The organism is Caldalkalibacillus mannanilyticus JCM 10596, from assembly GCF_000615945.1.
GTDB lineage: Bacteria > Bacillota > Bacilli > Caldalkalibacillales > JCM-10596 > Bacillus_AT > Bacillus_AT mannanilyticus.
The window spans coordinates 1-57,671 of record NZ_BAMO01000015.1 but is presented as its reverse complement, the minus strand read 5'-3'; the positions used below and the strand labels follow the sequence as shown (position 1 = coordinate 57,671).

Here is a 57,671-nt window from a genome sequence, read left to right as displayed (position 1 = left end):
ACCGATCGAACCAAACAGAAAAACTTACGAACTCTGCTCGATCAATATCGTCCCAGATTGGCAATGATCTTTTGTCGGACCAAACGCAGAGCACACACCTTAAATCAAGCCTTGCAGGAGTTCGGCTACTCGTCTGATGAACTACATGGAGATTTATCTCAAGCCAAGCGTGAAGAGGTGATGAAGCGTTTTCGGGAGAAGCAGCTTCAATTCCTTGTCGCTACTGATGTTGCTGCAAGAGGGCTTGATGTAGAAGGGGTAACTCATGTTTTTAATTATGACATTCCTATAGATGTAGAAAGCTATATTCATCGGATTGGCAGAACGGGAAGAGCAGGGGAAAAGGGATTAGCCATTACCTTGGTAGCTCCAAAGGATAAATCCTATTTGAGCATGATTGAAAATGGAATTAAGATGAGCTTACCCAGAAAAAAAGTGTAGAGAGTCGATAGAAAAAAATCAGATTTAAGCTGGATTAGCTAATCATTTTTTCTGCTAGATGAGATACTTTTTTCGTGATGAGGGATTTGATGTGATCGAGTTGAGAGGCAAATCTTTGCATTAGCGACTTTTGCTGATCCAACTCCTCCAAAACGGTTTGGTGGAAAGCGTCTTGAATACTTAGTTGTTTTGAGATTTCTTCATAGAGCTTGGCTTGATTTTCCTGTTGCTGAACGATATTCTCTGAAATGTTCATGTGTTCATCTAGCTTTCTGCTAATCCTGTTGGTTAGTTGGTCCTGATGAGTCAGTTGATGTATCACGGCTTGTTGAATGTGTTCATCTTGTTCCACTCTTTTCAGTAATGTATGATTCATTTGTTCAATATGATGAAGCCTTTCTGCCATTTCGGCAAGAGGGCTGATTTGTGCTTTGTATAGTTCAATCAGGTGCTGAGCTCGCTCCTCTTGGAGTTTAGTTTGCTGTCGCAGTAACTCTGCTAGGTAATTTCTTCGCGCCTCTTTTTGATTGGTTGAGTGATCTTGTAGTCGTTTATTTATATAAATCTTTGGGTTTACACCGCGCTTGATATACAGGCTCATGATATTTCACTCCCTTCTATGACGTTTTTCATCTTATTCTATTCTATGTAGATAATCTAATAAGTGTGGATTAGCGTGGAGAAAATGGGGATATGCCTATTCATCTGAAGGAAATTGAGGAGCAAAAAACAAGGATAAATCAATAATTAAATTAATTTAATAACCAGTGCTCGACGACCTTAAGTACTTTTCATCATAAAAAAGAGTACCTGCCTCAAATCTTGAAATCATCATAGAGGGCTCCTGTTGAATTTTTCTTACTCTAGCAATAACTCGTGATGAGGATACTGTAGTGAAGCCACCCATATTGAAGCAAGATCTAAACAAGAAAAAAACTAAACTATTAACAATGAACCTTTTTGCAAATCAAAGTAAAACAAGGATAATAGTTACAAGAAAAAGCTGAACAAAAAGTAAAACTTTTTATATATGAAAGACAGAATAAATCAAAATTTATATACTTTTCCCGATGAGCTTCGCCTATTGGTTCCCCTTTATCTCAAATGGGGTATAAAGAAAAACAGCAAGGAAAAAAATGCCTACTAGTTTGAAGTCAATGGTCATATAGCTGTTATCAAAAAGCCAACATATCTACAGTCTAATTAGCTATACCTCCATAGTTTTTGCTCAATATATTTTTTTCATGAAAATTGGTGCCATACATATCAACGCACGCTTGGTGGTGTATTTGATAAAATAATTGAGCTCTATTAGGAGTTATCTTACAACAACTAATTGAACTTCTTGAAGGTACTATTGAAAAAACTAATTACAAAAACAAAAACTTAAATTTTTCAAAGGGATGCAAGGTGAATAGATGAAAAATAAAATAGATAGAACTACAAGATTAGTTGTTTCACTAACTATATTTGGTGCTACTTGGTACATCTTATTAGGTGCAATAAGGTTATGGTTTACTACATTTTCCGAAAGTGCTTACATAAAATCGATACTTAATTTAGAACATATCTTGGCTGTCTCGATATTAACTGCTGTTTCTGCAGTTACAATTTCTTTTGTTAGATATTTGTATGCTGAATTACAAACATATCAATGCTTTAATGATAATAGTTCTAGAGAAAGATCTGAAAGTAAAGCAGATTTGTCTTATTCTAATATTTTCAAAACGATAAAAAATAGTTTTTTGGGTATAGTTACCTTATTTGGTATTTACATATTTGTACAAATATTTTTAGAACTAAAATCAATTGTATTCTTTTTAATTGGTTTTATAATTACCGTGCTTATTGTGATTGTTTTTTATTTAGGTAAAAATAAACTAAAGAAAATTATTGATTTAACGGAAAAAATAGAGAAAAAAGTGTCTCCATTTTTACAATTAGTATATTTATTAATTTTATTCTTCACTATAGGAATTAGTATCTCTATGTTATCTATTAATTCAAATAAACAAATTGAAGTGAGCATTATTGAAAGTCAGAATATACCTATCGAGATTAAACTACATAACATCCATAAACCAACTGTAACTTTGAATATCGAGAGAGAGGCAAGTCCAGAAGAGAACATCCAAATAATTATTAATTCGGAGAATATGGAAAGGAGTATTGTAGAAGTTTTTGATGACAGTCAGAGATCGTTTATAAAAGACAACAATAAATTTTACTTTAACCAATCAAAAGTTTTAAATAAAACATCCTTAGAAATAAATGACTTTATTTTTGAAGGTAAAAATACTATTGAATTCATTGTTGTAAGTGAAGAGATGCCAATTAATAAAAACATTAGAATAAGAACAGATATCTTTAAAAATGGTAATGAGATAACCATTACAGAAAACGAATTCACTGTTAATCCATAGACTTAAATTCGTTCAATCCATGGGGTTAAATAATCATCCTTTGGTTGTACGGAATGATGCCCTTATGACAATGAATAAATCGAATCGTTGCAAGCATAGTTCATAGGAAGTAATCTAGATAAATACTTTTTTGCACTTGTATTGTGAATATTCATATAGTAATGATAGCTTTGATTTAAACCTTGAAATACAAATGATTCAACAAATTTTTTCGAAAACGACAAAATAAGACACCCAAAAACAAAAAAATATAGTATAATGTAAAAAAGTAGTACAAATTATCTATGATAAAGGCAAACTTACTGAAAAGTAAGGACGCAAAGCTATGGGTCTAAGGTCACGATGACTATGATTGCCAGGTTGCCAAGAGGGATTATGCAATGAACCTCATTTTGGCATGGGGTTCATTTTTGTTTTTGTAAGATTATTGATGAATTGCTAAGATACTCATTTTTTGAAGGATTATTTAACATTATTCTAAAAAAGATAGGTGAAGAAGATGAATTTTGATCCAATGAATCGAAAAGTGGGGATAGCAGTATTGACAGGAAGTCAAGCGATGATGGAAAAAGATGGTTATGTCAACTCAGGAAATGTCGTCTATGCTGAAGGTGATCTGATCGAAATCACTTCTCTTCAGATTACACAATATAAGCTAGGAGATTATATTAAAGTCACTGTGTATTCTCCAAAAGGAATTGATACATTTTATACATCTGTAGTAGCGCGTACAACGAATTCCATTATTCTAATCTATCCTCCAGCAAATCAATTAAAATACGGTGAACTAAGAGAATTCCCTCGTATTCAAATCGAGGTGTCCGCTGTCATTAAAAGCCTGTATTCGAGCAGGACGCCTATTGATCCTCCTATTCAGATCATTATCGGGGATATCAGTTTAGGAGGAATAGGTTTCTCTACCTCAGCGGACTCTATTTTGACAGAGCGTTCTACAGCTTCTGTGGAAATTCAGCTTTCAGATAATTTCCCTTGTACAATTGAAATTGTCCGTCGGAGAGTGATGGGGAACCTAGCGACATTTGGTGCTAAATTTCTAAGAGTGCCTACTGATAAAATGAATATGCTACGAGGCTTTATCCTACGAACACGTATTGAAGGCTTGCTGATTGAAAAAGAAGAGGCAGCGAAAAACTTTAAGGTCATATAATGTGTATGAGGTAAAGTCGAGTAAAAAAAATCAAAGCTTGAAAATCTTCTCTAGTGATGATTTTCAAGCTTTTTAAGTTTTTGTACCAAACTCTCAAATAAAGCGGCATCTTTTAAATCGAGGGCCTCATCGATTTGTTGTTTAATCTTTTGTATTTCCTGTTCACGAAAGACCTTTTCAATAATGGCGTCAGCTTCTTTGGAGTACTTGTTGAATTGTTCATTCCGTCTTAAATTTTCCAGACCTGAATGTCCGACTAATTGCGTGTAACGTTGGTTTAACAACTTCCCATGAAAATGGAGAATAAGATACACTTTGTCAGTTGGATTCAGCATAAGGGATGTGAGTGCTTTAGAAACATCCTCTGTCTTACTCTCGGCATTATAAAATCGAAAACCTATTTCATCTGAATTCATACTAGAAATCACAATGCTACGTCCACTTACTTTGACTTTATTTGAAAAAGAAATGTTTTCTAGGATATGGTGATTTTTTAGGATGTATTCAAGAATGATTCGTGCATCTGTTCGTTTTAAGCGGTGTTGTTCAAGAAACCATTTTAAAAAACTGCGTTTTTCTGAGGTTGAAACCCATTTATTCATAAGCAACCACCTTAATTTTACTTCCGGCTACGAATCTATAAAGTAGACTTCTATCAAATGGAGTTTTTACTCCATATGATAGTTAGTCGTTCTTATCGGGGTCTTACCGACGGTTAGAACGTGATTAATATACCCTACTATTATACTAAAAAGAAAGAGAAATCACAAAGAAAGGGTATGTTATTCCATTTTTCCTAAATTAGGAGAAGGAAATTTCAAGAAAATGGAGAATCTAGAAATATGGAGAATCTAAAAATGTTTTATCTTGGTAATTAGATGAGAGGATGTGTATAGTGTAGCGGCAAATGGCACAATACCTGTTTTGGTTTGTGTCATTTATGCTGTAAAAAAGAATTGTGAAAGTAATTGGTAAATCAAATCAGTTGCATTTGTTTAGTGGTTCGAAATAATATAGACATATTGAAAAATTTTAGGCTAGATCAACATCTTATTAAAAAAAGAAGGAGTGATTAAAATGATCGTACGAAAAACAGATCAGTTAGGTAGGATTGTATTACCAAAGTCTACAAGAAAGCATTTTAATATTGATACAGGGGAGTCTCTCGAATTTTTTATTGATGCCAATAATCAAATTGTCTTGAGAAAATATAATCCGAGTTGCTCATTTTGTGATTCTTATGAGGACAATCTTATTTTTAAAAATAAAAATCTATGCAGAACCTGTGTAAGTGAAATAAAGGAAATAAAATCATAGTGTGAATAGCCTCCGTATTACCTAATGTGCTACTATTAAAGAAGTGATTATCATTCTCAGATAATAGGTAAGGAGGCTACTCATGAATCGAGAAACTGATTTTTATGAAAAGAAATTATTCTGTATGCTTGGCTCTAGCAAAAAATTTGCGAATCAAGTCGTAGGCTCACGTTTTTTTGCAGGAGGACTTGATCAGATCTTTGAACATTATGCTGGTATATTGGATACAGATCAACATAGGGTAGTAGGTTCTTTTTTTTCAGATTGGTATGTGTGGTTATGCTCATCCTTTTTTTATGAATTAAGTCATCACGATCACATCATGGATTTTTCCTTCGACAATATTGCTTTGCAATACGAGGGGAAGTCATTCCTTTTTCAAGTAATAGATGCTTCTAGAGGTAAAGCAATCTCTCCGGAAGAAAATCGTGAGGATGCTATCAGAGAGGCGCTTAGGCTTATCTTTGCCGGACATATAAAGAAAGTATTTGATTACACAGTCGAAATAACAGGGATAGATCCAGGAACTCAGTGGGCAACCGCTTCAAGCTCCTTGCACTATATGTATGAAGCATGGATTAGAGATACCGATCAACCAGAGCTACAAGCGAAATTAAAGAATGATTTACACTATATGACAGCAGAGGCTGATGCTGAACTGTTTGGGCTGACTCGAAGAAATCCATTGCGAATGAAATTTCGCTGGATACCCGATGCCTACGAAGAGGGTCAGTTGGTCAGAATGAAAAACAAATGCTGTCTTCATTATTTATTGCATCAGGGAAAAGGGTCATATTGTTATACGTGCCCCTCGCTCTCCGAAGAGGAGCGTGAGAAAAGAAGAGTTGAAATACAGGAAAAAAGGAAGCTGGAGGCTTTAAAATGATCGAAAAAGCAGAGGAGCTGCTTCAAAAAATCTATGGCTATTCCTCATTCAGAACAGGGCAGCAGAATATCATCGAGAATATCTTAGCCGGAAATAACACGCTTGGAGTGATGCCAACAGGAGGAGGAAAATCGATCTGCTATCAGATTCCAGCCCTGCTTTTTGAAGGAATCACTTTAGTGATCTCGCCGCTGATTTCCTTAATGAAGGACCAAGTAGATACTTTAAGAGAAATGCAAATCGAAGCAACCTATATTAATAGTTCGTTATCGGCTCTAGAAGTGAGAAGCAGAATTGCTCAGCTTGCAGATGGGAAGGTCAAACTGCTTTATGTTGCTCCTGAACGATTTGAATCGAAAGAATTCGTTGGCTTAATGAAAGAGCTCCGACTTTCGATGGTTGCCATTGATGAGGCTCATTGCATGTCACAATGGGGGCATGATTTTAGACCCAGCTACAGAGCAATAGGTTTCTTTCTTTCACAATTGGATCAGCAGCCTTACATCAGTGCCTTTACAGCGACTGCTACTCCAGAAGTCATAGAAGACATCTGCACCCTTCTTGCTATTGATACGGAGGATGTCTATGTAACAGGATTTAAGCGAGAGAATCTCGCCTTTTCTGTGTTAAGGGGTGTAAGTAAGAGTGATTTTTTGAAGGAATATTTACAAATCAATCAGAATCAGTCGGGAATTATTTATACTGCTACGAGGAAAGATGTAGATTTGCTCTATGACTATTTTTCTAGTAAAGGGTATTCGGTAGGAAAATACCATGCAGGACTAGGTGAAGAAGAGAGAAAGAGCTATCAAGAAAAATTTCTATATGATGATTGCAAAATTATTTTTGCCACCAATGCTTTTGGGATGGGAATTGATAAGTCCAATGTGCGGTTTGTGATTCATTATAATATGCCAAGAAATTTAGAGGCTTACTATCAGGAGGCGGGAAGAGCAGGACGTGATGGAGATCCGAGTGAATGCATCCTGCTATATAATCCAAGAGATGTTCAACTTCAGAAATATCTGATCGAACAAAGTGCTTTAACACCGGAACGCAAAAGTCAAGAATACCGCAAGCTGCAACAAATGAATGATTACTGCTATTCACAGCGCTGTCTACAGTCTTATATTACCAGCTATTTTGGAGAGGACATTGCCGATGAGTGTGGAAAGTGCAGCAATTGTAAGGATGACTTTGAAAAGGTAGATATCACGGTTGAAGCGCAGAAGATTTTCTCTTGTATTCGTCGCATGAATGAAAGATTTGGTAGTACTCTTGTAGCTAAAGTCTTAAAAGGCTCCAAAGATAAAAGAGTCTTAGACTTTCAGTTTCATAAGCTCCCTACTTACGGTTTGATGAAAAAACAAACAGAAAAAAGCATAGTTGAGATGATCAATATGCTTGTAGCTGAGGGGTATTTAAGCCTTACCGAAGGAGAGTTTCCTGTTGTGAAATTGACTCCATCGGTACTTCCTGTTCTAAAAGGGGAAGAACAAGTATTTCAAAGAGTGAAGAAGCAATACGAAACCGTTGTAGAAGATAATGAACTATTTGAACAGCTGCGACAATTACGACGAGATGTAGCTGCTCGTGAGCAAGTACCACCTTATATTGTTTTTGCGGATAGTACGTTGCGCGAGTTAAGTCAACAGTGCCCAACCACAAGAGCAGACATGTTACGGGTAAAAGGGGTAGGGGAAGCCAAATTCGAGAAGTATGGGTTTGAGTTTTTGCAAGAGATTATTAAGTACCAAGAAAAAAGAGGGTGATTTCTTGTCTTCATTTTTTTATCAAAACTATGATGGTCTCGGATTGGCAGAGCTTATCAAAAGCAGACAGATACAAGTACATGAATTGCTTGAGGAAGTGATTAAGTTCATTGAACTTGAGAATCCCAAGATCAATGCAGTGGTGAATAAGTTATATGATCAGGCTAGAAAAAATGCAGATCATTTCCCTCAGGGGACTTTTGCAGGAGTCCCTATTTTATTGAAGAATAGCGCTCAGGAAATCGAAGGAGAGCTTATTACCTCGGGATCAAGGGCATTGCAGAATTACCGTTCAAAAAGAGATGCAGAGTATGTCAGACGAATAAGAAAAACGGGTGCGATCATCCTCGGTCAGACCAATGTCCCTGAATTTGGACTGATGGGGATAACGGAACCTGTTCTCTATGGTCCGACTCGAAATCCTTGGAATATAGACTATACTCCTGGTGGATCAAGCGGAGGTTCAGGTGCAGCGGTCGCAGCGGGAATGGTTCCTATCGCTGGAGCGAACGATGGAGGAGGCTCTATTAGAATTCCTGCCGCATACTGTGGGTTATTTGGCTTGAAGCCAACACGGGGACGCACTCCCATTGGACCTCATTATGGCAGGCTATGGCAGGGTGCAGCCGTTGAGCATGTGGTGACGAGAACGGTTCGAGATTCGGCGGCGATGCTAGATGAACTAAAAATATACGAGAAAGCGGCTGCTTTTCATACCCCTCATTTTCTAGAATCCTATCTTGATTATGTGGACAAACCATTAGATAAACAAATAAGAATTGCCTTCAGTATGAAATCTCCGATCGGAACCGAAGTCCATCCTGAATGTCAGAAGGCGGTCATGAATACGGTTCGTTTACTAGAATCCATGGGATATGAGGTAGAGGAGAAGGAGCCAAATATTGATGGAAGGAAGCTTGCTTATAGCTATCTGACCATGTATTTTGGTGAAGTAGCTTCAGCGATCGCTTCTTTGGAGGAGGTATTGGGCAGAAAAGCGAAAGTATCAGATGTAGAGCCCAAAACATGGCTATTAAAGCTTTTGGGCAAGGCAACAACGGCTGAAGAATATGTGCTTAGTCTAAAAGAATGGGATAAAGCAGCGTATGAGATGGAGTGTTTCCATGAACGCTATGATTTCTATATGACTCCTACCACCGCTTTTCCTCCGTTAAAGATTGGAGAAAGTGAATCTCCTCCTATGGAGAAGGTCGTGATCCAATGGGTCAATTATTTGGGTCTAGGGGGGATGATGAAGAAGATAGGCATGGTTGAACAGATTGCTAACAAGAGTCTAATGCTGATGCCTTTCACTCAATTAGCCAATCTGACAGGACAACCTGCCATGAGCGTCCCGTTACATCAGACAGAAAATCATTTGCCCTGTGGCGTACAATTTATGGCTGCCAAAGGAAGGGAAGAACGGTTAATCCAATTAGCAGCTGAATTAGAACAAACAGAGAATTGGATTAAGCCAGTTCATCTAACTCGAGGAGATCATACTTCTCCCAACTGATAAAATGATCCTTCCATTTTACCTGACATAAACGGTTATCGACTTTGATCACCACTCCCTTTGTACCATCTAATGTGTAGACTACTGTATCTCCAATGTTAAACATACAAGAACCTCCTTTTCTTTGTTTTCTTTCCTTTCAATTAGGTTTATTGGCATTATGCCATAGATGATAGTCAGTGGAATAGAAAGTGGAATATTATCTGACACACAATTTTAGGAATAGAGTATGGTTAAGGAAATAACTATACAGGATCTTGACTAAACAGTAAAATAGGAGAGGGAGTTTCTAAAACAATGAAACTTCCTCTTCTTTTCAATTTACTAGTTGGAGGGAGTAATATGAATCTTGAAGTGATCAAGGCTGCACTTTCTCAGCATCAGCCTGCGATGATGGGGATAGAAAAATGTAAGAAGTATGCAGTTCTCATTCCTTTGATTGAAATAAATGGAGAAGTGCATATCCTTTTTGAAATTAGAGCGGAGTCGTTACGCAGACAACCGGGAGAGATTTGTTTTCCTGGAGGTAAAGTGGACACGACAGATAACAATGAACAGTTTACGGCATTAAGAGAAACCTCTGAGGAATTAGGGATCTCGATAGATCATATCAGGAATCTGTTTCCATTAGATTATTTGCTGACTCCCTTTGGAAGCATCATATATCCATTTGTCGGAACGATTGTTTCTCCAGAAGAAATAGCTCCCAATGCTACAGAAGTATCTGATATCTTTACAGTACCCCTACACTTCTTTCTAACAAAACCACCTGAATCTCATAAAATATACTTTAAGGTTGAACCAGAGGCTGATTTTCCCTTTGACTCAATCCCAGGAGGAAGAGAATATAAGTGGCAAGCTAGAACCTTACATGAACTTTTTTATTATTTTGAGGATAAAGTGATTTGGGGTTTAACGGCTAGGATTTTAAAACATTTTATTGAAGTGATTGAAAATAGAAGTTAACAACCATTGTACTGGATACGAAGGAGAGAGTATTTAACATGTATATTTTTTTTGTTCTATTAGTGACTGCGTATGCCTTTTATCTTCGCTTCTATATACCTGAAGGCATTACAAGGATTCTTGACCCTATTTTATTTGTTTTCCTCATCTATTTATTGATTAAAGAGTTTAGGTATTTTAAGTCTAAGAAGGACCAGAAAAAGTAGAGGAGTCCTTTCATTCTCTAAAATGCTTGGACTAGAATAAGTACAGATAATTCGAAATAATTTTATTATTGCCCCTCTTGCTAGAAGTGTGAATAGATTTGATATAATAGAGATGGAAGGTTGTGACAATCACTTATATGGGAGGGTTTTCATGGGCAATTTAGTTGAAAAGAACATTCCTAGGCATCTGAAAAAATGGATTGTTGATCAAAATTATCAAAAGTACTCACCAATTGACCAAGCAGTTTGGCGATATGTTATGAGGCAGAATCACAATTTCTTAAAGGATGTAGCACACGAGAAATTTACCACAGGACTTGTTGATTCAGGGATACGTATCGAATCGATTCCTAACGTGGAAGAAATGAATGAGTGTATGTCACCTTTTGGCTGGGGAGTCGTCAATATAGACGGATTTATTCCTGCTATCGCTTTTTTCAGTTTTCAATCTCAGGGCATTTTACCCGTCGCTTCAGAAATCCGCAGTCTAAAGCATATTCTCTATACCCCAGCGCCGGATATTATCCATGAGGCGGCAGGTCATGCACCGATTTTGTGTGATGAGAAGTACTCTGAGTTTGTTAAACTATTCGGAACAATCGGTTCTAAGGCGATTGCTACTAAAGAGGAGCATGAAGTTTTTGAAGCAGCTAGAGCTTTATCCAACATGTTGGAATTAGGGTCGGCTTCCGATGAAGAGGTTGAGGCAGCGAAGAAGACACTGGAAGAAAAAACAAAGCAGGTCGTGGCAGTTTCTGAGGCAGAGCAAATTGCTCGCTTTTATTGGTGGACTGTTGAATTTGGAATGATCGGAGATGTAAACAACCCGAGAATTTATGGGGCTGGTCTTCTTTCCTCCATTGGTGAAAGCGCTAACAGTTTGACGGATAAGGTCAAAAAGCTACCGTTCGACTTAGAAACGGTCATTAATACGGGATTTGATATTACTGTACAGCAGCCTCAATTATTTGTGTGTGAGAGCTTCGAGCAGTTAATTGATGCGGTTCATGAATTTTCTGAGCGAATGGCATATAAGCGAGGAGGAACAGAAAGCTTAGATAAAGCGATCCATTCTGGTTCTACAGCAACCATGGTGTACAGTTCAGGGCTACAGGTTTCTGGTACCTTAACGGATATTGAAAAAGATGCTACAGGAGAAGCCTTCTATCTTAAGACAACGGGACCGACGACCCTAGCATTTGATCATGCAGAGCTAGAAGGGCATGGAAAAGATCGACATTTTCATGGCTTTGGTTCACCTATAGGAAAATTACAAAATGAAGCGAAACCAATTGAAGATTTTAGTGATGAAGATCTTCAACGTCACGGAATCGAAATAGGGAAAAAGACAAAGCTTTCCTTTGAAAGTGGAGTCCAATTAGTTGGTGAAACCGCTAGTATTCTTAAAAGAAATGGGAAAATAGTAATTATTACCTTTACTGATGTGACTGTAAGCTATGGTGAGCGAGCGCTCTTTCAGCCTGAATGGGGAGAGTATGATATGGCAGTAGGAGAGTCCATTATCTCGGTTTTTGGCGGAGCTGCTGATCCTGAGAAATTTTATAATAGTGAGGAAGATGTGCAGCCAGAATTGAAATCGTTACCAAAAAGAGAATATTCCAAGCTAGAGGCTTTGTATGGTAGCGTACGAGAAATGCGAGAGAAGGATGTGTTTGGTAAAGATGAGGAAGAGCGAATTCAGCAAGCCTTCCATGATCTTGAGCAGGAGTTTACTAATGATTGGCTTCTTCGTTTAGAAATTTATGAACTGTTACAACATCACCAATCCTTGCCAGATATTCAGAACAAACTATTGCAGGATTTGAATGATTTGAAGGGAAAGAGTGAAGAATGGAACAGCTTAATCAATAACGGATTAAGATTGGTTGCAGGATAAGGGAGAAGATCAGTTTAGAACCATTGTTAGGAGGGGAAGAAGTGGAACGAAATGAAAAGCTTCCGATTGAGGTTGTTCAAGAAAAAGTAGCTGAGCTACAGGGCTGGGATCTAGTAGAGGAGAAATGGTTAACCAAAAAGTACCGGTTCCGTTCTTATCTTAACGGAATCGCCTTTGTTAATGAAATTGCCACACTATCCGAGGATGTGAATCATCATCCGTTTATATCCATTGATTATTTGGTTGTAACTATTAAATTATCCTCCTGGGCGGCAAAAGGAGTTACAGAATTGGATTTCCACCTCACCGAACAATATGATAACCTCTATGAGAATATACTTGGTAAATAATTAACAAAGGCTCCTAGATAAGGAGCCTATAAAAAGAACAGCCTTTCTCTGTGGTCATAGTGCAGAGAGAGGCTGTTTTCTAAATTCTTTACAATTTTTCATAATTGTGCTTAAATCTATATTGATAATAATAATCATTACGAAGTGAAGTGGTTTTACCCATCTCGTTAAGGATTTTACGACAAAGAAAGGATTGAATGTATCATAAAAACAAGTCCACTCTCAATAAAAATGCTGCAATTATATGCACTAGCGCTTTTTTTCTTTACAGCAAATGCTGTCTTGACTGTCATTTTCCCTTTACAGGCAGCCGAGCATGGTTATAGGGAAGGTGAAATTGGTATCATGATGGGACTGTACATGTTTGTATGTATGGTATTACGCCCTTGGGCAGGTCAATTGATTGCCAAGTATAGCGTATTGAACATCATGAAATGGTTATTAGCAGGGCATGCGTTCGCCTTGCTTTTATATGTTTGGCTAGGGGTGGAGAGCTTATATATCGTCCGTGCACTGCAAGGTGTTGTGACGGCATTTTTTTCGATGGCTATGCAAATTGGAGTCGCCACGATTTTGCTAGATAAAGATAGAGGACAAGGAATGTCCATGTATTCTTTATCTACTGTTCTGCCGGGCTTATATGGGCCTGCCTTAGCGCTTTTACTTTGGACTCAATATGATCATCTTTATTTATTACTTTTGATTGGCGTCTTAGCAGTGCTCCCCCTTTTATTTGTATTTGGCTCTCCGTTACCAGCCATAAAAGAGGAAAAGGGTATGTTTACTTTTCGTGAAATGATTCCTGCGTTCAAGGACGCATGTCGATATCGAGGATTAATTGTTTCTGCTTTTGTCATGCTCCTCGGTGCAAGTGTTTTTGGCGCCATTTCAACCTTTTTACCTTTGTATATGATAACAACAGGGTATGGTAATCCAGCACTATATTTATTTTTACAGGCTATTGTTGTGGTGGTAAGTCGATTTTTACTTAGAAAATCGATTCCTTCTGATGGCAAATGGCATCCAGGCTTTATGTCAATTGTCTTAGTAAGTTCGGTTATTGGAACAACCTTATTGGTATACATGCCCCATTTAGGTCACTTTCTTTATATATCAGCTATATTTAATGGGGTGGCTTCAGCGATGCTGTATCCTACAATCATCACGTATATGTCCTTTGCTATTCCAAAAGAAACCAAGCATATCTTACTCGGTGTTTTTCTTGCTTCCTATGATTTAGGTTTTGCCCTTGGAGGATTTGGCATGGGATTTGTTATCCAAATTAGTTCTTTTTCATCCATGTTTGCCACATGTTCAATGATTGGTCTTGCTGCCATTGCTTACATTTGGCTAAAACGAAAGGAAACGGATGTCATTTTCATAGATGAGGATGTCGTTTCTTATAAGAAAGGGTAAAAAATAGGAGTGGAGCATCGCCATGACTCTTTTTTGTCTATATCTATATCTATATCTATATAAACATACCACCGTTCAAGTATTTGGACGGTGGTATGTTTGTTTAAGTTTGTAACACTAAACAACTTTATTCTTATTAACTTGAACATGTCTTCAATAGTAGGATTAGGATCGACCTATGTGTTTCAGATATGGAGTGATATCTACTTTTAAGCTGTCTGCCAAACGTTTACCAAGCTCTTCATCAGCACGATAAAAATTACAGATGGCAAGTAATACGGTTTGCTCGGATACTGATTGTAGATCGGCTGATAAGTTGCGAATGACAGCCTCTTGCTCTGTTGGACTATAACGGCGCCATACCTGACCTGCTTGACCAAAGTCATTTGTTTTACTAATTTTTTGACGTCCTGCAGAGCCATGGAGTGGTGAGATAGAATCCTTGTAAGCTGGATCTTCTTTTGGAGTATCCTGATAACGGTTGGGTTCATAATTGATGTGACTATTTTGCTGCTTAATTGGCATTGAACCATCTCGTTGGTTGTTATTTACTTGTGCGAATGGGCAGTTGATTGGTAATTGCAGATAATTTGTTCCTATACGATAGCGTTGAGTATCAGAGTAGGAGAAGAGGCGACCTTGTAACAGTTTATCTTCAGATGGTTCAATACCTGGTACAACGACTCCTGGGTTAAATCCTACCGATTCCGTTTCAGCAAACACATTTTCAGGATTACGATTTAGAGTCATCGTTCCCACAAATTGAGATGGAATATCTTCCTCAAACCAATCTTTTGTAGGGTCAAGGGGATCAAAATCAAAGGAGTCCAGATCAGTTGGATCAAGAATCTGTACATATAAATCCCATTCAGGGAATTGACCCTGTTCGATCGCGTCATATAGATCTCTGCTTGCATGGTTGAAATCATGTGCCTGAATAGCAGCCGCTTCTTCCATAGTTAAATTCTTGATTCCCTCTTTTGGAAGCCAGCGTAGCTTTGTATAAACCATATTTCCATACTCATTAATCCATTTAAAAGCGTGCACGCTCGAACCGCGCATATGACGGTAGGTTGCTGGAATCCCTTCATCCGAGAAAAGATGAAGCAGCATATTAGTAGATTCGGGAGTAAGGGACATGAAATCCCAGTAACGATCCGCTCCTTGAATATTGTTTCGCGGATCAGGCTTAAGTGAATGGACCATGTCAGGAAACTTCATTGCATCACGGATAAAGAAGACAGGCAGGTTATTTCCTACAAAATCATAGTTCCCTTCTTCGGTGTAAAATTTAACGGCAAATCCACGAGGATCTCGTAAGGTTTCAGGTGAATGCTGTCCATGAACAACCGTTGAGAAACGTACAAAAACAGGTGTTTCTTTCCCTGATTCTTGAAGAAAGGCTGCTTTTGTAAATTTTTTCATGCTATTCGTTACTTTAAAAACACCATGTGCCCCCGCTCCACGAGCATGAACGACACGTTCAGGTACACGTTCTCGATCAAAATGAGCTAGTTTCTCTAGTAGCTGATAATCTTCCAGTAGGGTGGGTCCTCGTTCACCTGCGGTTCTCGAATTTTGATTATCTCCAATAGGTGCACCTTGATTTGTTGTTAATTTTTTCATGTGTAATTCCTCCTCATTATGGCAGTAAACAAATAAGTAGAGTTTGTATTAATTACTTATTTATAATAATTATTATTTAGTTATAAATACATTTTATATTGGTTTTTGCCAACAGTCAATAGTTAAATTATAATTATTATAAAGAAGAGTTCTATCAGATGGAGTTTTTCCTTCACCTGACGCTTAGAACGAGATAAAAAATATAACGAATCTAATTTTGGAACGAATGAAAGGTGATCATTATGATTGTGGATTCATTAAAGATATTTGTTACGGTTGCGGAACAAAAAAACTTCTCCAAGGCGGCACAGCTTCTACATATTTCTCAGCCGGAGTGAGCCTGCACATTCAAAATCTAGAGAGGGAATTTAGGACAAAGCTGATTCACAGAACCTCAAAGCAAGTGAAGCTTACTCAGGCTGGAGAGATTCTCTATGATGGAGCGAAAAGAATGCTGCAAATTTACGAAGGAGCAAAGCAAGAGATTGATCTTCTTCAAAACATAGTAAAGGGAACCATTAAGATAGGAGCAAGCTATACATTAGGAGAATACTTACTTCCCAGGCTTCTTGCGGAATACACCAGCCTGTATCCTATGGTCGATATTGAGGTAGCTATTGCGAACACGGAGGAAATTATGCAGAAAGTGAAAAGCAATGAGCTAGATATAGGCTTGGTGGAAGGTGAGGTGCAGCACAAAGATGTGCTTAGTAGAGATTTTATGACAGACGAGATGATTTTGATTGTACCGAATCAGCATCCTTTAGCCAGCAAGACACGTGTTTCGATTCAGGATTTACAGGATCAAGTGTGGGTTCTTCGTGAGCAAGGCTCTGGTACAAGAGCGTATAGCGATCATTTTCTTCAGGAGTATAAGATTGAGATGCAGCGTTCTTTTGTTTTTAGTAGCAGTCAAGGTGTGAAAGAGGCGGTTGCTGCTGGTTTAGGGATCGCCATATTATCTCATTGGATTGTGCGGAAAGAAATAGCATATGGGGAACTGCACGCTCTAAAGTGGGCAGATAAAAAATTAGAGCGTCAGTGTATGATCCTTCAAAAGAAGGAGACTGTGGAATCGAAGGCACTCGAAATATTTATGCAGCATTTAGCCCAGATAGCAGATGAATAGAAAGGTCATGATGGCGAGAAAAACGGAGCCTATTAGAACCGCAATCACCGTTCGTAGCCCGTTTCTAACAAGAGTCACCAGATCAATCCCTAAGCCTAGAGCGACCATGGACATAGCAAGGAATAAATAAGAGAGAAAAACAATCATAGATTCAATCTCAGTAGGAATAATTCCAATAGAGTGCAGGAGGCTGACCCCTATAAAGCCGAATACATACCAAGGGACATCAAGTGTAATAGGAGAAGGTTTCTTCTGTTGCTTCCGCTCCATTCTCCCAAATAAAACGCCTACGATCAAAGAGATAGGGACGAGCATGGCAACTCTAGTTAATTTGACAAAAACGGCTATATCTTCTGAATGTTCACCTGCAGGAGCAGCAGCTGCAAGGACATTAGCCATTTCATGCAGTGTGGCACCAGCAAATATTCCGTAGATAGCAGGACTCCATGAGGTATAAGGATAGACCAAAGTGTAAAGAAGGGTAAACAAGGTTCCCACTACGGCGACGGTCACTGTTCCGGTGAGGATCTCATTTTGTTTCGCCCTAATTTGAGAGGCGATAGCAAGAATAGCTGCTGCTCCACAGATCGCTGTTCCGCAGGCAATTAGAATGGAAAGCTTGTTTTCAATCTTCAACCATCTGGAAATGAAATAGACAATTAAAATGGTAGCAAGCACGTTGAACATAACTAGGAGCCAGAGCTCCAGTTTGACATGAACCAGCTTAGAATAGTCAAAACGAATACCGAGAAGCACGATTCCTAAGCGAAGAAGCTGTTTGCTGGAGAAAGAGATTCCAGGGTTCAGCACTAATGGTAATGGCACTAGGGCTTTCCACGCTATTCCTAAGAAAATAGCGATTACCATCGCTCCCATGACTTTGATATAGGGGAGAAGGGCAAGGGCTTGAGCGATCCCCGCTAAAAGTAAAGTGATCATCAGACCTAGAAAAAAGTGTAGGATTTGCTGCTGCTTCCAATGAGCCGTTTTATTTTTTATTTGTGTTGGATGGTAGAGCATGATTCTTTTATTTCCTTTCCGAGGATTCTTACTGTTCACTTTAGCGATTTGTAAGCTGGAAGGGAAATACCGATTTTTAATCCTAACAATATAAAATACTTATAGTTGCATCACTTCATAGCTCTCTATGCTATAATAAATGAAAAAGAAAGACATAAGCAGACGATACTGAACAATAGGAGGGATCGTAGTGATCTGTATTTGGTGTGATCAAGAAGGGGCACAGGAAACGGTAAAGGATTGTATCTGGATAGAGCCTGGTGGTGCATTTAACATTGTAGTGAAAGAAGTCCCTGCTATTGATTGTCCTACATGTAAAGATGTGTATCTAGAGGATGAAATGACGGAAGAAGTAGAGGAAGCTTTAAATAGTGTGGATTTGTCTAGTTTGGGAACGGAATTCACCTATGAAAAATTAATGGTATCTCCACGATTAAGTATTTTTGAATTATATAAAAGTGCAAAATAAGGGTCTGTGAAGGCTCTTTTTTTATTTGGACTTAAATGGACAGTGATAACTAAATAAAAGCGAATCTAGGATAGAATCTAGATCCGCTTTAATTTTGAACCATTATTTAGTTAGTGATACGTTTTGAAGCTGGAAGATACCACCACTGTTAACTCTAAAGCCTTTTACTTCGCTGCGTACACCATTTAGGTATTCTTGATGGTGGATGTACAGCATTGGAGCAAGCTCAACAAGCTTTTCTTGCGCTTGTCTGTAGTATTGTTTACGAGCATCTTGATCTGCTTCTTGACGACCCTTATCTAATAGCTCATCTAACTCAGCATCCTTTAAGAACGTACGGTTACCAGCTGCTCCGAAGTTGCTGGAATGGAATAAAGCATACATTGCATAATCGGCATCAGCTGTTGGAGTAGACCATCCAAGGATAAACATATCATGGTTTCCGTTAGCTGTGTTCTCTAAATACGCACCCCACTCAAGAACTTCTACCTTTACGTCAATACCAATTTCAGAAAGCTTAGATTGAGCATATTCAGCGATTTGAATACGTTGCGGGTTGTCATTAGTCCAAATTGTTGTAGAGAAACCATTTGGATGACCAGCTTCTGCTAATAATTCTTTTGCCTTATCTACATCGTAAGGAATTGGAGTTACAGACTCATCATGACCGAATACTCCAGGAGCAACAGGACCAACGGCTGGGATTCCAGTCCCTTCATAAATTCCGTTAATGATATCATCTTTGTTTAAAGCCATTGAAATAGCTTGACGAACTTTTACGTTATCGAACGGCGCTTTTTGCGCGTTGAATCCAATATAAGATAAGCTGGTACTTGTTTGACGGTTTACTGAAGCATCAGCAAAATTATCTACACGGTTGATATCGCTAGGCTGAACAGGATCTGCAATATGAGCATAGCCAGTTTCAAGCTCAGAGATACGAGTTAAGCTTTCGTTAACTACTTTGAATGTAACGCTATCTAGTTTTGCTTTTTCTCCCCAATACTCTTCGTTACGAACTAATTTAACTTGCTCACCAGGAGTCCAGCTATCGAATTTAAAGAAACCGGTTCCAACTGGAGTTTGAGCAATCGCAGTTCCAACATTTTCGCCTGCAGCCATTTTTTCGTAGTCCGCTTTAATGGATTCCAAGCTGATCATGCCACCACCATTATGTGCTAAGTGAGCGGGCAGTGGAGCGAATGGATACTCTGTTTTGAATTGAACAGTATAGTCATCTACCACAACAACTTCATTAATCATTGCGAAAAGGAAGGCACGCTGTGAAGCAACTTCTGGATCTAAAATACGATCGATGTTAGCCTTAACCACTTCTGCTGTGAAATCAGAGCCATCGTGGAACTTAACTCCTTCACGAAGCTTAAACTCCCAAGTAGTGTCATCAACTTGAGTCCATTCTGTAGCCAACCTAGGTTGAAGTTCACTATTTTCATCAAGAACAACAAGTCCTTCATAAATATTGTAAGCTACATTACTGGAAGGAATGTCGTTTGAGCTATGAGGGTCTAAAGAAACCGCATCTGATAACCAAGCGATAATAAGATCTCCACCAACTGCCTCTTCTGTAACGTCTCCTGTGTCTGCGCCATCTTGTTCTGGTGTTGGCTCAGTTCCTTGATTAGCTCCGCCACATGCTGCTAGAAGCAATGAAAGAAGCAACACGAAGCTAATGAACCACATGGATTTTTTAGTTTTTACCATTTGTAAAATCCCCCTTCTAAGTATAAAAATTTATTCTTTATGCTGTATTTTATAGTAATACTAAAGTTTTATGTAGCTTTTTATTAGCTGGTAGAAAATTTAGTCTATAAAAATACAACACAATTTATTATACTATTATTAGATTTAAAATTGAAATAGAAATATTTCAAAATATTTGTTAAATCGAAAAAATTAATTTTGAACTGAAAGGATGCATGCAATGAGTAATCAAGATGTAAACGCACTAGCAGAAAAGGATTCTCGCTCAACTCATAAGCGAAGTTCAGGATGGAGAGCTTTTTATAAGAAATTGAGCAGGAATAAAGCAGCACTCATTGGAGGATATCTTATCTTATCATTCATCCTCATCGCGATTTTTGGACCACTGCTAACACAACATGATCCGACGAAGGTGAACTATTCGATAAAATTGTTATCTCCTTCAGCTGAACATTGGTTCGGGACTGATCATAATGGTCGCGATGTCTTTACTCGTATTGTCCACGGGATGTCCATTACTCTCTGGGTAGGCTTTCTTTCCGTTATGGTTGGAGCAATAGTTGGAATTCCACTTGGTATTTTCTCAGGGTATTATGGAGGTAGAGTTGATTCCCTTATTATGCGTCTGATGGATATTCTCTTAGCTTTTCCAGGAATTTTGCTTGCCTTAGCCCTTGTAAGCGTTCTCGGTGGAAGCTTAACGAATGTGGTTATTGCTGTTGGAATATTCTCCGTTCCTGCTTTTGCTCGGATTGTCCGAGGCTCAACCTTAGCAGCTCGAAAGCTTGAGTATATCGATGCTGTTCGCGCATTGGGTTCCAGTGATATGCGTATTATATTTAAGCATATTCTTCCCAATATTTTATCCCCTATTATAGTACAAGCCACGTTAAGAATTGCTACCGCGATTCTTACAGCAAGTGCTCTTTCATTTTTAGGTCTAGGAGCACAGCCTCCAACACCAGAATGGGGAGCTATGCTAAGTGATGGGCGCAGCTATATGTTTGATCATCCGCATGTAGCATTATACCCAGGCTTAGCTATTGTTATAGTTGTATTGGCATTTAATATCTTCGGTGATGGATTAAGGGATGCGTTAGATCCAAAAATGAAAAAATAGAAAACGAGGTGCAAGATATTGCTTAAATATATTATTCGCAGATTGATTCAAACTATACCTGTTGTTATAGGAGTAACGATCTTGGTATTCTCCCTAATGCACCTGATTCCAGGTGATCCAGCACAGATTATTGCGGGAGAAAGTGCTCCACCAAAACAAGTAGAGCAATTACGAGAAAAGCTTGGTTTAAATGACCCTTTACACATTCAATATTTCACGTATATGGGCAATATTTTAAAGGGTGACTTAGGTCAATCGATTCGAAGCAGCCGCCCTGTATTAGATGAGATTAAACACAGGTTTTGGATTACGGTGGAACTTGCCATCTATAGTACGATTTTAAGTGTCTTTTTAGGACTGATCGCTGGAATTGTTTCGGCAGTACGTCATTATACAGTTTCCGATGTTACTCTTATGATTATCGCGTTGTTTGGTTTATCCATGCCTAACTTCTGGTTAGGATTGATGCTAATAAAATACTTTGCTATTGACTTATCATTAGTCCCGCCATCGGGCTGGGGAACTTGGCAGCAAACGATTCTCCCTGTGATCACGTTAGGAACGGCTGGAGCCGCCATTATTGCTAGGATGACTCGTGCCAGTATGCTAGAGGTCATTACACAAGATTATATTCGTACTGCCCGTGCTAAGGGAGTTAGTGAACGTGTCGTTATTTATCGTCATGCATTAAAAAATGCGCTTATTCCGGTTGTAACTGTAGTTGGTCTTGAGTTCGGTGCGCTTCTTGGAGGTACGGTCATTACGGAATCCGTTTTCGCTATTAATGGAATGGGTCGCCTTATTATCGAATCCATTAGAGCAAGGGATTTTCCAATCGTTCAAGGAACGGTATTGATTTTGTCCTTATTATTCGTTCTTGTTAACTTAGCTGTGGATATATCCTATCGTTATCTCAATAAGCGAATTGATCTTAACTAATCGAAGTTTAAACAGAGAAGAGGTGCAGTTCATTGAAAAATAGAGAATCTATTCTTGAAATAAAAAACCTACAGACCTCCTTTTTCACTGAAGATGGGGAAGTAAAAGCTGTAGATGGAGTAACGTTACACGTGCCGAAGGGGCAGACTCTAGGCGTGGTAGGGGAGTCTGGGTCAGGGAAAAGTATCATGTCCCTTTCGATCTTACGCTTGATCCAAAAGCCCGGTAAAATCGTTGGCGGTCAAATTTTATTTAATGGTCAAGATTTGGTGACAAAGAAAGAGAAGGAAATGCGCAAAATACGTGGGAATCAAATTTCGATGATTTTCCAAGAGCCGATGACCTCTCTAAATCCTGTCTACACTGTAGGAGAACAAATTGCTGAAGCTGTTCAAGTTCATCAAAATTTAAATAAAAGAGATTCTATGGCCAAGTCAGTAGAGATGCTTAAGCTTGTTGGAATTCCATCTCCAGAAAAAAGAGTTCATCAATATCCTTTTGAGCTATCTGGGGGAATGAGGCAACGTGTGATGATTGCAATGGCACTTGCTTGTAATCCTGACCTGCTGATCGCTGATGAACCAACTACCGCTCTAGACGTGACGATTCAAGCGCAAATCCTAGAGCTGATCAAAGAGCTTCAACAAAAATTAGACATGTCTGTCATTATGATTACTCATGATTTAGGTGTTGTGGCGGAAACTTGTGATTACGTTGCTGTTATGTATTGCGGGAGTGTAGTAGAATATTCAGATGTGCAGACGTTATTCTCTAATCCCAAACATCCTTATACGGTCGGCTTGTTGAATTCTTTACCGCGACATGACATTGACCAAGATGAGCTTGAAGCGATTAAGGGATCAGTGCCAAGCCCAACAGAAATGCCAAAAGGTTGTCGATTTGCTCCCCGTTGTCCGCATGCTAGGGATATCTGTATAGATCGTCTTCCTGAGTTAACAAAAGTTGATGAACAGAGTCAAATCAGATGCTGGATTTATACGGATGAATGGAAAGATCAAGGGGAGGTGAATCTTCAAAGTGAAGAAAGAACTATTGAAGGTTAAAGGACTAAAGCAATATTTCCCGATTAAGGGCGGATTTTTAGGGCGTACTGTGAATCATGTCAAGGCAGTTGACGATATTTCCTTCCATGTGAATGAAGGGGAAACAGTAAGTATTGTAGGAGAATCTGGATGTGGTAAGTCAACAACAGGTCGAGCGATTCTGCGTTTAGATGAACCTACATCTGGTGAAATTATTTTTGACGGCAAGGATTTACTTGCTCTAAATAAGCGTGAAATGAGAAAAAAACGTAAGGATTTACAGATCATATTCCAAGATCCATATGCTTCTATCAATCCTCGTCAGACGGTTGTTCAGGTGCTGGTGGAGGCAATGGAGATTCAAAACATTGTTCCCAAGTCTGAACGTCGAGAAAGAGCTATCGAGCTTCTAGAAACAGTAGGGCTTAAACCTTATCAAGCAGATCGATATCCTCATGAATTTAGTGGAGGGCAAAGACAGCGGATTGGAATTGCACGTGCCTTATCGCTCAATCCTAAGCTGATCATTTGTGATGAAGCGGTATCTGCCTTAGACGTTTCGATTCAGGCGCAAGTGTTGAATTTGTTGAAGCAATTACAACGTGATTTTCAGCTCACTTATTTATTTATTTCTCATGATTTGGGAGTTGTTCGTCATATTTCGGATCGAATTATTGTCATGTATTTAGGAAGAATTGTAGAGATCGCAGATAAGAAATCTCTTTTTGATAACCCGCAGCATCCTTATACAAAGGCACTTCTATCTGCCATTCCGATTCCTAATCCGGAAAAGAAGAAGGAGCGTATGATCTTAAAAGGAGATGTCCCTTCGCCGATCGATCCACCAAGTGGATGCAGATTTCATACAAGATGTCCTTTTGCCACGGATAAGTGTAAGGAAGAGGTTCCTGAGCTTAGATCAGCGAGTTATATGACCCAAGATCATCAGGTAGCCTGTCATTATTTTGAAGATATTCATGCTGGGAAGATAACAGCTAATTAACTAATACTACAAGTACAAGAAAGCAAGTTATTGAGGGGTAAAAATAAAAAGGGAAGAGTTTCCTCTTCCCACGATCAAACAAGAACGGCTCTTGAACAGAGTCGTTTTTGTTTTTCTATTCTATTTTACAGGTACCCTTATTTGCGAACTTGCTTTAAAGCAACAGCAATTTGCGCGGCTACCTTCGCGTTATGATTAACTAGAGCAATATTTGTTTCTAAGCTTTTTCCTTGAGTCATTTCTTTAATTTTGGCTAGGAGAAATGGAGTCACTTTCTTTCCTGTAATTCCATTCTCTTGAGCTTCTTTCAGGACTTTGAGAATGATGGACTCCATTTCAGTGAAAGGAAGGGCATGCTCCTCGGGAACAGGGTTCGCGATAACTAAACCACCCTTTAACTCTAGCTTCCACTTGGTATCCATAACTTTAGCAATTTCTTGAGCAGTATCGATCCGATAATCTACAGAAAAATCACTTTCGCGAGAGTAGAAGGAGGGGAAGGTGTCACATTGATAACCTACAACAGGAACCCCATGCGTTTCTAAATATTCAAGCGTTCTTCCTAGATCAAGAATGGATTTAGCTCCTGCACATACAACTGCTACGTTGCTTTGAGCTAATTCTGTTAGATCGGCTGAAACATCCCAAGTGATTTCTCCCTCACGATGAACACCTCCAATACCGCCAGTAGCAAAGACTTCAATTCCAGCAAGCTCTGCGGCAATCATGGTCCCTGCAACGGTAGTGGCTCCAATTTTTCCTGTTGAAAGAATATAGGGGAAGTCACGGCGACTTACTTTTTCCACGGATTGATTGGTGGCAAACTCTTCAAGCTCACTGTCATTTAATCCTATTTTGATTTGACCATTCATAATCCCTAGGGTCGCTGGAACAGCTCCGTTATCACGAATGATTTTCTCAACTGTTTTTGCCATTTCAATATTTTGTGGGTAAGGCATTCCATGTGAAATAATAGTGGTTTCTAATGCCACGATAGGTAAATTATTTTCTCGTGCATGTTGAACCTCTTCCGTAAATGATAAGTATTCTTTCATGATGAAAACTCCTTTACAATTTCATATAGTTTTGTTGGTTGTAATAATGGTGAAACGGATTCTGCTGATTGAAGGGTGAGGCGGGCGGCAGCTAGCCCCAACCGACATGAAGTAGAAAGAGTTTCTTGCTGGACCAAGCCATAGATGACCGTTGCTGCGAAGGCATCACCAGCGCCCGTTACATCGACTACATCTGCTTGATAGGGCAGAAGATGACCCGTTTCATCAGTAGAGGAATAGTAGATGCCTTGTTCACCTAAGGTAATGATCACGTTCTTCACTCCACGCTCATGAATCTTTTGGCTAGCTAACGCACAATCCTCTACAGAATCGATTTTAGTTCCTGCTAGTAGTTCTGCTTCCTCTCGGTTGGGAAGAATCAGTTCAACTCCAGCTAAGTCAGCTGGAAGCTTACTCGCTTTGGCAGAAGATACAGGGTCAATGAAGAGGCGTATGTTCTGCTCTTTAGAACGCATAATAAGAAGGCTAAGACACTCTTGAGGGATGTTGGTATCGAGAAAAATAGCTTCTGCTGCTTTTATACTAGCCCAATGATCCTCGAAAAATTGTGTTGTTATTTTTTCATAGATGTTCATTTCCGCCATCGATACAAGCATTTCTCCATCTACATCAATCAGGGCAGTGTATGTACCTGTCCTTTCCGTTGGCATAAGCCATACCTTACTGACGTCAATACCAAGAGTTTTAGTTTGTTCGATGAGCCACCTTCCTTCTTTATCCTCTCCAACAGCCGTCATTAAGGAAGGGTGACATCCTAAACGACTAAGGTTCTCTGCAACATTCCGAGCGACTCCACCGCAAGATTCGCTAGTGGTAACAGGGTTGGAGGAATAAAGTCGAGCCTTTTGTGTTGTTTTCGCCTTCCGGTCAATATTTGCTCCGCCAATACAAATAATGGAGGATTCTTCTTTTAACACATAGGCTCTGCCTTTGATCTCGCCTCGTCGGGTTAAAGAAGAGATATAGTTTGCAACTGCCGAACGAGAGAGTCCTACCTTCGATGCTAGATCTTGTTGTGAGATATAGGGATTCATTTTGATATGATGTAAAATCAGTTGTTCAATATCCAAGGAATAGACCTCCTTTCTAAACAAAAGTTTATAATATAAACAAGTGTTTGTAAAGTGTCAGATTTGTTAATAAAAAAAAGGATGAGTACCTATCAATAAATTGAGTAGGTTTCATCCTTTGCTTTATGGCTATTTTTCTACAGGGTATGGAAATTAACAAGATACAGTCCAGTTAAAATCATCTGCGATTTTACCATATTGAATGCCGGTGATGGTATCATAAATTTTTTGAGATAAAGGTCCAACGGCTCCTTGGTTAATGACGATTTGTTCTCCGCGATAGTGCAGGGCACCGACAGGAGAGATCACCGCCGCAGTACCGGTTCCGAAGGATTCTTCAAGGCGTCCATCTTTCGAAGCCTCGAAGATTTCATCTATTGATATTTTTCTTTCAATCACGGGAACGTTCCAATGCTTGAGTAGCTGAATTGTCGAAGCTCTAGTAATCCCTTCTAATATGCTTCCATTTAACTGAGGAGTAACCACTTCGCCATTTATTTTGAAAAAGACATTCATGCTTCCAACTTCTTCAATGTATTTTCTTTCAATAGCATCTAGCCACATCACCTGTGAACAGGATTGTTCGCTTGCTTGGATTTGTGCCTTTAGACTAGCAGCGTAATTTCCAGCCGTTTTAGCTAACCCGGTTCCTCCGCGAACGGAGCGAACGTATTCATTTTCTACTAATATACTGATGGGGTTCATTCCTTCCTCATAATAAGCTCCTACTGGGGAAAGGATGATCGCAAATACATATTCATGAGCAGGGCGCACACCTAGGCAAGGCTCAGTTGCAATGACGAAAGGTCGTATATATAATGAACTTCCATCTTGGCTAGGGATCCATTCCTTATCTGTTTCAACCAATTTTTGTACAGCATGAACAAAGAATGTTTCATCAATAGGGGGAATGCTCATTCTTTCGCTGGAAAGGTTAAATCTTTCAGCATTCTTTTGCGGGCGAAACAGAAGTACCTTCTTCTCTGGTGAAAGATAGGCTTTTAGTCCTTCGAAAATAGCTTGCCCGTAATGAAAGACCATAGCTGCTGGATCTAGAGTCAGGGAGAATAAGGAACGATTCTAGGGTCATACCATCCTTTATCTATGGAATAGTTCATTAAAAACATATGATCCGTAAAATGTTTGCCAAAACTAAGTGTAGCTTGGTCTGGCTTGGCTTTTGGACTTTCATTTTTGCTTACTTGGATGTTCATGTTCATTTCAATTTGTTCACTCCTAGAATTAATTTGCAAGATGGTTGAATGTATGGTTTGCGTATTTAGCACTCATTAATCTTAAATAATATATTATCATCATCGGTTGATTCAATAAATACTTAAGGGCATGATTTTGTTGAAAAAAATAATATGAAATGAAAAGAGGATATAGTATGATGGAGAAGCAATATTTTTACGATCTAGGAGTGTGACACATGGTACGGCAGTTACTTGTTACTATAGGAGCATCTGTGTTAGTGGCTTTTGCCTTAAATATGTTTTTACTTCCCCATCAAGTGTTAATTGGAGGAGTAACGGGTATTGGTATGATTATTGGTCTTTTAACAGACCTAAACACAGGCTGGGTCATTTTTGCCCTGAATGTTCCAATTTTTATTTTTGGTATGCTTACATTGGGGAAGCGATTTATTGCGTTAAGTGTGGTTTCTGTTTTTGTGACATCCTTTGCCATGCAGTTTTTTCCTGTACAGGCTGTGACGACAGATCCCATCATTGCGGCAGTGTTTGGCGGGGTGATAGGTGGACTCGCGATTGGAATCATCATTCGTCATGGTGGTTCTACTGGTGGAATGGACATTATCGGCTTAATTATGACTCAGAAGCGTGATTTTCCATTAGGTGCCGTGATCTTTGCCTTAAACGGAATTGTCATCTTCATCTCAGGCTTCTTATTTGATTGGGACTTGGCTCTATATACCTTGGTTTCTATCTTCGTTACTGGAAGAGTCATTGATGCGATCCATACAAAACATATTAAGCTCACGTTAATGATTATTAGTGCTAAGGGTGAAGAGATTAAAGATGAATTACTTTCTAATGTCTATCGAGGAATTACGGTTGTCGATGGTGAAGGAGCCTATTCGAAGGAACAAAGAAAGATCTTATTTACGGTGATTACTCGTTATGAATTATCTGAGATCAAAGAAATGATTCAAAAAATAGATCCTTGTGCGTTTGTTAATATTACTGAAACAGTAGAAGTAATGGGAATGTTTCGAAAGTGAAGGGAAATATAAAAAGCAGAGTCGATGATTATGGTTGTCATCTTGTGGTAGCAACCTATACAGCGATCCTGCTTTTTTTTTGCTTAAAAGCTTTTAACGATTACTTCCTTTTTCTTCATAGCGGACAGAGATCAATTCTTCCGTATCTTTTCTAGATGTTACGTAGACAATGATCTCTTTTTCTTTGCCATTCTCTTTTAACTTTAATTCAAAGGAATCCTCAACTACTGTTGCCGTGGGCTCTTTTCTACCTAAATATTCATAATCTGTTACTTCACTGTCTGGGTAAGCTTGCTTGGTCAATAAAACAGCCATGTTCCCCCATTTCTGATAATCAGGCTGAGCAACGTTTGTTTTTTCAGCGGTGGTTAGCGTAAGTAGTGTAGATGGGGAGGAGAATGGAGCTCCATAGAGGAGGCAAATGGATATAAGCATAGGTAAGATTTTGTACATTGGATCAGCTCCTTTTGTTAAAATAGGAGTAAAAACTCCATCTGATGGAAATCTACTTTATTTTTTACCGTCTGTCCTATTTTATACAAGGGGAACTATGTAATATATGTCACAACTTTGTCACTGAAATAGCCCTACTGAGTCATGTATAAGCTCTCAAGTTTTTATACAATATAACTATCTTTGTTTAGAAAGTGAGTCGATCAGTATGAGTTCGATAGATAATCAAGGGATAAATAACCAGAGAAAGAATATAGGTATGGTTTTAGTTTTGGGACTTGTTCTTGTTGTCGTTGCCATCGTCACGTTTTTCTTCTTGGTATTTGCAACCTCATCTGAACCCTTACCTGTATCCCGCCAAATCCAATCGTTTGAGTTAGAAGAAGCAACAGGAGAAACTTATCAATCGGATAACGGTAAGATCAAACTAGTCAGTTTCCTTCTTCTTAACTGCCCTGATGGAGTGTGTCCGATGACGATGTCAGATTTCTCGGATCTACAAAAAGAGTTAAAAGAAGATGGGCTCTTCGGGAAAGAAGTAGAGCTTGTTGCCATCACGTTTGATCCAGAGCGAGATGATATTCAGAGCTTAAAGGAGTATAGTACCTATTTTGATGCTGATTTAGAGGGATGGAAATTCCTGAGAGGAAGTGAGGAGCAAATAAAAGCCCTGTCCGATGATTTGGGCTATAGTTACTTTGTGGGTGAAGATGGTTCAGCGATGCATGCAACAACCATGTATATCTTGGACGGAAAGCATCAAATTCGTGCCTACCATAAGATGACCACTCGCCATGAGCAAATGAACAAAGAAGCAATTATGAAAGATATTCGACAATTAGTTAAAGAATAATGAGATAAGGAGATACGAATAAAATGAAAAAAAGAATTTTCCTCCTTTTCATCTCTACTTTGTGCCTGATTCTGCTTGTTGCGTGCCAGAATGAGAAAAAGCTGGAACCGCCTCATCAAGGCTCGATTATCATGGTTGATTTCGGGACGAATCCAAAAGAGGATATTTATGTGAATGACTCAGTAGAAGTATTTGTTACAGTGACGCAGGATGGTGAACCAGTCGTAGATGCTGAAGAGGTTACCTTTGAGATATGGCATGAAAAAGAGGAGATCATTGAACAGGATGAACACCAAGAGAACCATCATAAAAGCATGGAGGAGTATACCACGGATCATGATATGATCGAGGCCCCTATGAAAGAGGCGGGTCTGTATTCCATTCACTATTCGTTTGAAGAAGAAGGGACTTATTATGTGATGTACCATGTGACAGCAAGAGGGTTTCATACGATGAAAAAGTACGAGTTGCAGGTAAAGAAGCCTCAGTAACAGAAGGGTAAATAGGAAGTATGTATTGGAGGAGCCGCACTTAGTTTGCGGTTTTTCCATTGGAGGTGAAGAATGAAAAAGCCCATTTTCTATGGTAGTATTTTTTTGCTTTTTTTAATAAGTTATGTTGTTTTTCCTGGAAAAATAGATGCTTATGGAACCTATCTTAGAACGATTGAGTTACTTGTCTTAATTAGTATTTGTGGCTCTTATTTCTTCAAGTTATTGATTCTGAGTGATATGAAAGAATCTGACGAGAACTATCATTATTTTTTTTCGAGAGAAGTAGAACGAAACATGTATGCTGTTGGCTTCTTCATTTTCCTTCTTACAGGGATTGGACAGATCTTATCCAGACTAATGCAGTTGACGGTAGTAGGATCAGAAGCGTTTTGGAATGCGGGTTGGATCATGATCACTTCAATGAATATAGGGATCGTGAGTTGGGTACAGCCCTTACTGTTACTCGTGCTTTATCTTCAGACATTTTATAGAAAACATAAATGGTTTCTAAAATCCTTTCTTTTTATTGCCTTACTGTATACTTTTGCATGGAGTAGTCACGCTGTACACCATCATTTGCTGATCTCGCATACGATTCACCTTTCCGTGATTTCCATCTGGTTTGGAGGATTAATTGGATTTATTATGTATTCCTTTCAAGTGCCGAAAAAGAAGAGTGTTCTCAAATTTATTGTTGAAAAACTGCAATTATTTTCTCAAATAGCGATATGTTCTATTGTGTTTATCCTTTTTTCGGGAATGATTCTGGGAGTGGTCTACTTAGAATCTTGGAATCATCTGTTTGAGTCAAATTATGGCTTGACATTATTGTGGAAAATGGTCATATTTAGTCCTATATTACTCATTGCTGTTTTTCACAAGTATGTATGGCTTCCGAAGTTAATATCCATGGATATCGTCGAAGGAGAAACACCGGAAAGAAACTCGACAATTGTTCGGTTATTTTGGGGTCTAAGAATCGAGTTGATACTCGCAATTATTGTTTTGATCCTTGCTGGGTTTCTTTCTTCCACTTCACTACCTGAGAAGGAAAATCATCAGCACAATTCACACCATGGAACAGGAATCATGAACATCAATGTTGAAAAATATGAGCTAGCAGATTCCATTGAAGCAAGGAGAACAAAATCTTATGAAACTAATTTCTTGGAATGTGAACGGTCTAAGAGCTTGTGTAACCAAAGGATTTTCAGACTTTTTTCGTGAAATTGACGCAGATATTTTTTGTGTTCAAGAAACGAAGTTACAAGAAGGTCAAATTGAATTAGAAACAGACGGGTATTTTCAATATTGGAATTACGCAGTGAAAAAAGGGTATTCAGGTACAGCGGTTTTTACTAAACGTGAACCTCTCTCAGTCAGATATGGAATAGGGAGCGAAGAGTACGACAGGGAAGGAAGGGTGATTACCCTTGAGTTCAATGATTTCTTCCTTGTCACTGTATATACACCTAATGCCCAGAGAGATTTAGCAAGACTTGAGTATAGACTGACATGGGAGGATCTCTTTCGTTCCTATCTCATAGAGCTTGATCAAATAAAGCCGGTTATTATTTGTGGAGATCTGAATGTAGCGCATCAGGAGATTGATTTGAAAAACCCAAAATCAAATCGAAAAAATTCTGGGTTTACAGAGGAAGAGCGAGGCAAGATGACAGAATGGCTTGAATCAGGATTTGTAGATTCCTACCGTTATTTTTATCCTGAACAAGAAGGAGCATATACATGGTGGTCCTATATGGCTAAGGTAAGAGAAAGAAATATCGGCTGGAGAATCGATTATTTTATTGTTTCTGAAAGACTCGTCGGTTCTTTACAGGAATCCTTGATATTCACTGACGTAATGGGAAGTGATCATTGTCCTGTGGGCTTGGAGATCAAAGAGTCTAATCAAGGAGTAGAAAAGTAATGGAAACGTATACGGTGGTTAAAGCCCTAAACAACAATGTTATTATTGCTCATCATCCAACGTATCAGGAAGTTGTTCTTATTGGTAAAGGAATAGGATTTGAGAAAAAGAAAAATGATCAGATTGAATCAGCTATTATTGAAAAATTATTTATTCTTAAGGATGAGCATGAACAATCTAATTATAAAAAGCTTCTTGATCATATTGATGAAGGCTTTATAGAAACGATGAATGATCTGATCTTCTATATTCAAAGCAAGATACCTACTCGCTTGAATGAACATATTCATTTAGCTCTTACAGATCATATTGCTTTTGCTCTGCGGCGCATGGAGCAAGGGTTAGATATCAAAAATCCATTCATTGTAGAAACGAAAGCGTTATATCCACTAGAATATCGAATCGCCAAAGAGGTTACGGAAATCTTGAATCAGAAGCTTGCTGTATCACTACCTGAAGGGGAGGTAGGATTTATCGCTTTGCATATTCATAGTGCCATTACGAGCAAAAGAATTTCAGAGGTCAATCTACATTCTCAATTGATTAGTAAGCTCATTGATCTTATCGAGCAAACCCTTTTCATTGTGATTGATCCAGATAGTATTCATTATCTTCGACTGATACGGCATCTTCAACATGCCATAGAACGGGTTATTGCAGGGGAGGAAGTGGAAGAGCCACACATGTTAACTGAGGTCTTGCGAGAAGAATATCCTCTATGCTATAATCTTTCTTGGAAGCTTATTAAAATAATGCAGCAAACGTTAAAGAAGCCTGTTTGCCACGCAGAAGCATGTTATCTGACGATGCATTTGCAAAGGCTTACTAAAAAAATAAAATAATCAAGAATCATTTTTTTCGTGTTACTGATTCGATCAGGCATGAGGGGAAAGTGATTGAATAATGCATGATTTTCGTTTTTTTTGTGCATCATTCAGTCATAGACTTCTCATGCCTTTTTATTTTGCTTGCTGCATACTACAATTGATGAAGGAGGAAAAAATAATGTTTAAACAAGCTTTTGGAGTGTTACAAAAAGTAGGAAAAGCATTAATGCTACCTGTAGCTATTCTACCAGCTGCCGGATTATTGCTGGCGATTGGAAATGCGATGCAAAATCCTAACCTAGTATCTAGAATTGCTGCGCTAGAAGCGGGTTGGCTTCAACTTGTGGCTCAAGTGATGGAGCAATCTGGCGGGATTGTCTTTGCTAATCTTGCCTTGTTATTTGCGGTAGGGGTTGCTGTAGGATTGGCAAAAGGTGACGGTGTAGCGGGACTTGCGGCTATCATCGGGTTCTTGGTAATGAATGTAACCATGGGAGTTTTACTGGGAGTTAGGGTAGAGGATCTAGCCAATGACCCAGCCTACGCCAGTATCTTAGGGATACCCACTTTGCAGACGGGGGTATTCGGCGGGATTATCATAGGGATACTTGCCGCTTACATGTATAATCGGTTTTATACCATTGAGCTTCCTTCTTACTTAGGTTTTTTTGCAGGGAAGCGCTTTGTACCCATTATCACCGCTGTAAGCGCATTAGGTCTTGGTATTGTTATGATTTTCATTTGGCCGCCAATTCAGCATGGATTAAATGTGTTCTCGCACAGTATGATTGATGCGAATCGTACAACGGCTGCCTTTATTTTTGGTGTTATTGAAAGAGCATTGATTCCTTTTGGTTTACATCATATTTTCTACGCACCGTTCTGGTTTGAATTTGGTTCGTATACCAATGCTGCTGGAGAGATTGTACGTGGAGATCAACGTATGTTCTTCGAACAGGTTAAGGATGGAGTAGAATTAACAGCGGGTACTTTCATGACAGGTAAATTCCCATTTATGATGTTTGGTTTACCAGCTGCTGCTTTAGCCATTTATCATTGTGCCAGACGTGATCAGAAGAAATTAGTTGCAGGAATTATGGGCTCTGCAGCATTAACTTCCTTTTTAACAGGAATTACTGAGCCAATCGAATTCTCTTTCTTATTCGTTGCTCCTGCTCTCTTCGTGATTCATACTATTTTCGCTGGATTATCCTTTATGATCATGGATATTTTAAACGTTAAAATTGGAATGACCTTCTCCGGAGGGGTTATTGACTTCTTATTATTTGGAGTGCTGCCAAATCGAACAGATTGGTGGTTAGTGATCCCGGTTGGTCTAGTTTTCGCTGTCATTTATTACTTTGGCTTCCGTTTTGCCATAACGAAATGGAACCTAATGACCCCAGGTCGAGAGAAAGTGACGGAAGAAGAGGGGAATGCCAAGCCACAAGCAGGAAATTTAGCTTTTGAAGTTCTAGCGGCTATGGGCGGAAAAGAGAACATCTCTTATTTAGATGCATGTATCACTCGCTTAAGAGTTTCAGTCAATGATAGTAAAAAGGTAGACAAAGAACGCCTGAAGAAGCTTGGAGCGGCAGGAGTCCTTGAGGTTGGAAATAATATTCAAGCTATTTTTGGACCTAAATCAGATACGTTAAAAGGACAAATGAAAGACATCATGGATGGAAAGAGTCCAGCTGCACATCCAGTTTCACCGGAGCAAGAAGTGAGAGAGCAGATAGAAGATGTGGTTCCAGATGCTTTAGAAAACAAGCTAAAAGGTCAAGAATCCTTCGTGATGCCGATTGAGGGAGAACTTCTTCCAATAAGTGAAGTGCCAGACCAAATCTTTTCGGAAAAAATGATGGGGGATGGATTTGCTATTCTTCCAAAAGACGGAAAAGTTGTTTCCCCAGTAGACGGTAAGATTGTCAATTTATTTCCGACAAAGCATGCGATAGGTATTGAATCGAAAAATGGCTTTGAGATCCTGATTCATGTAGGTATTGATACTGTAAAGCTAAAAGGAGAAGGATTCGAAGCTCTAGTCAGCCAAGGTGATGAAGTGAAAAAAGGGCAGCCATTGTTGAACGTAGATCTTGAATACGTGAAAAAGAATGCCCCTTCGATCATGACTCCTATTGTCTTCACTAATTTATCTGAAGGACAACATATTCAAATAGTAAAGCAAGGATTTAGAAAACTTAAGGAAGAAAATGTAATCAAAATTTCTGAATCTAAGTAAAGATCAATCCTTTGATATTTTCACTTTTTTGTTTGATTTTGACAAGAGGTTAGGGTTTCTAGAATGGGACCTTGACCTCTTTTGTTTTTGAGTAAAGTGAGATTTTTCTTTTTCTGAAAGCTGGTTATATTGAAGCTCCAATTGATCAATGAATTTCAGGAGTAACTCTCCTGTGTTGATGGCATCGTCTATACCTCTATGTGCTTTTCCAATGGGGTTGATTCCTGTTAGAGCTAAAGCTGTTTTTAACCCTAATTGATTCCGATTATTTTTGTCTATGATTTTCCCGATAGAATGTTGAATGTCATTATAATTCATGAACCAGTCAAGCTTGATTTTATTACGAGTACATTGGTCAATGAGATGGATTTTATCATCCTTACCCCATGAGCAGAGAAAGTAATCTGCCCCAATCCACTCGATAAATTGTTTCATAGCCTTGGCAAAGGGAATGATTTTTTTTGTGTCTTCTTTTTTCATGTTGATAAATTTTCTAGTGCTTTTACCAATATAGCCACTTTTGGGGGAGATATAGACTTGAAATTGATCCGTGATTTTTTGACTTTTCAGATCTATTTTACATGCCCCAATCTCTACAATTTCACTTAGCTGTCCTTTTTTATAACGCTTTACTAGTTCTAAGTCATATACAATAGCATTCAAAAAAATTCATCCCTTCTAACAATTTAAAGATCAACAAAAATATGATAAAATATGGTTTGGGTAAAGAATATACCAAAAACGGTAGCAACGTCAAAATATTAAGATGGATAGGAGAAGTAAATAATGGAAAAAGTTCTTGTTTTCGGTCATAAAAATCCAGATACTGATACCATTTGTTCCGCGATTGTCTATGCAGAATTAAAAAAACAGCTTGGTTTAGAGGCTGAGCCTGTTCGTTTAGGACAGATCAATGGTGAAACCCAATTTGTGTTAGATTATTTTAAGGTAGCACTACCTCGATTGGTTGAAACAGTAGCTAATGAAGTGAACAGTGTCATTCTGGTAGACCACAATGAGCGTCAACAAAGTGTGGAAGATATCGATAAGGTGCGAGTAGTAGAAGTTATCGATCACCACCGAATTGCTAATTTTGAAACAAGTGATCCTTTATATTATCGTGCAGAGCCTGTGGGTTGTACGACAACTATTTTAAATAAATTATATAAAGAGAATGGGGTTAAGGTATCAAAGGAGATGGCGGGCTTAATGTTATCCGCGATTATTTCCGATACCCTCCTTTTTAAATCACCAACATGTACAGCACAAGATGTAGCGGCTGCTAAGGAACTTGCAGAAATCGCAGGGGTTGATGCGAATAGCTATGGATTAGAGATGTTAAAGGCTGGGGCAGATCTAAGCGATAAATCTATCGAAGAATTAATTTCTTTAGACTCTAAAGAGTTTCCAATGGGAAGCTATAAAGTAGAGATTGCTCAGGTCAATGCTGTGGATACGAACGATGTTATTTCTCGTCAACAGGAATTAGAGAACGCATTAACTCAACGTATCGCTGAGAAGAATTTAGACTTATTCTTATTAGTTGTAACAGATATATTAAATAATGATTCAGTCGGTTTAGCTTTAGGTAATCAATCAAAAGCGGTAGAGCAGGCTTTTAACGTAACCCTTGTTGATAACAAGGCTGTACTTAAAGGGGTAGTATCTCGTAAAAAACAAATTGTTCCTCCTTTAACAGATACATTAAGCAAAATGTAAAGAATGAAGAGTAGAATAGAGCAGCCTCAATAATAAGAGGCTGTTTTTTTGTTGGAAAAATAGGAAATAGTGACATAAGGAGATTCTGTGAAAAATATTTGACAATAATGTGAACGGGAGTATATGATAATAGCAAAGGGGATGATAAGAATGGACGCAAAGCGTGTGAAACCATTGCTGCTAATAAAAACGATTACGACAATCGGGTTAATGATAGGTTTTGTTATTTCGATGCTGGGCTTGTTTGAAAGCGGTCTCAGAATGGAGTATATGCTGTCCATTGGAATGAGCTTTATGGTATCCTCCATGCTGTTATTCGGGTTTGGCATGTTTATCCCGCTAATGGAAGAAGTAAGTGAAGAGAAAGAAGCGATTAGAGAGAAATAGTCATAGATAAAAGCAAAAAAAGTATAAATACAAGGAACGAGATAAATAAAAAAAACCGACCTTTTGATGAAAAATTCATTTTATCAAGGTCGGTTTTTATCATGTTCTAACCATCAGGTGGAGTAAAAACTCCATCTGATGGAAGTCTACTTTATTGATGAATTTTTTTGTTGTCGAGATTTTAATGATTGTGCATTCCAAAGGACATAACCCAAATCGTACCGACAACAATGATCAAAGCGCAAAAGACTCCATACACAATATTGATAACCTGTGCTTTACCATCTTCACCCTCAGTAACATGCATGAACATAAAGAGCTGTAAAGCGGCTTGAACGACTGCTAGGGAACCTATAATCCACATGACCACATGAAAGGATAACGAGGTTTTTAACGCTATACCAGCCGCTGCAAAAGTAAGGATAAGGGATAATAAGAAGCCATAAACCTGACTCATTGGAAAACGATTTGTATTTTTCTCCATTTATAACACCATCCCTTTTAAATAAACAAATGTGAAGATAAAAATCCAAACAACATCAAGAAAGTGCCAGTATAATCCAATAATAAATATTTTACGAGCGGTTACTGGAGTTAATCCTCTTTTGAGCAGCTGCATAATGATGATGATCGCCCAGCCAATTCCTAGGGCTACGTGAGCACCATGTGTCCCTAATAGGACAAAGAAGCTAGAAAGAAAAGCACTGGTTTGCATCGTAGCTCCTTCATGAACATAATGAATAAACTCATTTATTTCCATGTAGAGAAAGCCAGCTCCAAGAGCTAAGGTAATAATTAACCAGGTTAATAACCCCTTCACATTATTTCGACGCATTTCAAAAATAGCAATCCCACATGTAAAACTACTTGTTAAGAGCAGAACGGTTTGAATTAAGACATCCTTCATGACGATAATGTCTTGATGAGTAGGGCCGCCAGCATAACGTTCTGCTAAGACGGCGTATACTCCAAAAAGCGTGGCAAACAATACAATTTCTGCGCCAAGGAAAATCCAAAATCCGAAAATATTTAAACGACTTTGTTCCGTCTGATATTCCAAAGGTAAGGATGTATCTACTTTACTTGCCATAGGAATGCACCTCTCCCTCTTTATTTCTCCATGAGCGTTCTGTGTCGATAATTTCATCAGTATGGATATGGTAGCCTTCGTCATAATCAAATGAACGATAGATCAATCCAGCTATGATGCTAAGGGAGGCAATAGCTGCTGCTAGATGCCATTCAAAGACCAGAAGGAATCCGACAATACCAAAGGCAACGCACATAATGAAAGGCTGACCAGAGTTGCTAGGCATATGAATTTCTTCAATATCCTTGTCTGAGATGTTTAATCCTTTGTTGTTTTTCTTCATGTTCCAGAAGGCATCATGTGAATTCACCTCAGGTACAACGGCAAAGTTATAATATTGAACTGGAGTAGCCGTAGACCATTCAAGTGTTCTAGCTCCCCATGGGTCACTAGGAATATTTCGATCTGCATAGCGTAAGCTCCAATAGATGTTATAGCAGAAAGCCGCAAATCCTAAAGCTAGAATAATGGACCCAATGGCTGAAACAAGGAATAATGGAGCAAATCCTGACTCAACCGAGAAGGTGTAGGAGCGTCTAACGGCACCACTTAAGCCTAAGAAAAACATAGGGAAGAAAGTGAGATTGAAGCCGATGACAAACAACCAGAAATGATACTTACCGATTTTTTCATTTAACATGTGACCGAACATTTTAGGCCACCAATAATACAGACCTGCAAAGACGGCAAAAACGACACCAGGAATCAGAACATAGTGGAAGTGAGCAACCAAGAATAGCGTATTATGATACTGATAATCTGCCGCTCCCATAGCAAGCATGACACCAGTCACCCCACCAATAACAAAACAAGGAATGAAGGCAAGTGCCCAAAGCATAGCTGTGGTCATTCGTATGTGTCCTTTGCGCATCGTAAACAACCAGTTGAAAATCTTAACCCCAGTAGGTACAGCGATGAGCATGGTCGTAATGGAGAAAAACGAATTCACCGCAGGACCAGCCCCCATTGTATAGAAATGGTGCACCCAGACAACCATACTGAAGAGGGCGATACCAAGGATAGAGTAAACCATGGACTTATATCCATATAAGTTCTTTCTAGAAAACGTAGCGATAACTTCTGAGAAGATTCCAAAAGCAGGTAAAGCCACAATATACACTTCAGGGTGTCCCCATAACCAGAAGAGGTTAGCCCAGAGCATATCTAATCCCCCACCAGAAACGGTGAAGAAATGTGTTCCAAAGAGTCGGTCAAATGTCATAAGACCTAAAGCTACTGTAAAGATAGGGAAGGCTGCCACAATAATCACAGATGTGATCAGTGTTGTCCAAGTGAACATTGGCATTAGCATAAGAGTCATGCCTTTTGTTCTCATTTTCAAGATAGTGACGATAAAATTAATCCCCGTCATGAGTGTACCAATACCAGCAATCTGCAAGGCGATCGCATAGTAATTATTTCCTATACCTGGACTATACTCTTTCCCAGCGAGAGGGAAGTAGGAAGTCCATCCTGCATCAGGTGATCCTCCGATTACAAAGGAGATGTTGAAAAGCATCGCGCCGCTAAAGAATAGCCAAAAGCTTAAGGCATTTAATTGAGGAAAAGCGACATCTCTTGCTCCAATTTGTAAAGGAATGATGACGTTCATCAAACCGATAAGAAAAGGCATGGCCATAAATAAGATCATAATAACGCCATGAGTTGTAAATATTTCATTATAGTGTTGTGCATCTAAAAATTGCATTTCAGGTCTAGAGGTCTGGACTTTCATCAATAATCCATCCATGCCTCCACGGAAAAACATGAGTACGGCAGCAATAATATACATAATTCCAATTCGTTTATGATCAACAGTTGTGAGCCATTCTCTCCACAACCATTTCCATTTTTTATAATAGGTTAAACCAGCGATAATACCAAGCGATGTTAGCGCAATGGCAATTTGAGATCCAAGAATTAATGGATCACCGGTAATAAAAAACTCGTTCCAATTAATGCCCATTATGCTCACCTCCAGGTGCATTTTCCTTCTTCATTTGTTCATGCTGACCATGATTGTTATGTTGGTTTAGTCGTTCATTTTGTCGTTCAATAAGTTCAAGCCACTCTTCTTTGTTGCGATAGTTATCAGGCTTGTCGAAGATTCTTCCTTGGTATCCATGTCCTCGATATAGTTCAGGATGAGTATAGGTAGGAGAATAAAGTTCAGCATGATTGACCCATTCTAAATGCGTATTAGAAAAAGTAAGTCGACCCAGGTGAGTAGGTTTCAGTATTTCTTCATACTTTTCTTCGGTCAGCTTAGGAGCTGATTCCTGTACCTCGTTGACCCATTTCTCGTAATCCTTTGGACTTAGAGCAAGCACTTCAAATTGCATGTCAGCATATCCACGCCCATTGAAGTTTGTGTTTCTTCCTTCATATGAACCAGGGTAATCAGCGATGAGATACATTTGAGTTTCCATTTTTGCCATTGTGTACTTTTGTCCTCCTAAAGCCGGAACCCAAAAGGATTGCATTGTCGTTGCTGATGTTAATTTGAAATCAATAGGTGTGCCAATAGGAATATTAACATAATTGACAGTTTCAATTCCCTCTTCAGGATAACTGAAGATCCATTTCCAATCGGCAGAGGTGACGTGGATAGTGACTGGCTTGACATCCTCATACCCTTTTGGAATTTCCTCTAATTCATATAACGTTTTTACTGTGGGAATCGTTAGAGCAATGACAATGAGAATTGGAATTCCCGTCCATAGAATCTCTAAAAAGACACTGCCGTGTTCTTCAGGTGGCTCGTAATCTTTATTTTCGGGTTTTTCTCTATATTTCCACACAATATAAGCAAATAATGCAAATACCACAACAACGACAAGCAGCATCCAAATGAGTGACCAGTTAATGAGATCAAGAATGTTTTGGGCTACAGGTCCTTGAGGGTTGAAGACAACCATATTGTTCTGACAACCTGAAAGCAGAAAAATAAACAATAAGCTTGCCAATGAAACCACCATTTTTTTCATTTTCATTAAGTATCAACTCCTTCTGTAGAAAAAAAAGAGGGAAAGTGAGCTCAACTTTCACACTTTGTTCATATGTTCACAATCTAGATAAAAAAAACAAGATAGTGAACAAGATCACATCTTCAACTATAAATTGATGGTATCATAGAAAGGTTGAAAAAGCGGTGTCGGAAAATTGAATAAGCGGTGACAAAAATAGTAAGGAAATATATGACAAAGAAAGTCCTTTATTATCAGTAAATAAAGGACTTTCTTGTATAAAATGGATAAAGATTGAGCCAAGCTATTTTATCCAAACTATATAAATTGGTTTAATGGTGATGGAGTTCATCCATCAAATCCATATTGTCCTCAATAAGATCAACGATGGTACCTGCTTCTTCTCGATTGAAGAAAAAGTTGGTTTCTTCTTCCATCATGACATTTCGATCTGTGATCATTCGATTCACTCGTCTTAAGACACCATCACCTGTTTCTTGAACGATTCCAAATTGGTAAGCAATTTCTGCTTCTCCTTCAATTTCAAAAGCAGTGACCTCAGGTGTTGTCCACTCTACACGAATTTCTTGTTCACCATATTCATCGTCCGTTTCCTCTAAGGCATATGTTTCCTCATCGTCCTCTTCAATTAAAATATAATCTTCATCCCCATCTTCGTCCTCAAATAAAATATAATCATCTTCTTCATTTACATCGTTCATAAAGTCGTGGAATGTTTCGTGAACAGCATCTATAATATCTTCCATGTCTGGGAGGAGTGTTCTAGAGGTTTGTTCAAGAACCAGATCAAATTCCTCCATATAAAATTCTTCATTATATGGATCAAAGTAAAGAGTACAAAAAACCTCTCTTTCCTCATCTTCCGTTTCCACAAAAAAATCAACTTTTGGATGCTTAGAGGCCCTGTTAATGGAGATATGACCGATTTCGTCATATTTTTCACATATCGATTCTAAATAATCTTGAAGTTCCCCACAAACTCGGTCAAACCATTCTAATGACATATCATTTCCTCCTTAAGAATATCTTTTTTCACTCTTAGTATTTCTTAAAAAGAAGGGATCAGTAAGGCAATTTGTGGGGACATCCGCAGATTAAAAATTTTCAAGAACGACTTTGCCCATCATTTTTCCACTTTCGAGAATTTGGTGTGCTTCCTTTACGTTCTTGGCATTAATCTTCTCAATACGTTTCGTTAAGGTCGTTTGAATGATCCCTTGATCCACGAGAGTGCTTATGTTTTGAAGAAGGTGATGCTGCTTCAACATATCCTGCGTTTGGAATAAAGATCGAGTAAACATCATTTCCCAAGTGAAAGACACACTTTTACTAAATAATAATCGCAAGTTTACAGGCTTTTCAGTCTCCACAATGGAGCTGATTTTCCCTTGAGGCTTAATGGCATCTGCCATGTTTTCCCAATGTTGATCGGTGGAATTTAGACATAAAATAGCGTCGATTTGATCAAGACCTAATTCTGAAAGCTGAGATGTAAAAGGATGGTAATGATTAATGACATAATCAGCCCCATTTGATTTGACCCAGTCAATCGTTTCGGCGCGTGACGCTGTGCCCACTACGGTTAAACCGGCATACTTGGCTAATTGAGTAGCTATAGACCTACTCCTCCGGCAGCACCGATAATAAGGATTGACTTCCCTTGATTTAGTTCCTTATCAAGAGGAAGGGATAGGCGGTCAAATAATGCCTCCCAAGCCGTGATAGCTGTTAGTGGAAGGGCAGCAGCTTCTGCAAAATCTAATGAAGCAGGCTTCTTTCCAACAATTCTTTCATCAACAAGATGGTACTCACTATTTCCACCTTGCGGTCAATAGCGCCAGCATAAAAAACTTCATCTCCTACTTGAAAGAGAGAAACTTCTTCTCCCACTTCTTCGACGATCCCAGCAACATCCCAGCCAAGAATTTTTGGCGTTTCTTCGATCGCTTCCTTTGGTGAGCGAACTTTTGTATCAACTGGATTGACTGAAATCGCCTTGACTCTAACTAGAAGATCTTTTCCCTTTGCTTTTGGCTTTGGAATCTCCAGATCAAGTAAGCTTTCTGGCTGATCAATCGGTAAATATTTGTATAGACCTACTGCTTTCATCGTTTCTCTCATGGTTTCTTTCATTTTTAATCCTCTCCTTAGAAAATTGAATATAACTTGCTTGTAAATTTATTCTATAGGCTTATAATGTTTAATAAAAGTACGCACATAAATGTAATATAGTATCAATTTGTATACTATTGGGAGGGGAATGACATGAGAAACCGTAAAAGTGGTTACGGCTTATGTGGGGAAGAATTGCAATATTCATGCCCCGTAGAGGCGACGCTAGATGTAATAGGAGGAAAGTGGAAGGGGATTATTTTATTTCATTTGTTAAACGGGACAATGCGGTTTAACGAGTTCCGCAGACTCATGCCAGGAATTACTCAGAGAATGCTGACTCTTCAATTGCGTGAGCTGGAAAATGATAAAATCATCCATAGAGAAGTATACAAACAAGTTCCGCCTAAGGTGGAATATTCCATTACGGAGTTTGGCAGGACATTAGAACCGATCATTTTTCAAATGCGTGCTTGGGGTGAAGAGTACCGGAAGATTGTTGAAGGTGAGAGTGGATCATAGTATGATAAAGGCTACATATAAGTAGACTGCCATCAGCTGGAGTCTTTACTCCACCTGGCGGTTAGAAGATAAATACGTTGAAGAAATGAGGAAGAGGAATGTCAAAAGGGCTTAGTGGAAAGCGAATCGTTATCACCGCTTCACGTAAAACAGAGGAAATGTGTACATTGATTGAAAAACAAGGGGGGATGCCCCTCATTCGTTCTCTTCAAGGAACGGTGTTTTTAGCTGAGGCAGAAGTAGAGCCTTCTCTTAGGCACTATATTCGAGAAGGAGCAGATTGGTCGATTTTCACAACGGGTATAGGGACAGAAACGTTAGTGACAATTGCACAAAAATTAGAGCTGGAACATGATTTTTTAGACGTAATCAAAAAATCAAAGGTAGCATCAAGGGGCTATAAGACGGTTGCTGCTCTAAAAAAAATAGGGGTAACACCTTTAGCTGTTGATGAAGATGGGACGACGCGTGGATTAACAAGAGCGTTGGAAGAAGTTGATTTTACGAATCAAAAAGTGATGGTTCAGCTTCATGGGGAAACAGCCCCCACTCTTACTCAATTTCTAGAAAAGAGAGGGGCTGAAGTGCTTCATATCTTACCATACCAACACATCCCACCTGAAAAAGAGACGGTTCAAAAACTATGCACAGAAATCATTAGTCATGAAGTAGATGCAGTATGCTTTACCACTGCGATTCAAGTGCGTTCCTTGTTTTCTTATGCAAAAGAGCAACATTGCCTAGAGGAAGTGATCTCTTCCTTCAAAGAGAAGGTACTAGCAGTTGCAGTAGGAAAGGTGACGGCTGAGGCGTTAACGGAAGAAGGAGTCGAGCGTTGGTTAGCTCCTCAAAACGAAAGAATGGGCGCTATGATTATGGAATTATCTCGCTATTATGGAGAATAATAATCCAGCTATGTTCCATGTGTCAGACAGTCTTGTGAAGAACAAGACTGTTTTTTGTGTTTTTAGCACAGAAATGGACACCCTAGGAGTAGACCCCAAAAATAGGTGTTAAGAAATTGAATAGAATAAAAATAGGGAGGAAGTAACGATGAAACTAACTCCAGAACAGCGTGTTACCTTACATGGATTTAATAATTTAACTAAATCATTAAGCTTTAATATGTATGATATTTGTTATACAAAAACGAGGGATGAGAGAGAAGCATATATCCAATATATTGATGAACAATATAATGCGGAGAGGTTAACGAATATCCTCAAGGCAGTGTCAGAAATTATCGGTGCCCATGTATTAAATGTGGCAAAACAAGATTATGTACCACAGGGTGCTAGCGTAACTTTATTGGTATCCGAAGGCCCTGTTGTAGAAGTGCCGACCGAATCCTTTGAAGAGTCACCGGGACCTCTGCCAGACAATGTAGTGCTGCAATTAGATAAAAGTCATATTACGGTTCATACATATCCAGAGTACCACCCTGATGAGGGGATTAGTACTTTTAGAGCGGATATAGATGTTTCAACCTGCGGTGAGATATCCCCTCTTAAAGCTCTAAACTATCTTATTCGCTCCTTCGATACGGATATAATCACGATTGATTATCGGGTCAGAGGCTTTACCAGAGATATTAATGGGCATAAACTATTCATTGATCATGAGATAAGCTCCATACAAAATTATATTCCTGATGACATAAAAAATGTGTATGACATGATTGATGTGAATATTTATCAGGAAAATATTTTTCATACAAAGTGTAAATTAAAAGAATTTGATCTGAACAACTACTTGTTTGGATATACCAAAGAAAAGCTGGAAGCTGAGGAGATAGAAGATATCGCGGCAAGAGTTAAGTCTGAGATGGATGAGATTTTCTATGGCAAAAACATGAATCATGGATTTATACAGTGATAGGGATTGAGTCCTTACATGTATCAAGCAAGACTTGTTTCTAAGTAACTAGGAGGTACTTAGAACAGGTCTTTTATTTTTATTTTTTTTTTGACTATTATCTAACTTTTAAATTTGCTATTTATTAACATAAATAGATTGACTTTTTTGAAAAAAATGTAATATAATAACTTCAGAAGTCAGATAAGAGTCAGTCAGCTACAGCTTGACCAAGCAATGATACTTGATTACTTAAGGGGGAATGCTTACGGATAGCCTGTATGCTTAGTGTTCAAAATGTCATTGTGTCGGGGAGGATTAAGGAAAATAATTAATGAAAGGTGAGGGGATGAAATGATAGGTCAGTTTAGAAAGAAAATGATTGTGATTCCGTTATGTTTGATTATGCTGTTCGCAGTCTTATTGTCAACACTAGAATTAAATACTTTTGCAGCTAATGCTGCTGTTGAACAAATGTTCTTGGAGGATTTGGCGATTCAAGAAACCCAGAATTCGAATTTTTCACAGCTAGGAGGTCCTGACCTTCTGTTTTTTGAAGAAAACTTCGATGATTCCACTAGATTTGGTTCCACAGGTGGAGTGATCATTCCTGAACCATGGATTCAGGAGGGGTCTAATAATAGTACAGCGAGAACCTCAGCATCCAACTATGCTCCATCTGTACCAAATATGGTCAAAATTGATGTGACAGATGCATTAGCACTGCCATTAAATACAACAGGGTATGACAATATTAAGGTAAGTTATTCCACAAGAGCCTCTTCCTACAGCGCGGGCAGCATGATTGTAGAATGGTCGGCTGACGGTGGAAGCAATTGGACTACCTTAGAGGAATTCAAACTCCCAGCTGGTACGACAAGTTCTCCAAATACAGAGAAAACATGGAACTTAGGAAATCAAGCTAACAATAATCCAAACTTCAAGGTGAGATTTAGAGTTGGAAACCCTATTAGCGGAAATATCTATTTTGACAGTGTTGCGATTTCTGGACAAGCTATCCCTGGAATTACGCCGGTTATTCCACCGATTTCTCCACCGACTGACCTACCAGAAGGGAAGTCTTGCACAGACTTTCCAAGTACAATCTTATATGAAGATGTGGAAATTGGTACAGCAGGGAACCGTCCGATCTATATGTCTATCGCAGTTCCTGAAACCCCTCCAGCAGATCCAATGCCCGTAGTGGTATATGTTCATGGAGGAGGATGGAACCATGGAGATCGAAAAGGAGATAATAACGCTACTTTAAGAAATATTTGTGGTATGGTAAGTAAGCGAGGCTATATTGGAGTTACCGTTGATTATCGTTTGACAGGAGAGGCTATTTATCCTGCTCAAATCCAAGATGTTAAGCTTGCGATTCGATACTTAAGAGCTCATCGTGGAATGTACAAGCTAGATCCAAGTCGAATTGGTGTCTGGGGAGTGTCAGCGGGAGGTCATCTTGCTTCTTTATTAGGGACAACTGGAGATTTAATGCAGGGTGAGTTGATTGAATTAGATAATGGAAATATTGTTGAAACCTTAGATCTTGAAGGAACTGGAGGGTGGCAGGAATATTCGTCCAAGGTTCAAGCTGTTATTGATTGGTATGGACCCGCTGATTTTATAACTCCCGAGGCTAATAAGGATCGTTCATTAACAGCATTATTAGGAGGACCAGCTGGAACATTACCTAATCTTGCGCGCTTGGCTATGCCCGGTACCTATGCCTCATCAGATGATCCTCCATTCTGGATTCGTCATGGTAAGGATGATAAAAGAGTTCCTTATACACAAAGTGAAAAGTTCGCTCAGCAATTAAGAAATGGTGGAGTACAGGTTGTTGATCTGAAAATAGTTCCTAAACAAGGGCATGGCTTTACTGGTGAAGCCAAAACTCAAGCAGATAGAGAAGCTTGGGCATTTCTTGATCAGCATGTGAAAAATAAGGTTGTAACAAACCCGATTATTTATAAACCGGGTTATAACCCTAATCAGCAATAAGCTAGGAGAATGGGCATTAGCATGTATTTATACTAAACAAAGAAGCAGTAGATGTAAGGAAATCCTTAATCTACTGCTTTTTTCTACGAGATTTTAGCTCGCTTGTACTCTAAACAAGAGTGTGAAATCTGATAAACTTGAGTTAGGTATCTTTTTTCTAGTATGCTTAAAATACATTTAATGAACATGTTATATGAGATAGGTCGGGATATAGAGGGGGTATGAATATGCAGAAGAGAAGCAGTCGAAAAAACTTTCAAGCACGCTTGGAGGAAATGATAGAATGTCTTCGAGATGAGATAAGAAATGGTGCTTTAACAGTGGGAAGCTTTCTTCCCTCAGAAAAAGATTTGGAGAAACGCTTCAAATTAGGAAATAGCTCTATTCGAAAAGGCTTAGCTGTTTTGGTGTCAGAAGGATGGATCGAAAAGATTCCGAGAGTGGGCAACCGAGTAATCAATATAGGATCAGAAGAAAAAACCATCATTAAATTTGGGTATTCGAGTCGCTTTCCTCAATTAATCGAATTAGAGCAGATCATTGAAAAGTTTCATCAAGAATATCCTACGATCCATGTTCAATTATTAGAATTACCTTTGAGTGAATATAGCTTTTCCTTAAAAAGCTACCTAGAGGCTGGGGTTCTTGATGTGGTTATGCTAAGCAATAACAATTTTCAATATTTTATAGATACCTCAAATACGGAGATGCTTGAGAATGTTTCAATGAACGAGGAAATGTTTCCTTTTTTAAATCAAGCATTTCAACACGAGGGTTGTTTATTGGCTCAACCGTTTATTTTTTCACCTGTGATTCTATGTTATAACCGTGAACATTTCCGTCAGGCAGAGGTATCTGAACCAGATAGCAGTTGGACATGGCACGATTTACTGAACGCTGCACAGCAAGTAGCGATGAAGAATCATACCTATGGGTTCTATTATCATTTGCCTTCTCGGAACCGCTGGCCTATTTTTATGCTCCAGAGTGGTATGAAACTAGTTCCAGATGAGCACGGGAAATACAAAGTGAAAGGGACTAAATTAGTCGAGGGATTGACGATATGTCGGGATATGATCTTAAACCCTGACGTGTTCCCCATACTTATAACGGAAAACGAAGCTGATGTGGAAGCGCTCTTTCTGGAAGAGAAGGTGTCTGTCATTATGACGACCTACTTCTATCTTAATGCCTTTAAAGATTCAGGGCTTACTTTTGATTGTGTCGCCAATCCCTACCTTCGAAAACTCGGATACATTGTTAATTACTATTGGTTTAGCGATTAATAAACGTTCAGTGGTGAAGGAAAAAGCAAAACAATTTGTAGACTATATGACTTCTTATCAAACACAGTTACATATTAGACAGCATACGCTTACTTTGCCGGCAATGCGTAAGGCGACCGAATGGGAAGGGCAGGAATCAATTTATAGACCTTCCCGATACTTTATGTTTCGTGAAATTGTTCCTACATACAAGCAAATCACAGAACTTGGTTTAAATAATAAGCAATTTATTGATATTCAGTTAGAAATCATGCTTTATGTATCTGGAGTACATGATATAGGTGCATTTTGTAGCCGATTAGAAGAAATACTCTCGAACATAGAGGAACGGTAAATTTTCATTCAAAAAGTATTTCATAATACACAGAATATTCATTGATCACTTGTCCTAAAATAATGAAAATCCGTTACAATGATACTATTCAAAATGTTTTATTGAAAGGACAATAATCATGACAGATATGCAACTGGTTTTTTTCATTTCTTTTCATCACAACCATTTGTTTTTTAATTCCTCGCTTCCGTGCTGATCTTGTATCGGTTTGTGCTTTGTTGGCACTGCTAATAACAGGGCTTTTGACAGTACCAGAGGCATTTGCCGGTTTTTCTAATAGTGTGGTTATCATGATTGCCGCCCTTTTTGTTGTAGGGGAAGGAGTCTTTCAGAGCGGACTAGCTCAGAAAGCGGGTCAATTATTGGTCAATCGGACAGGGAACAGTGAATTTAAGCTGACGATCTTTATGATTTTGCTCGTTGCTCTGCTAAGTGGATTTATGAGTAATACTGGGACCGTAGCCATCCTGCTTCCGATTGTAGTCAGTCTATGTCAGCAGATGGAGATTCATCCTGGAAAGCTATTAATGCCCTTGGCTTTTGCCAGTAGTATGGGAGGGTCTCTCACCTTGATTGGGACACCTCCAAATTTGATCGCTAGTCAAAGCTTGATAGATAATGGATATCAAGGACTTTCATTTTTTGCTTTTGCTCCGATAGCTCTGGCTATCCTGTTAGCAGGGATTGCCTATCTATGGTTTATTGGTCGTCGTTTGCTGGATAAGCCTCTTGAAAAAGAATCGGACGGGTCGACTCGTTTTAACGGAGAAGAGTTACTAAAACAATATAAAGCCCTCTCTTTCATTCATTATGTGCTTATTCCAGAGCAGCACCAGGCTGTTGGCAAAACCTTAAAAGAACTGCAATGGCCGAGTACGTATAATGTAACTGTATTAGAGGTAGTGAAACAAGAACATAATGGACGATTCCGTCTACCAGGTAGTTCATCCATGCAGCAAGTAACTGCTGGCCCAAACGATATACTTGAAGCGGGTCAAATCTTAATTCTTTATACAGATGAAGATTCTTTCAAGAGGTTTCTTGGTACAACAGCTTTGGAGGAAGTGAAAGTAGAGTTAAAAGAGCGACTATCCTTAGAAAAATCTAAACTAGCTGAGGTTATTTTGACTCCTCAGTCTAGATTGATCAATAAATCGATTAAAGATATTCATTTCCGAGATAAATATGGCCTAACAGTATTGGCAATCAATCCTCAGTACAAGGACCCTAAGCGCCCATCTCAGAAAGAGAAACTTGCCTATGGTGATGCCTTGCTTGTCCATGGTGATTGGGGGAATATTAATCTCCTTGCCAATGAAAAGAATGATACAGTTGTATTGAAATATGCGAAGCAGTGTCCTGTACAGAATGAGTTTCCTTATCGACCTATCGTTGCAGGTTCCATCCTCCTGTGGATGATGGTTATGATGATGTTTGAATGGATTCCTTCTGTAGTATCTATTGTCATTGCTGCAGTCTTAATGATCTTAACGGGCTGTGTCAGACATACAGACCAAGCATACCGCTCGATAAATTGGCAAACGGTCGTGCTTATCGCCTGCATGATTCCCATGGCAACGGCATTAGAAAAAACGGGTGGAGTCACGTTCATGTCCGAAGGGTTAATTTCGGGTTTAGGTCAGTTTGGTCCAGTCGCTGTATTAGCGGGATTATATCTTATCGGATCTGTTTTCAGTCAATTTATTAGCAATACTGCAACGGCTGTATTATTATATCCTGTCGCCATTCTAACCTCACAGCAGTTAGAGGTTAGCCCTATTCCCATGGTGATGGCTGTCGCCTTTTTAGCAAGTATGTCCTTTTCTACTCCTATTGCAACCCCGCCGAATGCCATGGTAATGGCAGCAGGAAAATATACTTTTTTTGATTTTGTTAAGGTAGGGATTCCGTTACAATTTATTGTTGCTATAATTGTCGTGATTCTGTTGCCGTTATTGTATCCATTTTAAGCAGGAGCAGAAGAATAAAGTGTTTTTAAAAGAGAACGTATGTTTCCATCCCTTTCGTGTCATACTAATGGATAATCAATCGATTTTACGATCCGATAAAAGGAGTGGTTATCCGTGGAAGTAAAGGACACATTAGTTTTAATGTTGATGTTCGGTATGTTTATCCTTGCTTTGCTGACTTATATGAAGAATAAATAGTAGCTGGAATTTATTTCTGGCTATTTTTTTATGAAAAAAATCACAAAAACCTATTTATTTTAGTAGCGGATGTGACGATAAAGTAAATATGACAGCGAATGGGATGGCAGAAAATTCCTTGTCATATTCTACTTATCATCTAGGCAAAAAGGAGAGAACAAACTTGAAAAAAACCTTGTCATTATTCTTAGTATTTTTTATGCTTTTCGCACTTGTCTCAACAGTAAGTGCAGCAGAACAACCCATCACTGTGAAAATCAATGGTGAAACGCAAACCTACAATCAACCTCCAGTGATCAAAAGCGGTTCTACCTTAGTGCCCCTGCGTGGAATCTTCGAAAGCTTAGGAGCAAGTGTTTTTTATGATGCTAGTACGAAGAAGATTCATGCAACAAAAGGTTCGACAGTAGTTGAACTTCAATTAGGAAAAAAAGAAGCTCTAGTGAATGGAAAGAAGGTTACTCTATCAGTGGCAGCTGAAGTGATGAACGGTTCAACGATGGTACCTCTTCGTTTTATTAGTGAATCATTAGGGGCTAATGTCGTATGGGATGGGGCAACAAGAACGATTACCATTACAAGCAAACAAAGCACCTACAAATCAGTAACAGATTATCAAGGGACTTGGATTTCTAATTCTCAACGCCTAGATATCTATTTTGTTGAAAAAGATCTTATTCGCGTGTTTTATTATTATGATACAGGTACACAATCTGGTCCGTATTGGTATGACTATGCCTACGCTAGAATCGATAGTGAAGGAATTGCTGATTTTACAGCCTATAATGAAGCTGGAGATCGCTTTTTCTTTGGCGGGGTTACCTTATTAAATGATGAGGTTCACTTAGAGTTAATCGACCTAACTACAGAAAAAGAAATGAATGTTACATTTACAAAACATGATAAAAATGTGTTTGGAAATACAAAGTTAACAACTTCAAAAGAAAACCAAGCTAAACTAAAGAACCTAGCAGATGAGTTTGTTAAAACAATAAATAATCAAGATGTTAAAGGATACCTTTCCTTGATCGATTCCAATTCTCCAGATTTCGACACGTTAGTGGAAATGCTCGAAACGGAAGAAATTACCGAAACTGTGAAGCTAGTTAGCTTTAACCTTTTATTTGGTGATGATGAATATGTAGCTGCTAAGGTTACCGAAACCTATACAAGCAAGGACTCTTCTGACCCTTATACGTACACAGCTACTTCTATAAAAAGCTTTGTGAATGTTGATGGTAAATGGAAATTAGGAATGGCAACATATGTAGATTTTTATTTTGAATAAAATATCTTCAAATTTTTAAAGCTCCTTGGGACTTCCTGAGGAGCTTTTTTCATTTGTAAAGAATTTATAAATTTTGCCTAATTAATTGACGCAATGTAACATTTTGTCTAAAATAGTTTCATAAGGTGGATGCATAGACAATTGGTATTATTCCTTCTTATTTCTATTCTCATAGATAGTATAGAATGACTAAACTTGAATAATTGGAGTGATGCACTAATGGATCTAGTGAAAAAAATTCAAGATTTAAGTAAAGTTCATTGTTTCAACGGGATCACTTTTATTTCTAGTGAACAGAATGAAAAGTATGTTTCGTATCAAGATTTATATCATAGGGCGTTAGCTGTCTTACATGATTTGCAAGCACAAGGAATGAAACCAAAACAAGAACTAGTCTTTCAAATTGAAGATAATGAAACTTTTATCTATGTTTTTTGGGCATGTATTCTGGGAGGCATCATCCTGTTCCTGTGACGCCTAGTGCAAATGATGAACTTAGAAATAAAGTATTAAAAATCTGGAACACGTGTCACCGTCCCTATCTTATTAGTGACCGCAAAAGTTTTTCCTCATTTGAAACCTTTCTCTCTGAGAAAAAGATAGATTCCGCTCCATTGCATGACATAAAAGATCATACACTTTTAATTGAAAATCTTACATACTCCTCTTCAGAAGCAAGCATCTATTGTCCTAAACCTACAGACATTGCCTTCATACAATTTTCCTCCGGTTCTACTGGTGATCCAAAAGGTGTTGTTTTGACTCATGAGAATTTAGTAACAAATATTCAAGCCATCGAAAAGGGAATGAATATGCAAGAAAATGATGCAACGCTTAGTTGGATGCCACTAACTCATGATATGGGCTTAATTGGATTTCACATCTTGCCAGTTTTAGCAAATAAGCAGCAGTACTTAATGCCTACTTCTCTATTTGTTAGACGTCCAAATTTATGGCTTTCTAAGGTCCAACAGCATCAGGCAACCTTAACTTCATCCCCGAATTTTGGATATCAACATTTCCTACAACATTTTAAGCCAGAAAATGCTTCAAATTGGGACTTGTCCCATCTACGACTTATTTTTAATGGTGCAGAACCTATATCCGCTTCACTATGTCACGAGTTTCTAGATGAAATGGAGAAATACGGATTAAACAGAGGGGTAATGTTTACTGTTTATGGAATGGCTGAGGCTAGCTTGGCAGTTACTTTTCCACCACCTGGCCAGGAATTTAGTACTGTTTATCTTCAAAGAGATCATCTAAACACAGGGCAAGAAATTATTGAAGTCCCAGAGAAAGATGATAGAACAGTTACCTTTGTAGATGTAGGTTATCCCGTTAATGATTGTCTGATTCGAATATGTGATGAAAACCAACAAGAGGTAGAAGAAAAGATCATCGGCAATATTCAAATTAAGGGTAAAAATGTCACAAGCGGTTATTATAACAACGTTGCAGCAAGCCAAAAAGCCATCACTGCTGATGGCTGGTTAGATACAGGAGATTTAGGATTTTTAAAGGAAGGACGCCTTGTAATTACAGGTAGGTCGAAAGATATTATTTTTGTCAATGGTCAAAATTATTATGCCCATGACCTAGAAAGGGTTGCTGCCACTGTCCCTGGAATAGATCCAAGTAAAATCGTGGCATGTGGAGTATCAGAAAGAGATACACAAAAAGAAGTCGTTGTTCTTTTTGTTATGTTCCGCAAAGAAATTTCCAAATATTTGGAATTGTACGAGATGATTAAAAAAACAATGCTCTATAAAATCGGCATCATGGTTCATGAAGTGATTCCTATTAAAAGTATTCCTAAAACAACCAGTGGTAAGGTCCAAAGATATAAACTGGCTGAACAATATGCATGTGATGAATTTGCAGAAACGATCGCAGAACTTCACAAGCAGCTCGAAATTCAAGCTGAAACAAAGGTGGTAGAACGACCAGAAACGGATATAGAAATAAAACTAGTCCAAATCTGTCGTGAGATCTTGGGAGTTAACGAAATAGGAGTACAGGATGGTTTTCTTGATTTAGGTGGTCATTCTCTAAAAATGATGGAACTTATTTCAAGAGTTCATGAAGAGTTGAGCGTTGAACTGACAGTCAAAGATATTTTTGACAGCTTGACGATTAAAGAGTTAGCTAAAAAGATTGAGCACGCAGAAGAAAGTGGCGCATCAGCTATTCTCCCAGTAGAAGAACAAGAGATCTACCCTGTTTCTTCTGCTCAAAAAAGAATCTATCTTCTCACACAGCTCGAAGAAAGCGAAAGAAGCTATCATATCCCGATCATTCTCTCCGTGGAGGGAAGGGTTGATTATAAAAGACTAGAAGAGAGCTTCACTAAGCTTATACATAGGCATGAAATCTTAAGGACTTCCTTTGATTCTCTAGATGGTAAACCAATCTCAAAAGTACACGATTCCATCCAGTTCAAACTGACATACCTTAAAGGAAAAACAAATGTAGAAGAAATAATGAATCAATTTATTCAACCATTTGATTTAAGACAAGCCCCTCTGTTTAGAGTTGGAATCATCCAAGTAGCTGAAGCTAAACATTTCTTAGTGCTGGATATGCATCATATCATTTCTGATGGTACGTCGATGAATCTATTTATTCAAGAATTTGCATCCTTGTATAAGGGAGAGGAAGTTCCTGCTATACAGTTGCAGTATAAAGACTTTGTCAATTGGCAAAATGATAGGCTGCTAACTCCAGAAATGAATAAACAAAAAGAATATTGGCTGCAAAATTTATCAGGTGAGCTTCCAGTATTAGCAATGCCTACAGACTTTTCACGACCTGTCACCCAGAGCTTTGAAGGCAACAGTCTTGTTTTTAGGCTCGATCGAACCTCTACAGAAAAACTATACCAATTAGCAACGAATACGGGAACAACCCTATATATGGTCTTATTAGCTGCGTACAACATTGTCCTATCAAAATATACCGGTCAGGAAGATCTTATTGTAGGCTCTCCAATTGCTGGGCGTACTCATAATAGCTTACATCACATGATCGGAATGTTTGTTAACTCCCTAGCAATGAGGAATTTTCCCCAGTCTACTAAATCCGTCAGACAGTTCATTCATGAAGTGAAAGGAACGGCTATTTCTGCTTATGCGAATCAAGATTATCCCTTTGATGAACTACTTGACCACTTATATCTAAGAAGAGATGTAAGTCGGAACCCTGTTTTTGATACCATGTTTGTTCTTCAGAATATGGAAATAACAGAGCCAGAAGTAGAGGAGCTGACGTTCGCTCTTCAGGACTTTCAGGATAACGTTAGTAGATTTGATTTTTCGTTATTTAGTCAGGAAATCACTGATGGGATTCACTTCACTTTAGAGTATGCTACCAAGCTGTTTAAAGAAGAAACCATGCTACGTTTCTTCCAACATTATCTAAAGGTTCTAGAACAAATAGTAGAAGAGCCTGATCAGAAGCTGTCAGAGATTGAGCTTCTCTCAGAATTAGAGAGGGAAGAATTGCTCTATACGTTTAATCATACAAAACATGACTACCCTTCAGATCTAAGTCTTGCTGAGCGATTTGCAGAACAAGTGGCTCATACTCCCGAGCAGATAGCGATCGTGTTTGAAGATCGGAAGCTGACCTATCAAGAAGTGAATGAGAAAGCGAATTTAGTGGCAAAACACCTCCAACTGCATGGAGTTCGACCAAATCATCCAGTAGGAATCATGGCAGATCGTAACCCTGAAACCATTATAGGTATCTTAGGGATTATCAAAGCAGGAGGAGCGTATCTTCCACTTTCTCCTGATTATCCAGTAGATAGAATGAAGTATATGCTAGAGGATGCTGGAGTGAGCCTGCTTCTGACACAAGAGCAAAGAGAAGAGTTTCTTGCTTTTGAGGGGGAGAGCCTGAATCTGCAGGAACTGCTTTATTCTAGCGAGAGCGGGGAAGAAGGAGAAGCGACAGCCAAAAAAACAAGTGGAATTTTGGAGCCGATTGCTTCTACAGCAGAAGATCTAGCCTATGTGATCTACACCTCAGGTTCTACAGGGCAACCTAAGGGAGTCATGGCGACGCAACGGGGCGTCATGCGCTTGGTTTGCAATCCTGATTATGTGGAGCTGAAGGAAGGAGATTCGCTTCTGCAAACAGGAGCTTTGGTCTTTGATGCGTCTACCTTTGAAATCTGGGGAGCCTTATTAAATGGATTAACGTTGGTGTTAGTTCAGGATGAGGTGATCTTAGATGTAGAGTTACTAGAAGCGGCAATAAAAAGACACGGAGTTTCTACGATGTGGTTAACCTCG

Annotated in this window: 51 protein-coding genes, 3 pseudogenes and 1 riboswitch (1 of these 55 running past the window's edge); of the genes and pseudogenes, 37 read left to right on the top strand and 17 right to left on the bottom strand. The window is 38.7% G+C overall.

Annotated features, from left to right (window positions below):
* On the top strand, window positions 1-441 hold the 3' end of the coding sequence (locus JCM10596_RS24870; protein WP_199900133.1) for a DEAD/DEAH box helicase. The gene continues 678 nt to the left of window position 1, outside the view; 441 of the gene's 1,119 nt are visible here — the last part of the coding sequence; its start codon lies beyond the left edge, outside the window; the stop codon is at window positions 439-441.
* A gap of 34 nt (window positions 442-475) precedes the next feature.
* On the opposite strand, the gene JCM10596_RS10200 is transcribed toward JCM10596_RS24870, so the two are convergent.
* Window positions 476-1,042, bottom strand: a complete 567-nt coding sequence (locus JCM10596_RS10200; RefSeq protein ID WP_025027047.1) for a hypothetical protein — start codon at window positions 1,040-1,042, stop codon at window positions 476-478.
* An 817-nt stretch (window positions 1,043-1,859) separates the two neighbouring features.
* Between JCM10596_RS10200 and JCM10596_RS10195 the strand changes: the two genes are divergently transcribed.
* Both JCM10596_RS10195 and JCM10596_RS10190 read left to right on the top strand, forming a co-directional pair.
* Entirely contained in the window at window positions 1,860-2,864 is a 1,005-nt protein-coding gene (locus JCM10596_RS10195) for a hypothetical protein (protein ID WP_025027046.1), read from the top strand.
* A gap of 282 nt (window positions 2,865-3,146) precedes the next feature.
* Window positions 3,147-3,232: riboswitch (cyclic di-GMP riboswitch) on the top strand.
* 131 nt (window positions 3,233-3,363) lie between these two features.
* Entirely contained in the window at window positions 3,364-4,032 is a 669-nt protein-coding gene (locus JCM10596_RS10190; RefSeq protein ID WP_025027045.1) for a PilZ domain-containing protein, read from the top strand.
* 50 nt (window positions 4,033-4,082) lie between these two features.
* On the opposite strand, the gene JCM10596_RS10185 is transcribed toward JCM10596_RS10190, so the two are convergent.
* Window positions 4,083-4,634 (bottom strand): YpiB family protein, encoded by a 552-nt coding sequence (locus JCM10596_RS10185; protein WP_025027044.1) that lies wholly within the window; start codon window positions 4,632-4,634, stop codon window positions 4,083-4,085.
* Window positions 4,635-5,109: 475 nt separating this feature from the next.
* On the opposite strand from JCM10596_RS10185, the gene JCM10596_RS10180 reads away from it, so the two are divergent.
* The 4 genes from JCM10596_RS10180 to JCM10596_RS10165 all read left to right on the top strand — a co-directional run bounded on the left by JCM10596_RS10180 (window position 5,110) and on the right by JCM10596_RS10165 (window position 9,523).
* Window positions 5,110-5,349, top strand: coding sequence for an AbrB/MazE/SpoVT family DNA-binding domain-containing protein (locus JCM10596_RS10180; RefSeq protein WP_025027043.1), 240 nt, complete (start codon window positions 5,110-5,112; stop codon window positions 5,347-5,349).
* 82 nt (window positions 5,350-5,431) lie between these two features.
* Complete coding sequence (locus tag JCM10596_RS10175; RefSeq protein WP_025027042.1) at window positions 5,432-6,235, top strand: hypothetical protein; 804 nt, start codon at window positions 5,432-5,434, stop codon at window positions 6,233-6,235.
* The gene (gene recQ, locus JCM10596_RS10170) at window positions 6,232-8,007 is read left to right on the top strand and encodes a DNA helicase RecQ (RefSeq protein WP_025027041.1); all 1,776 of its coding nucleotides are present in this window, start codon (window positions 6,232-6,234) and stop codon (window positions 8,005-8,007) included. The genes JCM10596_RS10175 and recQ overlap by 4 nt, the downstream gene beginning before the upstream one ends.
* A 4-nt stretch (window positions 8,008-8,011) precedes the next feature.
* Window positions 8,012-9,523, top strand: coding sequence for an amidase (locus JCM10596_RS10165; RefSeq protein ID WP_025027040.1), 1,512 nt, complete (start codon window positions 8,012-8,014; stop codon window positions 9,521-9,523).
* Here JCM10596_RS10165 and JCM10596_RS29750 read toward each other — a convergent pair.
* On the bottom strand, window positions 9,477-9,629 hold the full coding sequence (locus JCM10596_RS29750; protein WP_199900132.1) for a hypothetical protein: 153 nt from the start codon (window positions 9,627-9,629) through the stop codon (window positions 9,477-9,479). The two genes, JCM10596_RS10165 and JCM10596_RS29750, sit on opposite strands and share 47 nt — an antisense overlap.
* Window positions 9,630-9,865: 236 nt before the next feature.
* Here JCM10596_RS29750 and JCM10596_RS10155 point away from each other — a divergent pair, with 236 nt between their 5' ends.
* From JCM10596_RS10155 to cntE, 4 genes are all read left to right on the top strand, one after another.
* Window positions 9,866-10,489: an NUDIX hydrolase gene (locus JCM10596_RS10155; protein WP_025027039.1), complete on the top strand. Its 624-nt coding sequence runs from the start codon at window positions 9,866-9,868 to the stop codon at window positions 10,487-10,489.
* A gap of 357 nt (window positions 10,490-10,846) precedes the next feature.
* Entirely contained in the window at window positions 10,847-12,592 is a 1,746-nt protein-coding gene (locus JCM10596_RS10145; RefSeq protein ID WP_025027038.1) for an aromatic amino acid hydroxylase, read from the top strand.
* Between the two features lie 41 nt (window positions 12,593-12,633).
* The gene (locus tag JCM10596_RS10140) at window positions 12,634-12,942 is read left to right on the top strand and encodes a 4a-hydroxytetrahydrobiopterin dehydratase (RefSeq protein WP_025027037.1); all 309 of its coding nucleotides are present in this window, start codon (window positions 12,634-12,636) and stop codon (window positions 12,940-12,942) included.
* Window positions 12,943-13,173: 231 nt separating this feature from the next.
* On the top strand, window positions 13,174-14,358 hold the full coding sequence (gene cntE, locus JCM10596_RS10135) for a staphylopine family metallophore export MFS transporter CntE (protein WP_051541263.1): 1,185 nt from the start codon (window positions 13,174-13,176) through the stop codon (window positions 14,356-14,358).
* A gap of 165 nt (window positions 14,359-14,523) precedes the next feature.
* Here the strand turns inward: cntE and JCM10596_RS10130 are convergent, their stop codons facing one another.
* Window positions 14,524-15,984 (bottom strand): catalase, encoded by a 1,461-nt coding sequence (locus tag JCM10596_RS10130; protein ID WP_025027035.1) that lies wholly within the window; start codon window positions 15,982-15,984, stop codon window positions 14,524-14,526.
* 242 nt (window positions 15,985-16,226) lie between these two features.
* Between JCM10596_RS10130 and JCM10596_RS24865 the strand changes: the two are divergent.
* Window positions 16,227-17,113: pseudogene (locus JCM10596_RS24865) on the top strand (LysR family transcriptional regulator).
* Here the strand turns inward: JCM10596_RS24865 and JCM10596_RS10120 are convergent.
* Window positions 17,090-18,133, bottom strand: coding sequence for a YeiH family protein (locus JCM10596_RS10120; protein ID WP_025027034.1), 1,044 nt, complete (start codon window positions 18,131-18,133; stop codon window positions 17,090-17,092). The pseudogene JCM10596_RS24865 and the gene JCM10596_RS10120 sit on opposite strands and share 24 nt — an antisense overlap.
* Window positions 18,134-18,323: 190 nt before the next feature.
* On the opposite strand from JCM10596_RS10120, the gene JCM10596_RS10115 reads away from it, so the two are divergent.
* Window positions 18,324-18,602, top strand: coding sequence for a YokU family protein (locus JCM10596_RS10115; protein ID WP_025027033.1), 279 nt, complete (start codon window positions 18,324-18,326; stop codon window positions 18,600-18,602).
* Window positions 18,603-18,704: 102 nt separating this feature from the next.
* Here JCM10596_RS10115 and JCM10596_RS10110 read toward each other — a convergent pair whose 3' ends face one another.
* On the bottom strand, window positions 18,705-20,324 hold the full coding sequence (locus JCM10596_RS10110; RefSeq protein ID WP_025027032.1) for a glutathione ABC transporter substrate-binding protein: 1,620 nt from the start codon (window positions 20,322-20,324) through the stop codon (window positions 18,705-18,707).
* Between the two features lie 220 nt (window positions 20,325-20,544).
* Between JCM10596_RS10110 and nikC the strand changes: the two genes are divergently transcribed.
* Genes nikC through JCM10596_RS10090 form a run of 4 tightly spaced genes read left to right on the top strand, consistent with a single transcriptional unit; the run spans window position 20,545 to window position 24,429 of the window.
* On the top strand, window positions 20,545-21,444 hold the full coding sequence (gene nikC / locus JCM10596_RS10105; protein ID WP_025027031.1) for a nickel transporter permease: 900 nt from the start codon (window positions 20,545-20,547) through the stop codon (window positions 21,442-21,444).
* Window positions 21,445-21,462: 18 nt separating this feature from the next.
* Window positions 21,463-22,383 carry an ABC transporter permease gene (locus JCM10596_RS10100; RefSeq protein ID WP_025027030.1) on the top strand — a complete coding sequence of 307 codons (921 nt, stop codon included), beginning with the start codon at window positions 21,463-21,465 and terminating at the stop codon, window positions 22,381-22,383.
* A gap of 32 nt (window positions 22,384-22,415) precedes the next feature.
* Window positions 22,416-23,447 carry an ABC transporter ATP-binding protein gene (locus JCM10596_RS10095; RefSeq protein WP_025027029.1) on the top strand — a complete coding sequence of 344 codons (1,032 nt, stop codon included), beginning with the start codon at window positions 22,416-22,418 and terminating at the stop codon, window positions 23,445-23,447.
* Window positions 23,422-24,429, top strand: coding sequence for an ABC transporter ATP-binding protein (locus JCM10596_RS10090; RefSeq protein ID WP_025027028.1), 1,008 nt, complete (start codon window positions 23,422-23,424; stop codon window positions 24,427-24,429). The genes JCM10596_RS10095 and JCM10596_RS10090 overlap by 26 nt, the downstream gene beginning before the upstream one ends.
* A gap of 137 nt (window positions 24,430-24,566) precedes the next feature.
* Here JCM10596_RS10090 and JCM10596_RS10085 read toward each other — a convergent pair whose 3' ends face one another.
* The 3 genes and pseudogenes from JCM10596_RS10085 to JCM10596_RS24860 form a co-directional block, all read right to left on the bottom strand.
* Window positions 24,567-25,484: a pseudouridine-5'-phosphate glycosidase gene (locus JCM10596_RS10085; RefSeq protein ID WP_025027027.1), complete on the bottom strand. Its 918-nt coding sequence runs from the start codon at window positions 25,482-25,484 to the stop codon at window positions 24,567-24,569.
* Window positions 25,481-26,575 carry a carbohydrate kinase gene (locus JCM10596_RS10080; RefSeq protein ID WP_025027026.1) on the bottom strand — a complete coding sequence of 365 codons (1,095 nt, stop codon included), beginning with the start codon at window positions 26,573-26,575 and terminating at the stop codon, window positions 25,481-25,483. The genes JCM10596_RS10085 and JCM10596_RS10080 overlap by 4 nt, the downstream gene beginning before the upstream one ends.
* Window positions 26,576-26,728: 153 nt before the next feature.
* Window positions 26,729-27,795, bottom strand: a pseudogene (locus JCM10596_RS24860) (branched-chain amino acid aminotransferase).
* A 212-nt stretch (window positions 27,796-28,007) separates the two neighbouring features.
* Between JCM10596_RS24860 and JCM10596_RS10070 the strand changes: the two are divergent.
* On the top strand, window positions 28,008-28,817 hold the full coding sequence (locus JCM10596_RS10070; protein ID WP_025027025.1) for a YitT family protein: 810 nt from the start codon (window positions 28,008-28,010) through the stop codon (window positions 28,815-28,817).
* Window positions 28,818-28,910: 93 nt separating this feature from the next.
* Here JCM10596_RS10070 and JCM10596_RS24855 read toward each other — a convergent pair whose 3' ends face one another.
* Entirely contained in the window at window positions 28,911-29,270 is a 360-nt protein-coding gene (locus JCM10596_RS24855; RefSeq protein WP_025027024.1) for a DUF3889 domain-containing protein, read from the bottom strand.
* A 208-nt stretch (window positions 29,271-29,478) separates the two neighbouring features.
* Here JCM10596_RS24855 and JCM10596_RS10060 point away from each other — a divergent pair, with 208 nt between their 5' ends.
* The 6 genes from JCM10596_RS10060 to ptsG all read left to right on the top strand — a co-directional run bounded on the left by JCM10596_RS10060 (window position 29,479) and on the right by ptsG (window position 35,619).
* Window positions 29,479-30,123 carry an SCO family protein gene (locus JCM10596_RS10060; protein ID WP_025027023.1) on the top strand — a complete coding sequence of 215 codons (645 nt, stop codon included), beginning with the start codon at window positions 29,479-29,481 and terminating at the stop codon, window positions 30,121-30,123.
* Window positions 30,124-30,146: 23 nt separating this feature from the next.
* Window positions 30,147-30,614, top strand: a complete 468-nt coding sequence (locus tag JCM10596_RS10055; RefSeq protein WP_025027022.1) for a FixH family protein — start codon at window positions 30,147-30,149, stop codon at window positions 30,612-30,614.
* Between the two features lie 72 nt (window positions 30,615-30,686).
* A complete protein-coding gene (locus tag JCM10596_RS10050; RefSeq protein ID WP_025027021.1) occupies window positions 30,687-31,844 on the top strand; it encodes a CopD family protein in 1,158 nt (385 codons plus the stop codon).
* Entirely contained in the window at window positions 31,771-32,547 is a 777-nt protein-coding gene (locus tag JCM10596_RS10045) for an exodeoxyribonuclease III (protein WP_025027020.1), read from the top strand. Before JCM10596_RS10050 ends, JCM10596_RS10045 begins: the two co-directional genes overlap by 74 nt.
* The gene (gene glcT, locus JCM10596_RS10040) at window positions 32,547-33,389 is read left to right on the top strand and encodes a glucose PTS transporter transcription antiterminator GlcT (protein ID WP_025027019.1); all 843 of its coding nucleotides are present in this window, start codon (window positions 32,547-32,549) and stop codon (window positions 33,387-33,389) included. The genes JCM10596_RS10045 and glcT overlap by 1 nt, the downstream gene beginning before the upstream one ends.
* A 163-nt stretch (window positions 33,390-33,552) precedes the next feature.
* Window positions 33,553-35,619 (top strand): glucose-specific PTS transporter subunit IIBC, encoded by a 2,067-nt coding sequence (gene ptsG, locus JCM10596_RS10035; RefSeq protein WP_025027018.1) that lies wholly within the window; start codon window positions 33,553-33,555, stop codon window positions 35,617-35,619.
* Window positions 35,620-35,622: 3 nt separating this feature from the next.
* Here ptsG and JCM10596_RS10030 read toward each other — a convergent pair whose 3' ends face one another.
* Complete coding sequence (locus JCM10596_RS10030) at window positions 35,623-36,282, bottom strand: 3'-5' exonuclease (protein WP_025027017.1); 660 nt, start codon at window positions 36,280-36,282, stop codon at window positions 35,623-35,625.
* A 123-nt stretch (window positions 36,283-36,405) separates the two neighbouring features.
* On the opposite strand from JCM10596_RS10030, the gene JCM10596_RS10025 reads away from it, so the two are divergent.
* Both JCM10596_RS10025 and JCM10596_RS10020 read left to right on the top strand, forming a co-directional pair.
* Window positions 36,406-37,338: a manganese-dependent inorganic pyrophosphatase gene (locus JCM10596_RS10025; RefSeq protein WP_025027016.1), complete on the top strand. Its 933-nt coding sequence runs from the start codon at window positions 36,406-36,408 to the stop codon at window positions 37,336-37,338.
* Window positions 37,339-37,488: 150 nt separating this feature from the next.
* The gene (locus JCM10596_RS10020; RefSeq protein WP_025027015.1) at window positions 37,489-37,725 is read left to right on the top strand and encodes a hypothetical protein; all 237 of its coding nucleotides are present in this window, start codon (window positions 37,489-37,491) and stop codon (window positions 37,723-37,725) included.
* Window positions 37,726-37,906: 181 nt separating this feature from the next.
* On the opposite strand, the gene qoxD is transcribed toward JCM10596_RS10020, so the two are convergent.
* The 6 genes and pseudogenes from qoxD to JCM10596_RS24850 form a co-directional block, all read right to left on the bottom strand.
* Window positions 37,907-38,209 (bottom strand): cytochrome aa3 quinol oxidase subunit IV, encoded by a 303-nt coding sequence (qoxD, locus tag JCM10596_RS10015; RefSeq protein ID WP_025027014.1) that lies wholly within the window; start codon window positions 38,207-38,209, stop codon window positions 37,907-37,909.
* Window positions 38,210-38,815, bottom strand: a complete 606-nt coding sequence (qoxC, locus tag JCM10596_RS10010) for a cytochrome aa3 quinol oxidase subunit III (RefSeq protein WP_025027013.1) — start codon at window positions 38,813-38,815, stop codon at window positions 38,210-38,212.
* Window positions 38,805-40,781 carry a cytochrome aa3 quinol oxidase subunit I gene (gene qoxB / locus JCM10596_RS10005; RefSeq protein WP_025027012.1) on the bottom strand — a complete coding sequence of 659 codons (1,977 nt, stop codon included), beginning with the start codon at window positions 40,779-40,781 and terminating at the stop codon, window positions 38,805-38,807. Before qoxB ends, qoxC begins: the two co-directional genes overlap by 11 nt.
* Window positions 40,771-41,802, bottom strand: a complete 1,032-nt coding sequence (gene qoxA, locus JCM10596_RS10000; RefSeq protein ID WP_025027011.1) for a cytochrome aa3 quinol oxidase subunit II — start codon at window positions 41,800-41,802, stop codon at window positions 40,771-40,773. Before qoxA ends, qoxB begins: the two co-directional genes overlap by 11 nt.
* Before the next feature lie 311 nt (window positions 41,803-42,113).
* Window positions 42,114-42,806: a hypothetical protein gene (locus JCM10596_RS09995; RefSeq protein ID WP_025027010.1), complete on the bottom strand. Its 693-nt coding sequence runs from the start codon at window positions 42,804-42,806 to the stop codon at window positions 42,114-42,116.
* 90 nt (window positions 42,807-42,896) lie between these two features.
* A pseudogene (locus JCM10596_RS24850) lies at window positions 42,897-43,911 on the bottom strand (zinc-binding alcohol dehydrogenase family protein).
* Between the two features lie 156 nt (window positions 43,912-44,067).
* Here JCM10596_RS24850 and JCM10596_RS09985 point away from each other — a divergent pair.
* The 11 genes from JCM10596_RS09985 to JCM10596_RS24835 form a co-directional block, all read left to right on the top strand.
* Window positions 44,068-44,436 (top strand): winged helix-turn-helix transcriptional regulator, encoded by a 369-nt coding sequence (locus tag JCM10596_RS09985; RefSeq protein WP_025027009.1) that lies wholly within the window; start codon window positions 44,068-44,070, stop codon window positions 44,434-44,436.
* A 98-nt stretch (window positions 44,437-44,534) separates the two neighbouring features.
* Window positions 44,535-45,341: a uroporphyrinogen-III synthase gene (locus tag JCM10596_RS09980; protein ID WP_025027008.1), complete on the top strand. Its 807-nt coding sequence runs from the start codon at window positions 44,535-44,537 to the stop codon at window positions 45,339-45,341.
* Between the two features lie 148 nt (window positions 45,342-45,489).
* Window positions 45,490-46,311 carry an adenosylmethionine decarboxylase gene (speD, locus tag JCM10596_RS09975; RefSeq protein ID WP_025027007.1) on the top strand — a complete coding sequence of 274 codons (822 nt, stop codon included), beginning with the start codon at window positions 45,490-45,492 and terminating at the stop codon, window positions 46,309-46,311.
* A 333-nt stretch (window positions 46,312-46,644) separates the two neighbouring features.
* Window positions 46,645-48,297 (top strand): alpha/beta hydrolase, encoded by a 1,653-nt coding sequence (locus tag JCM10596_RS27760; RefSeq protein WP_025027006.1) that lies wholly within the window; start codon window positions 46,645-46,647, stop codon window positions 48,295-48,297.
* Window positions 48,298-48,524: 227 nt separating this feature from the next.
* A complete protein-coding gene (locus tag JCM10596_RS24840; RefSeq protein WP_051541262.1) occupies window positions 48,525-49,583 on the top strand; it encodes an extracellular solute-binding protein in 1,059 nt (352 codons plus the stop codon).
* The gene (locus JCM10596_RS27755) at window positions 49,555-49,917 is read left to right on the top strand and encodes a hypothetical protein (protein ID WP_051541261.1); all 363 of its coding nucleotides are present in this window, start codon (window positions 49,555-49,557) and stop codon (window positions 49,915-49,917) included. The genes JCM10596_RS24840 and JCM10596_RS27755 overlap by 29 nt, the downstream gene beginning before the upstream one ends.
* Before the next feature lie 125 nt (window positions 49,918-50,042).
* Window positions 50,043-51,887: an SLC13 family permease gene (locus JCM10596_RS09960; RefSeq protein ID WP_081791995.1), complete on the top strand. Its 1,845-nt coding sequence runs from the start codon at window positions 50,043-50,045 to the stop codon at window positions 51,885-51,887.
* A 114-nt stretch (window positions 51,888-52,001) separates the two neighbouring features.
* On the top strand, window positions 52,002-52,085 hold the full coding sequence (locus tag JCM10596_RS31280) for a putative holin-like toxin (RefSeq protein ID WP_148302561.1): 84 nt from the start codon (window positions 52,002-52,004) through the stop codon (window positions 52,083-52,085).
* A gap of 163 nt (window positions 52,086-52,248) precedes the next feature.
* Complete coding sequence (locus JCM10596_RS09950; protein WP_025027004.1) at window positions 52,249-53,373, top strand: copper amine oxidase N-terminal domain-containing protein; 1,125 nt, start codon at window positions 52,249-52,251, stop codon at window positions 53,371-53,373.
* A 219-nt stretch (window positions 53,374-53,592) separates the two neighbouring features.
* Entirely contained in the window at window positions 53,593-53,847 is a 255-nt protein-coding gene (locus tag JCM10596_RS27745) for a hypothetical protein (RefSeq protein WP_051541258.1), read from the top strand.
* Window positions 53,814-57,671, top strand: a 3,858-nt coding sequence (locus JCM10596_RS24835) for a condensation domain-containing protein (RefSeq protein WP_148302556.1), incomplete at its 3' end; no start/stop codon positions are given. The genes JCM10596_RS27745 and JCM10596_RS24835, both read left to right, overlap by 34 nt.

Bases quoted from the DNA above. Each gene is read 5' to 3' on its own strand.
- JCM10596_RS10200 (WP_025027047.1), bottom strand. From the start codon at position 1,042: ATGAGCCTGTATATCAAGCGCGGTGTAAACCCAAAGATTTATATAAAT.
- JCM10596_RS10195 (WP_025027046.1), top strand. From the start codon at position 1,860: ATGAAAAATAAAATAGATAGAACTACAAGATTAGTTGTTTCACTAACT.
- JCM10596_RS10190 (WP_025027045.1), top strand. From the start codon at position 3,364: ATGAATTTTGATCCAATGAATCGAAAAGTGGGGATAGCAGTATTGACA.
- JCM10596_RS10185 (WP_025027044.1), bottom strand. From the start codon at position 4,634: ATGAATAAATGGGTTTCAACCTCAGAAAAACGCAGTTTTTTAAAATGG.
- JCM10596_RS10180 (WP_025027043.1), top strand. From the start codon at position 5,110: ATGATCGTACGAAAAACAGATCAGTTAGGTAGGATTGTATTACCAAAG.
- JCM10596_RS10175 (WP_025027042.1), top strand. From the start codon at position 5,432: ATGAATCGAGAAACTGATTTTTATGAAAAGAAATTATTCTGTATGCTT.
- recQ (WP_025027041.1), top strand. From the start codon at position 6,232: ATGATCGAAAAAGCAGAGGAGCTGCTTCAAAAAATCTATGGCTATTCC.
- JCM10596_RS29750 (WP_199900132.1), bottom strand. From the start codon at position 9,629: ATGTTTAACATTGGAGATACAGTAGTCTACACATTAGATGGTACAAAG.
- JCM10596_RS10155 (WP_025027039.1), top strand. From the start codon at position 9,866: ATGAATCTTGAAGTGATCAAGGCTGCACTTTCTCAGCATCAGCCTGCG.
- JCM10596_RS10145 (WP_025027038.1), top strand. From the start codon at position 10,847: ATGGGCAATTTAGTTGAAAAGAACATTCCTAGGCATCTGAAAAAATGG.
- cntE (WP_051541263.1), top strand. From the start codon at position 13,174: ATGCTGCAATTATATGCACTAGCGCTTTTTTTCTTTACAGCAAATGCT.
- JCM10596_RS10130 (WP_025027035.1), bottom strand. From the start codon at position 15,984: ATGAAAAAATTAACAACAAATCAAGGTGCACCTATTGGAGATAATCAA.
- JCM10596_RS10120 (WP_025027034.1), bottom strand. From the start codon at position 18,133: ATGCTCTACCATCCAACACAAATAAAAAATAAAACGGCTCATTGGAAG.
- JCM10596_RS10110 (WP_025027032.1), bottom strand. From the start codon at position 20,324: ATGGTAAAAACTAAAAAATCCATGTGGTTCATTAGCTTCGTGTTGCTT.
- nikC (WP_025027031.1), top strand. From the start codon at position 20,545: ATGAGTAATCAAGATGTAAACGCACTAGCAGAAAAGGATTCTCGCTCA.
- JCM10596_RS10085 (WP_025027027.1), bottom strand. From the start codon at position 25,484: ATGAAAGAATACTTATCATTTACGGAAGAGGTTCAACATGCACGAGAA.
- JCM10596_RS10070 (WP_025027025.1), top strand. From the start codon at position 28,008: ATGGTACGGCAGTTACTTGTTACTATAGGAGCATCTGTGTTAGTGGCT.
- JCM10596_RS24855 (WP_025027024.1), bottom strand. From the start codon at position 29,270: ATGTACAAAATCTTACCTATGCTTATATCCATTTGCCTCCTCTATGGA.
- JCM10596_RS10060 (WP_025027023.1), top strand. From the start codon at position 29,479: ATGAGTTCGATAGATAATCAAGGGATAAATAACCAGAGAAAGAATATA.
- JCM10596_RS10055 (WP_025027022.1), top strand. From the start codon at position 30,147: ATGAAAAAAAGAATTTTCCTCCTTTTCATCTCTACTTTGTGCCTGATT.
- JCM10596_RS10050 (WP_025027021.1), top strand. From the start codon at position 30,687: ATGAAAAAGCCCATTTTCTATGGTAGTATTTTTTTGCTTTTTTTAATA.
- JCM10596_RS10045 (WP_025027020.1), top strand. From the start codon at position 31,771: ATGAAACTAATTTCTTGGAATGTGAACGGTCTAAGAGCTTGTGTAACC.
- glcT (WP_025027019.1), top strand. From the start codon at position 32,547: ATGGAAACGTATACGGTGGTTAAAGCCCTAAACAACAATGTTATTATT.
- ptsG (WP_025027018.1), top strand. From the start codon at position 33,553: ATGTTTAAACAAGCTTTTGGAGTGTTACAAAAAGTAGGAAAAGCATTA.
- JCM10596_RS10025 (WP_025027016.1), top strand. From the start codon at position 36,406: ATGGAAAAAGTTCTTGTTTTCGGTCATAAAAATCCAGATACTGATACC.
- JCM10596_RS10020 (WP_025027015.1), top strand. From the start codon at position 37,489: ATGGACGCAAAGCGTGTGAAACCATTGCTGCTAATAAAAACGATTACG.
- qoxD (WP_025027014.1), bottom strand. From the start codon at position 38,209: ATGGAGAAAAATACAAATCGTTTTCCAATGAGTCAGGTTTATGGCTTC.
- qoxC (WP_025027013.1), bottom strand. From the start codon at position 38,815: ATGGCAAGTAAAGTAGATACATCCTTACCTTTGGAATATCAGACGGAA.
- qoxB (WP_025027012.1), bottom strand. From the start codon at position 40,781: ATGGGCATTAATTGGAACGAGTTTTTTATTACCGGTGATCCATTAATT.
- qoxA (WP_025027011.1), bottom strand. From the start codon at position 41,802: ATGAAAAAAATGGTGGTTTCATTGGCAAGCTTATTGTTTATTTTTCTG.
- JCM10596_RS09995 (WP_025027010.1), bottom strand. From the start codon at position 42,806: ATGTCATTAGAATGGTTTGACCGAGTTTGTGGGGAACTTCAAGATTAT.
- JCM10596_RS09985 (WP_025027009.1), top strand. From the start codon at position 44,068: ATGAGAAACCGTAAAAGTGGTTACGGCTTATGTGGGGAAGAATTGCAA.
- JCM10596_RS09980 (WP_025027008.1), top strand. From the start codon at position 44,535: ATGTCAAAAGGGCTTAGTGGAAAGCGAATCGTTATCACCGCTTCACGT.
- speD (WP_025027007.1), top strand. From the start codon at position 45,490: ATGAAACTAACTCCAGAACAGCGTGTTACCTTACATGGATTTAATAAT.
- JCM10596_RS27760 (WP_025027006.1), top strand. From the start codon at position 46,645: ATGATAGGTCAGTTTAGAAAGAAAATGATTGTGATTCCGTTATGTTTG.
- JCM10596_RS24840 (WP_051541262.1), top strand. From the start codon at position 48,525: ATGCAGAAGAGAAGCAGTCGAAAAAACTTTCAAGCACGCTTGGAGGAA.
- JCM10596_RS27745 (WP_051541258.1), top strand. From the start codon at position 53,593: ATGGATCTAGTGAAAAAAATTCAAGATTTAAGTAAAGTTCATTGTTTC.